Here is a 57,671-nt window from a genome sequence, read left to right as displayed (position 1 = left end):
CTGCGCCGCGCCCTGACCGAGGCGGCCGACGCCCGACCGGACACGGCCGCCCCGGGCGGGGGCGCCGCTCCCGACACGGGGGCCGCTCCCGGCGCGGATGTGCCCGGCGGGGGTGCGGCACCCCGCGCCGGGGCCGCGCCACGACTCCCGCGTTGGGAGCTGCACTTCGTCACGGCGGGCCGCAAGTGCCACCCGGCACCGCGGACGAGTGACACGGCCGCAGCCGCGCCCGACCCCGTCGACGCCGCCCGGGTGCTCATCCTGCACGCCGCCGCGCCGGACACCGACACGCTCAGCCGCCTCTACACGCGCGGCACCGCGGACGAGCGGCGCGCGGTGCTGCTGGCCCTTCCGCACCTGGACCCGCCACCGGCAACGGATGGTGCCCTCGCCCTGGTCGAGGACGCCTTACGGACCAACGACACCCGGCTGATCGCCGCCGCACTGGGACCGTACGCCGCCGCACATCTGCGGGCCCACCAGTGGCGGCAGGGAGTGCTCAAGTGCCTGTTCACCGGGGTGCCGCTGGCCGTCGTGGCGGGGCTCGAACACCGCGCAGCGGGAGACGACGAGCTCGCCCGGATGCTGACGGACTACGCGCGCGAGCGCACCGCCGCGGGCCGCACCGTGCCCGAGGACCTCGGACACGTACTGAAACTGGCCCGGTTCGAGGAGATCCGCGAGGAGATCGAGGAGCGTGACGCCCCATGAAGACGCCGACCCGCCCAGCGGCCCGCCGCATCTTCGACCCGCACATCCATATGACGTCCCGCACCACCGACGACTACGCGGCGATGTACGAGGCCGGTGTCCGCGCGCTGGTCGAGCCGTCCTTCTGGCTCGGCCAGCCCCGCACGTCCCCCGCCACGTTCTTCGACTACTTCGACTCGCTGCTCGGCTGGGAGCCCTACCGCGCCGCCCAGTACGGCATCGCCCACCACTGCACCCTGGCGCTCAACCCCAAAGAGGCCAACGACCCGCGCTGCACCCCCGTACTGGACGAGCTGCCGCGCTATCTGATCAAGGACGGGGTCGTGGCGGTCGGCGAGGTCGGCTACGACTCCATGACACCGGCCGAGGACACCGCGCTGGCGGCGCAGCTCCAACTCGCCCTCGACCATGAGCTGCCCGCGCTGGTCCACACCCCGCACCGCGACAAGGCCGCAGGGCTGGCCCGCACGCTCGACGTGCTGCGGGAGTCCGGGCTGCCGCCCGAGCGCGTGGTGCTCGACCACCTGAACGAGACCACGGTCGGCGCCGCGGCGGACAGCGGCTGCTGGCTCGGATTCTCCATCTACCCCGACACCAAGATGGACCCCGACCGGATGGTCCGCATCCTGCGGGTGCACGGCACCGAGCGGGTGCTGGTCAACTCGGCTGCCGACTGGGGGCACAGCGACCCGCTCAAGACCAGCCACGTCGCCGACGCCATGCTCGCCGCCGGCTTCGACGAGGACGACGTCGACCTGGTGCTGTGGCGCAACCCGGTCGCCTTCTACGGCCAAAGCGGGCGGCTCACCCTCGACGTCGCACCGCCGGGGGAGCGCGAGCAGCAGCTGTTCCAGGGCAACTCCATCCTGCGCGGCGGAGAGTGAGGAGAGCGCGGCCATGCGATTCCGGCACCCCGACGGCACCACGGTCCACCTCGCCTACTGCACCAACGTCCACGCGGCCGAACAGCTCGACGGCGTACTGCGGCAGCTGACCGAGTACGCCGAGCCCGTACGCCGCAGACTGCACCGCGACCGGCTCGGTATCGGCCTGTGGCTGGCCCGCGACGCGGCCCGAACGCTCACCGACGACCCGGCCGCCATCCGGCGGCTGCGCTCCGGCCTCGACCGGGCGGGGCTGGAGGTCGTCACGCTGAACGGCTTCCCGTACCAGGGCTTCGGCGACGAGCACGTCAAGTACCGCGTCTACCGGCCCGACTGGACCGACGACGCGCGCCTGGACCACACCACCGACCTCGCCCGGCTGCTGGCCGCGCTGCTGCCCGACGACGTGACCGAGGGAAGCGTCTCCACCCTGCCGCTGGCCTGGCACACCGGCTTCGACGCCGAGGCCCGGCACCGGGCGCTGACGCGGCTGCACACCCTCGCCGCACGTCTGGACGCGCTGGAGGAGCTGACCGGCCGCTCCATCCGCGTCGGCCTGGAGCCCGAGCCCGGCTGCACCGTGGAGACCACGGCCGACGCCATCGAGGCGCTGACCGGAGAGGACGGCCCGCCCGCGCACCGGATCGGCGTCTGCGTGGACACCTGCCATCTGGCCACCGCCTTCGAGGACCCGGCCAAGTCGCTGGCGGCGCTCGTCGAGGCGGGACTGACCATCGTCAAGTCCCAGCTGTCGGCGGCGCTGCACGCCGAGCACCCCGAACGGCCCGAAGTGCGGGCGGCCCTGGCCGAGTTCGCCGAGCCGCGCTTCTTGCACCAGACCCGCGCCCGCACCCCGGACGGCACCCTGCGCGCCACCGACGACCTCGACCGGGCACTGGCACCCGGAGCACTGCCCACCACCGGGCCGTGGCGCTCCCACTTCCACGTACCGCTGCACGCCCCGCTCACCCCGCCGCTGACCGCGACCACGCCCGTGCTCGACGAGACGCTGACGCACCTGGTCGGCGGCCCGACGCCGCTGACCCGGCACCTGGAGGTGGAGACCTACACCTGGCAGGCCCTGCCGCCCGCGCTGCGCCCCACCACCCGCGCACAACTCGCCGACGGCCTCGCCGCCGAGCTGTCCACCGCCCGCGACCTCCTCACCGGTCTCGGCCTCAAGGAGCTGCCGTGAGCACCCCCTTGCTCGTCGTCGACGTCGTGGGACTGACCCCCGCCCTGCTCGCCCACATGCCCCACCTGCGGGCGCTGGCCGACAGCGGCTCACAAGCCCCGTTGGGCACCGTCCTGCCGGCCGTCACCTGCGCCGCCCAGTCCACGTTCCTGACCGGCGAACTCCCCTCCGGCCACGGCATCGTCGGCAACGGCTGGTACTTCCGCGAGCTCGGCGACGTCCTGCTGTGGCGCCAGCACAACGCGCTGGTCGGCGGCGAGAAGCTGTGGCACGCCGCCCGCGCCCGGCAGCCCGGCTACACGGTGGCCAACATCTGCTGGTGGTACGCGATGGGCGCGGACACGGACTGGACCGTGACACCCCGCCCCATCTACTACGCCGACGGCCGCAAGGAGCCCGACTGCTACACCCGGCCCCCGTCGCTGCACGACGAACTCGTCGCCGAACTGGGCGACTTTCCCCTGTTCACCTTCTGGGGCCCCGGCGCGAACCTCACCTCCTCGCAGTGGATCATCGACGCCACCCGCCACATCCTGCGCACCCGCCACCCCGACCTCGCCCTGTGCTACGTCCCCCACCTCGACTACGACCTCCAGCGCTACGGCCCCGACGACCCCCGCGCCCACCGCGCCGCCGCCGACGTGGACGCCGCGCTCGCACCGCTGCTCGCCGACGCGCGTGCCGAGGGCCGCACCGTCGTCGCACTCTCCGAGTACGGCATCACCCGCGTACGCCGCCATGTCGACATCAACCGCGTGCTGCGCCGCGCCGGGCTGCTGGAGGTGCACACCCAGGACGGCATGGAGTACCTGGACCCGTGGGCCTCCCGCGCCTTCGCCGTCGCCGACCACCAGCTCGCCCACGTCTACGTACGCGACCCGGCCGACCTGGCTGCCACCCGCGAGGCGCTGACCGGACTGCCCGGGCTGGAGCGGCTGCTCGACGAGACGGGGAAGAAGGAGGCGGGCCTGGACCACCCGCGCTCCGGCGAACTGGTCGCCGTCGCCGAACCCGACGCCTGGTTCACCTACTACTACTGGCTGGACAGCCGCCGCGCCCCGGACTTCGCGCAGCTCGTGGAGATCCACCGCAAGCCCGGCTACGACCCGGTCGAGCTGTTCATGGACCCCAAGGACCCCTACGTCAAGTTGCGCGCAGCCGCCGCGCTGGCCCGCAAGAAGACCGGCATGCGCTACCGCATGGCCGTCGTCCCCCTCGACCCCTCCCCGATCCGCGGCAGCCATGGCCGGCTGCCCGACCGCACCGAGGACGGCCCCGTGCTCCTGTGCTCCCGCGCCGACGCGCTCGCCTCCGGGGGCCCCGGCACCGGGCCCCGGCCCTCCGCGCAGCCCTTCCCCGCCACCGAAGTCAAACGCCTGCTCCTCGATCTCGCACTGGGAGACGCCTCATGACCAGCAGATCCGTACGGCCCCAGCACACCGAACTCGACCACAGGCTGCGCCGCCGGGGCTTCCTCGGCGTGGCGGCGGGTGCCACGGCCGCCTCCCTCCTGGGCGCCGCACCGGCCTCCGCCGCCACCGACCGTCGGTCCGCGAGCGACCGGCGGCCCACCACCGACCGGCACGGCTGCCGCCCGATCGTCCCCCGGGGCAAACTCGGCATCCAGCTCTACACCGTCCGCGACCAGGTCCAGAAGCTCGGCTTCGCCACCGTCTTCAAGGAGCTGGAGCGCTACGGCTACGACTCGGTGGAGTTCGCCGGCTACACCCAGGGCACCGGCGACCTCACACTGCGGCAGCTCAAGCGCCTGCTGCGCGAGCACGGGCTGCGCGGCATCGGCAGCCACGTCGGCTACTACTCCGACAACCCCGACGCCTACACCTTCGCCACCCAGCTGGAGAAGGTCTGCGACGACGCGGCGGCGCTCGGCCTCCCGCATGTGGGCACGGCCGCCAGCCCCGACCGGTACGGCCGCACCGTCGACGCCTGGAAGCGCGCCGCCGAGGACTTCAACACCTACGGCGCGGCGGCACGGGCACGCGGACTGAAGTTCTACCAGCACAACCACCAGATGGAGTTCGGCTTCGCCGAGGACAAGCCCCATGTGCGCCTCTACGACGTACTGCTCGCCGAGACCGACCCCGAACTGGTCTACCTGGAGATGGACATCTACTGGGCCTTCGCCGGCAAGCACCGCTTCAGCGTCCGCCCCGACGGCACCCCGGCCCCCTTCGACCCCATCGACTACGTACTGGCCGCCCCGCACCGCTACCCCCTCTTCCACGTCAAGGACGGCGAACACGACGAGGCGTCCCCGGACGGCTACCACATGGTCGACGTCGGCGACGGCGACATCGACTACGAGCACTTCATCGGCACCGCGCTGCGACGGCACCGGGGCCGCCGCGCCGACCACCACTGGCTGATGGAACGCGACGACGCCGTCGACCCCGCCGCCAACCCCGCCGGCTCCCTGGCCTCCGCCCGCCGCTCCGCCGCCTACCTCCGCGGCAAGCGCCGCTAGCCACCACCCAGGAGGACCGGCCCCGCTTTCCCGGCCATCCGGACAAAAAGGACAGTCTGCCAGGAAACCCAGGTGAGAAGCACTCCCAACCCTTGGTATCGTTACGGCCGTCGCCACGGCCTCCCAACGCCGTGGCACGGCCCGGTCCGGGTGGCGGAATGGTAGACGCGCTAGCTTGAGGTGCTAGTGCCCTTTATCGGGCGTGGGGGTTCGAGTCCCCCCTCGGACACTCACCGTACGCACATGACGTACACACGCTCTCTGGCCGTGACTCCACAGTCACGGCCTTTTTGCTGTGGTCGTAGGTGAGCGTGAGCCCAAGGGCTGCGTAGAGCGGGGCTTTGCGCTCCGGGGCGGCCTGCTGGAGCCGGTCGGTCAGGTTGCCGAGGTCCTTGGTGATCTGGGCGATCTGCTGCTCGGTGAGGGGGCGGGCGGTTTTCGCGGGGACGGCTGCCTGGGCGGCGGCGATCTGGCGTTGGGTCGCGTCCCGGTCTGCGGCGGCCTGGTTGATCCATTCCGTGACGAGCGCCGGGTCCGTACCGGCGTCGATTGCGGTGCGGTAGCGGTCGATGCGGCGTTCGCATTCGGCGACGGTGCGGCGGGCGGCTTCGAGCGCGGGGTCGGGTGCTGGGGTGGCCGCGGTCTGGGCCCGGTGCAAGGCTTCGAGGGTCTGCTTGAGGCGGCCAGGGGCGAAGACGCGGGCGAGCCAGGCATCGAGTGCGGGGAGGAGCGCGCTCTCGCGGACGTAGACGGCCAGCGGGTGGGGGAGTGAGGCGCTGTGGGCGTACTCGGCCGGGTAACGACAGAGGTAGTGCGGAAGGCCGCGGTTGTAGTTGCCCTGCATCTTGCGGTCGCAGAGGCCGCAGCGGAGCAGGCCGCGCAGGGCGTAGCTGCGCTTGGTCGGACCGACCTTGCGTTCCACACCTGCGGTGTTGCGACGGCGTTCCTGACGGGCCTGGGCGCTCTGGAAGTCCGCCAACGTAATGATCGGTTCGTGGACCTGTTCGGCGGACCAGATCCACTTGTCGTGGGGGTTCCAGGTGAGTTGGGTGCGATGGCCGAGGGTGACGTCGTCGATGTCGAGCAGGACTTCCTTCTTGTGCTGCTTGTTCCAGACCTGGTGGCCGGTGTAGCGGGGGTTCATCAGGATCGTGCGGACGGCACCCTTGGACCAGGCGTGGCCGTCGCGGTGCGGGTTGCGGGCGCGGTCGTGGGCGGAGGGGCAGGGAATGCCGTCGCGGGTGAGGCTCTCGGCGATGGCGTACATGCCGTTTCCGCGCAGGTACTCGCGGAAGATGCGGCGTACGACGGGTGCCGCGACCGGGTCCGGGTCGAGTTTGTGGAGCCTCTTCCCGTCGGCGGCCTTGGCTGGATTGGGGTGCGGTCCGGCGTCGCCGAGAAGGTAGCCGTAGGGCGGGCGTCCGCCGAGGTAACGGCCCTCGATCTGGGCCTGCGCGGTCATCGCGGTGTGGACGCGAACCTTGATGCGGTTGCGCTCGCCCTTGCTCATGCCGCCGAAGACCGACATGACGAGATCGTGCGCTTCGTTCTCCGGGTCGATCGCCCCGCCGACCTCGGGCACCCACAGTGGAATGCCGAAGTGGACGAAGAGGGGGAAGGTGTTGCCGAACTGGTTGCCGTAGAAGGTGCGCTGCGGCTCACCGATCACGACGGCATCGAAGGGGCGTTCGGGGTCGCGGAGATCCCGGAGCAGGTCGGCGGCGCGGGGGCGGCGCTTCCATGGGAGAGCGCGGGAGTGTCCGGAGTCGAAGTACTCGGCGACGATCTCGCCGCCCTTGGGCTCGATGAGCGCGCGGGCTCGTGTGAGTTGCCAGTTGCGGGAGGTCTCCGGGTCCTGGAGGTCCTCGGTCGAGCAGCGTCCGGCGAAGGCGAAACGGGTCACGCGGTTCATGGGTGGCACGGGCGGCTCCCTGTGCGGTCGCGGCGGGCGGGTCGGGTGGTCGTCGTCCGTCGTACCGTCGAGTCGCGATGGAGGGCCAGTCGCTGATGCGGGTCGTCGTGGGCCGGGGTTTCGGCGTGCTCGCGGAGTAGGAAGTCGAGGAGTGCTGCGGCGGCTTCGGGGGTGAGGGGCGGGGGATCGTCGGGGAGGTGGACGGTGGGCTGGCTCGCGGGTGTGCTCGTCGGCTGGCTCGGGGTGGGGGACCGGTCGCGACGAGGGGCACGCGATGCGGGCACATAGCCTCCGGGGAGATCTTTGCCGAGTGCGTTCGTGGTGGCGGCTGGGCTCTTCGATGCTGGCGTGGGGCCGTCGAGGGGGATGGACATCCCGCGCACCGCTTTGGCCACGCGACTTCCGCGGGGGAGGGTGGATCGCCCCTCTCGGAGTGGGAATCGCCGCAGGTCATCGGTTATACGAGCCACTTCCGAACCACCTCGGCGCGCACGGGGAATCACCCTTCGGGGCAACCGCTTTGTGCAAGTGCGAATCCCGGACTACCGCACCTGGGAACGGTGCAGGTCACGGGGCGAAGTGGCAGTCGCAGATTCGCACATGCCGTGCCACTCGCGAGCCACTGGCTCGGGAGTAGCACGCAACTGGCACGTGAGTGGCACGGGGCTACGGCAGTAAGGAGCGGTGACCGAACCCGCCCGCCGCACGGAGGCGCCCTTGCACCGCCACCAGCCACACGCCCTGCCTGCCGTGGTCGCGTCGATCCCGACGTCACGGTCCCCGTTTCTCTCCATCGAGCGCACCTTCCGCCGCCTCTCGCGAGACCCGAACCCGCTCACCCTCCCGAACCCCGAAGCACCCCACGCCACAAGAGCGGAAGCGGCGTGGCCGGTAGGGCGCGTACGCAGCTGGATGGTGCGCCAGAAGCCCGAATCCACCGCCCGCTCGCGGATGTGGACCGAGGTGATTCACCGTGCCCGCCATGAGGGCGAGCCGTGGGAGCTTGCGGCGCTCGGCTTCGCGCTGCCCGTGCTGCACCGCACGGCGCGACGCCGCAGGCGCCCGCATGGGGTGGAACGCCTCGACCTGGAGCAGGAAATCCTCACCGCCACCCTCGGCGCACTGCGCGAGTCAACGACCACGCTCGGCCAACCGGAGCTGACCCTGTTCCGTGCTGCTGACTCCGCCGCCCAACGACTACTCCGCTCCGAGCGGCGCCACGGAAAGCGGGAGGAGGCGGACGCGGGCACGTCCAGTTTCCAGCCCGCCGACGCCGGAGAGGTAGCCGGTCCAGGGGAGGGAACGTCCGGGTCGCGGCATGAGTACACCGTCCTGGCCGATGCCGTCCGGTCCCGCGTGATCAACGTCGCCGAGGCGCAGTTGATCGCCTGTACGCGCCTCGGCGACGCCTCGGTCAAGGAACTGGCCGCCGAGCGGGGCTACACCCGGCGCACGCTGTGCCGACGGCGCCAGGACGCGGAAGTCCGCCTTGCTGCCTGGCTCCAGCCATGCAGCGGTCCGTACGCACCGTGACCCGTTCGGGGATGAATCCGCCCTGGTGTGGCCACCGCGCCGGTCCCGTGGTCCATCCGGGTTGCGGTCTCCCGCCCGCCCTCGGAGGTGATCCCCTCTTGGCCCCTGCTCTTCCCCGTCCCGGATACGGCCCCGGCTCCCGCTACGTCGCCCGCGCCGCCACCACCCGCACCCGTGCACCGGCGCGCGTCCCGCTGGCCGCGCTCGCCTCCCGCCTCACCTCGCGCGACCACTGGCTGGTGCGCATGGTGCACGAGCACCGTGTGCTGACCACCGGCCAGATGCACCGGCTCGCCTTCTCCGCCCGCCGCCGGGCCCAGCGCCGCCTGCTCGTCCTCCACCGGCTCGGCCTACTCGACTCCTTCCGCCCGCTGACCACGTACGGCTCGTCACCCGAGCACTACACTCTCGGCTCTGCCGGCGCCGCACTCCTCGCCGCGCACGCCGACTGCGCCCCGAAGGCACTGGGCTGGCGCCCTACCCACACCGCCCGCATCGCCTTCTCACCCTCCCTCGGCCACGACCTCGCCACCAACGACCTCCTCACCCTGCTCGCCGCCCACCGTCACACCCGCCAGGCCGGGCTCACCCTGTGGCTCTCGGAACGCTCCTGCACCCGGCGCTGGGGCGATCTCGTGCGCCCCGGCGGGTATGCACACTGGAGCGACGGGAACAGGGTGCTGCCGTTCTTCCTCGAATACGACACCGGCAGCGAGAACCTCGCCCGCGTCGAAGCAAACTCGACGCCTACGCCCACTTCACCACGACCACCCGCGCCCGCCCCGCCCTGCTGCTCCACACCTGCACCGCGTCCCGCGAGCACGCCCTCCGTCAGCGCCTCACCGGCACCGCCCGCCAGTACGAGTTGCTCCTCGCCACTGCCTCCGCCGACCTCGCCGCCGACACCCCCTGGGGACCGTGGTGGCTCCCCGCCCACCCACCAGCGCTGCGCCTGACGTTGACCGAACTCGCAGCGCACTGGCCCGATCTGTCACCCGCCCCCGATCTGGAACCGATCGGGATCGGCACACCGCTCGATCTCCCCGTACCCCCGCTGCCCCCAGCCACCACCGACAGCCGCACCTGATACCGGGGTCGGTCGGGTGCACCCTGGGTGCGAGGAGCGCGGTGCAGCCGATCGACGCCCGCTCGCGGGCCGACCGGACCGATCGGCACTTCCGGCCCGCGCCGATCGACGGGCAGCCGCGCGAGCGCGACCATCGGCTTGCCGACCCGCACGAGGCACTCGGTGCAGATGCACCGAGTGCGCCCTGGCTGTTCGTCACCGTCACGGGAGCAGGGGCACACCGGTCAGACGACGGGCGCGGAGGGGGGAAGGAAGATGAGCCGGAACGAGGAGGAGAACCAGAGCGGGCTCCGGCCGCAGTCGGGCGTACCCGGCCGGGCCGGGCCGCCGCCACACAGGATCGGGGTGCTTGTCAGAAACCGATATACAGCCGGCCTCGCGCGACGGGCGGCTTGTGGGCGCCCTACCTGCGTAAGCGAGGCTGCGGGGGTGGGCGTATCCAAGCACGACCCCCGATCCGTGTACGGATGGGCCCACTGACACGCCCCCGGAAGTGCAACCGCGGAACGGCCCGGCTTTACCCCCTCGGCAGCGGGATCGCGAACCACACGGCCTTGCCGGCAACGTCTACCCGGCGGAATCCCCACACCCCACCCGTGAGTTCATCCACGATCCGCAGCCCGCGTCCGCGCTCCGACAGCACCGCCTGCAGGGCGTTCAGGCCCGCGCAGCCGTGCTCCTCCCGGCCGGTATCGGGGCCGCGGCGGGGAACGCCGCACCCCATACGGGCCGCTCGCGTGCTCCGCAACATTCGCCACCAGCTCCGAGAGCGCCAACTCCATACCCGCCCGGGCCTCCCCGACGATGCCGAGCCTGCCCAGCGCGTCACCGAGCGCGGTGCCCGCAAGCGGCGGCGGGTCGGGTGCGCCGTCTTCTTGCTCCAGCGGTAGAGCACCACCAGCACAGGGCGCCTCCCAGCAATCGCCGATCGAGTCCCGACGATGACACCCAAGAGACCCGAACAAGCGGAACCGGCCTCCGGGAGACTTTCACGAATTCCACGGTTCTGGCCGCCTCCGTGCGAGCCGCCGATAGCCTGGTGCGTCAGCGGAGGGGGAGTGGATGAACGAGGAGACTGGGGACGGGTGGATCACTCCGCCAAGCGTTCCACCCCTGACGGGTACGGAACAGTTCTCCACCGGTGATTTCGGCGTCGTGGACTTCTGGCGCTTCGCGATGTCCGACCTCAAGATGAACAATGTGCGCGGCTACCTCGCCGAGTTCCTCGTGCACCGCGCTCTGGGATCCGCGCGTCCCCGTGAAGAATGGGCCGGCCACGATGCCGAGACGAGCGACGGCCTGCGCGTCGAGGTCAAAACCAGCGCGTACCTCCAGGTATGGGAACAGCGCCACCCCTCGACCATCCGGTTCGAGGGGTTACGCAGCAAGCTGTGGAGCCCGCGGACCGGGCAGGCCGATAAGGCGACGTACAACGCCGACGTGTACGTCTTCGCGGTGCAGACGGCACGGAGCCATGAGGAGTACGACCCGCTTGATCTGGATCAGTGGGAGTTCCACGTCCTAGCTCGCTCCATCCTCGTAGCGCTCAACCAGCAGTCGATGGCTCTCTCCACCGTCCGGAAGCACTCGGGCGGTGCTATCGGTTTCGATGGCCTCGAAGCCGCGATACGCGCCGTCAGTGCATGCAGCTGATGCCTCGATCGCCGTGAGCGGTTCTCGCTCTCACCGGGCAGGTAGGTCGCTGCGCACTCCGCTCAGGAAGGTCTGCCAGGCCGCAGGAGGGAACGAGAGCGCTGCGCGCTCGCGGTCCTTGGTGTCGCGGACAGCATGGAAGCCGGTCGGCAGAATGGCGTGCTCGACACAGTTGGTGCCACTGCCGCTGTAGCTGCTGGTGTGCCAGTCCGCGTCAGCCAAGCACTGATCTTCCGTGTCCGGCTCGCGCTCCGGTGCCATGGGGCTATTCCCCTTCCTACGTGCGGTACTCCTCGATCAGCTTGCGGATGTACACCGTGGATTCCCGTGGTGACAGGGCCGCAGCGGTGTGATCTTCCCATGCGCGCTTGTACCGCTGCACGTGCGGTTCCCTTTCCAGCAACGTACTCCCGGACAGGTGTTCAAGCCAGACATAGTCGGCAGAGGGAGCTTGCCGCATGGTGAAGATGGTGTACGGCACATACTGGTCCGGAGTCAGCGTGCGATCTTGCGGCAGGACTTGGACGTCCACATTCCGGTGCTGGCTCATGGTCAGCACGTGCTCCAGTTGCTCGATCATGAGCCCATGGCTGCCGACTGTGCCGTGGAGTGCTGATACGTCCAGCACGGCACGAAGGTGTACCTCATCGTCGTCGAGAATTGCCTGCCGCTTGCGCCGGGTCTCGACCATCAACCGTGCTTTGTCGGTGGGGAATGGGGGCTGGAAGAGCGCGGACATGTAGCGCTCGGTCTGGAGCAGTCCCGGCATCAACTGCGTCTCGTAGGTGCGGATCAGCGAGCTATCCGTCTCCAGCGTCAGGTAGTCCTTCATGTCGTCGTGCAGGAGCGGACCCTGCGCCGACCACCAGTCCAGCGTCCGGACATGCTTGGCGAGCTGCCTGAAGTTCTGCCGTTCCTCCTCATCCTCCACGCCGTAAAGGGTCAGCAGGTGGTCGAGGTCGAGGGGACGGATACCCTGCTGCCCGGACTCGATCTTGCTGATCTTCGGCTGTCCGCTCTGGAGCTCGCGGGCGGCATCTCCCATGGTCAGCCCGGCCTTCTCGCGCAGCCGCTTGAGTTCGCCGCCGAGCCGCCGGCTGCGCATCGTGGGCATCTCGCTCTGTGACATGCGGGCCATCATCGTTGGCCACCCCCCGCACAACAACATTCGTTCAGCGTCCACGCCCGAATGGATGAAATCGTTTGGAATAGTTGCGATACGAATAGTGTCGCCTTCATGGTGGCGACAGGCAACCGCCAACCGCGCCAGGGCAGTTCTGTGCGCGGACGATCTCTACGTGCGCACGAAGCGCACCCCTGGAGGGCGCCATGGACGGCGTAGCAGCAAAGATCTGGGCAACGGATGGTCCCGAGTACCTGTTCGAGCTGGAGTACCAAGCGCAGTGCCTGCCTCAAGTTCGCTCGCTGGTGTGCAAATGGCTCCACGCACGCGGACTGGACGTCCTCGCCATGGACGCCGCACTGATCGCCACCGAACTGTGCAGCAACCTTCGCCACACGCCGGACCGCTGGGGGGAAGTTAGCCTTCGTCACCTCCCCGGCGGCCTACGCCTGGCCGTACGCGACCGCTCCACCGTGCTCCCGGTCGTCCCCGCAACCGCACCCTGTGTGACGGCCACGGGCGGACGCGGCCTGTACGTCGCCGCGGCGAGCGCCGACAAGTTCGAGATCGAGCCACTGAGTGCCGGAGGAAAGATCATCTGGGGCGAGCTCTTTGCGAACGCTTCCGCGAGGGCCGAGCGATGACGTCCGCACATCCGGGCGACGACACCAACATGAGCAGCGCCCCGGTCGCAGTCTTTGACGCGAGCGCTGACATCGCCGGTGAACGACTCTACGGCGCGGCGTGTATCTGGTGTGGCAGCCGCTCGTCATCCCTCTCCTACATCGGCTGGGCCCGGCTGACTGGGCTCCTGTCGAAGGGGTACCTCGCCTGTCCGGTGAAGGCGTGCGCTGCGTGCCGGGCCCTTCCGTTGAATCCGTAGCGCTCGACTCGGTGCATGGCGATGCCGCTTATGGAGCGGACGATTGCGACAGCCTCTGCGGCGTCCCTTCCTGAGCTGCGACCGGTCGGCAGCGAGGACTGCTTGTGCCGGTGAGCAGCGGGCGCCTGGGCCGGTGATCCATCGCGGGACGGTTTGGGGCCTGGGGGCGGTGCCCGCTTCGAGTAACAGCGCTGGCTCCCCAGGTGGTGCAACGGCAGCGTGCCAGCATATGACGTGGGGCATCATTGGCTCGGCAGTTGTCCGAGCAGCAGTGGTGCCGCAGGTTGGAGGCAAGGGTGCACGAGGAGGACGCGCTGCGCCTCGAAGACCTTGCTCAGGGGCAGATGGTCGCCGGGATATCCCCTGGCGCGGAGGTCGTCGTCGTGGCGGTCCGGCCGTTTGGCAAGGCTGCGGCCCAGGTCACCTACCGCCACCCAGAGCGCGGGATTGAGGAGACGATCCTCTATCGCGGCCAGGATATGTACCTCGCCATTGCACAGGCGCCGGACCGTCGTGGCTTCGAGGCCGCTCCGGAGCTGTTCCGGCTCGCTGCCGAGGCACTGCGTATCCGTATGGCCGCCCGAGGCGACGCGATGCTGGCGGTTTCCACCAGCCTGCTCGACCCACTCCCTCACCAAATACAGGCGGTTTACGGCGAGTTATTGCCTCGAACTCCCCTGAGGTTCCTCTTGGCTGATGACCCAGGCGCCGGCAAGACGATCACGGCCGGTCTCTATATCAAAGAGCTGGCTCTGCGCGGTGACTTGGAGCGGTGTCTCATCCTCGCTCCGGGCGGACTCGTCGAGCAGTGGCAGGATGAGCTGTTAGAGAAGTTCGGCCTGGACTTCACGGTGCTGACCAAACAGCTCGCGGACACGGTCATCGACACCAACATCTTCGACAAGTACCCGTGCCTCATTGCTCGTATGGACTCCCTTGCCCGCTCGGAGGAACTTCAGGAGCAGCTTGTGGAGTCAAGCTGGGATCTGGTCGTGGTGGACGAGGCGCACCGCATGAGTGCCCACTACTTCGGTTCCGAGCTCAAGACCACCAAGCGTTACGAACTCGGCCGTCTCCTCGGTCGTATCACCCGGCATCTTCTCCTCATGACCGCCACTCCTCACGCGGGCAAGGAAGAGGACTTCCAGCTCTTCATGGCGCTGCTCGACCGTGACCGGTTCAGCGGGAAGTTCCGCGACGGCGTTCACCAGCATGACGCGTCCGGGCTGATGCGCCGTATGGTGAAAGAGGACCTGCTCACCTTCGAGGGCAGACGACTCTTCCCGGAGCGCCGTGCATACACGGTTCCGTATGAGCTCTCCAGCCCCGAGCAGGAGCTCTACGAACGGGTCACGGAGTATGTCCGGGATGAAATGAACCGCGCCGAGCGGCTTAACGGGCAGCGCGGCAATCAGGTGGGCTTCGCTCTCACCGTGCTTCAACGCCGTCTGGCATCCAGCCCCGAGGCGATCGGGAAGTCTCTGGAGCGGCGCCGCCGGCGTCTGGAGGCGCGCAGGACTGAGGCACTGACCGCTCAGCGGGATGCCGCGCTGGGCACGCTCCTGCCACCGCAATCAGCCAGGGATGAGCCCTACACCTTCGATGACACGCTGGATGACCTCTCAGGTGCCGAGCTGGAGGCGCTGGAAGAGCAGGTGGCCGACTCCTCGACCGCCGCTCAGACCATCGCCGAGCTGGAGCAGGAGATCAACAGCCTGCGAGAGCTGGAAAGTCTCGCGACGCGTGTCCTGGGGTTGGGCGAGGATCGCAAGTGGCTGGAGCTCGCGGCGCTTCTCCAGGACGACGCCCTTGTGCGGGACAGCGACGGACAGCAACGCAAGCTGATCGTCTTCACTGAGCACCGTGACACCTTGGAGTATCTGACCCGCCGAGTCCGGGCCCTGCTCGGGCGTCCCGAGTCGGTGATCGCCATTCACGGCGGTACGGCCCGCAAGCAGCGGCGCGACCTCTGCGATGCCTTTCATCAGGACCCGGACATCCTTGTCCTGATCGCCACCGACGCGGCGGGTGAGGGGCTCAACCTCCAGCGTGCGCATCTGATGGTCAACTATGACCTGCCCTGGAACCCTAATCGGATTGAACAGCGCTTCGGCCGTATCCACCGCATCGGACAGACCGAGGTCTGCCACCTGTGGAATCTGGTCGCGGTCGACACCCGCGAAGGCCACGTGTTCCAAAGGCTGCTGGACAAGATCGAGCAGCAGAGCAGGGCATACGAAGGCAAGGTCTACAACGTCCTCGGTGAGCTCTTCGAAGGGGAGCCACTGCGCGACCTGCTGGTCCGCGCCATTCGTTACGGCGACCAGCCTGGTGTGAAGGCCCAGCTCGACCACGTCATCGACGAGCGGGTCGGCCCGCACGCGGTCGAGCTGATCAAGGGGCTGGCACTCGATGCGCAGATCATGGATATCGAGGAGGTCCACAAGGTCCGCCTGCGCATGGAAGAGGCTCAGGTACGCCGCCTTCACCCGCACTACGTGCAGGCGTTCTTCCGCGATGCCTTCGCCCGCCTGGGCGGACAGCTGAGGCCGCGGGAGAGCGGGCGGTACGAGATCACGCACGTTCCTGCCGTGCTCCGTGAAGCCGGGCGGACGGGTAGCGGACTCGGCGGCGTCGTGCAGCGCAAGTACGAGCGAGTCTGCTTCTCACACGAGGCGCTCGACTTCCCGGACAAGCCACGCGCCGCTCTCGTCGCCCCTGGTCACCCGCTCTTCGACGCGGTGCTGGGTGAAACGGTGAACCGGCATCAGGACTGTCTGGAGAAGGGCACGGTTCTGGTGGACGCCGCCGACCCTGGAGAACATCCGCGCCTGCTCGTCGCGTTGGAGCAGGAAGTGGTGGACGGCCACCACCGCACCGTTGACCGTACTTTCGCCTTCACCGAACTGCTGCCGGACGGTACGGCCCGGGACGCGGGTCCGGCTCCCTACCTGGACTACCGCCCGCCGACCCCTGTCGAGGCCAGGGCCGCCAAGGCACTCACTGACGAGGAATGGCTTCGCGACGGTGGGCATGCGCGGGCACTGGAATGGGCGGTGACCCGTGCCGTACCGGAACACCTGGCGGTGGTGCGTGAGCGGTTGCTCCCCCTCGTGGACCGTACGCGCAGACAGGTCCGGCAGCGGCTCACGCAAGAGATCAGCTACTGGCATGCCCAGGCTGGCAAGCTCGAGCAGGATGTGGCGGAGGGCAAGAAGGTTCGCCACCGCCCGGAGCGTGCCCGAGAGTGGGCCGAGGAGCTGGAGCTGCGCCGCGAGAGGCGACTGGCCGACCTGGAGAAGGAGGCGGCGCTGCATCCCAAGCCGCCACGGGTCACCGGGCACGCCCTGGTCGTCCCTGTGGGGTGGCTGACGAAAGCTCTCCGCCAGGATGAAGAAGCCAGAGAGGCTGCCCTGTTCGGCTCATTGAACGTCGACGACGGGTTCGAGACGGACCGTCGTGCAATAGCAGCCGTGCTGCGCACTGAGCGGCAGCTCGGTCGTCACCCTGAGGAACTTGCCCACAACAACCCTGGATACGATGTTCGTTCACTGGATGTAACGGGGCGGGCGGTCCATATAGAGGTCAAAGGACGGAAGTTGGGGGCTGAGCAGTTCTACATCAGCCGCAACGAGGTACTGGTGGCAAAGAACCGGGGGGATCAGCATCGGCTCGCGCTCGTCTGTGTTCACCCGGACGGACCGGAGCGTGACGAGGTGCGATACGTGAGGGATGCCTTCGCCGACACCGAGTTCGGTGACCTCAAGGCGGAAGGGCTCCTGCTGTCATGGCCGGACGCCTGGGACAAGGGAGGGACTCCGCAGTGAGCGGTACGAGTGCTGAGAACGGCCCCATGGGCGCGGGTTCTGCGGACGAGACGGTGCCGCGGAAGCGGAAACTGATCGAGGTGGCGCTGCCGCTGGACGCCATCAACAAGGAGTCTGCGCGCGAGAAGTCCATTCGCCATGGCCACCCCTCGACGCTGCACCTGTGGTGGGCACGACGCCCGTTGGCCGCCGCTCGCGCCGTACTGTTCGCGCAGCTGGTGGACGACCCGTCGGCCCGCCCCGACCTCTTCCCGACGGAGGAGGACCAGGACCTCGAACGCAAGCGACTGTTCCACCTGATCGAGCGCATGGTCCCCTGGGAGGCTACGCGCGATGAGCGGTTGATGAGAGAGGTACGGGAGAAGATCGCCGAGTCATGCGGCGGCACCCCACCCCCGGTCCTCGACCCCTTCGCGGGCGGCGGCACCATCCCGCTGGAGGCCCAGCGCCTCGGTCTCGAGGCTCACGCGAGCGACCTCAACCCGGTGCCGGTGCTCATCAACAAGGCATTGATCGAGATTCCGCCGAAGTGGGCCGGCCGGGCACCCGTGGCACCGGACGCCGAGATCCGCGGCGACTGGTCGGGCACCAGCGGTCTAGCCGAGGACGTGCGACGGTACGGCGGGTGGATGCGCGAGGAGGCGCTCCAGCGGATCGGCGGCCACTACCCGAAGGCCACATTGCCAGACGGCACCAAGGCTCAGGTCATCGCATGGCTGTGGGCGCGTACGGTGACCTGCCCCAGCCCTGCTTGCGGTGCGCAGATGCCGCTGGTGACTACGTGGTGGCTGTCCAAGAAGAAAGAGCGTCCACGCTGGCTAGAGCCGAAGGTGGAGGGTAAGCAGGTCAGCTTCAAGGTATGTGACGGGAAGGACGGGGCTAAGGGTCCCTCCGACCCTCCGAAACAGGGCCGGGGTGCGAAATTCACCTGTCTCGTATGCCGTGCCACGACGAGTGACGCGTACATCAAGGAAGAGGGCACGGCCGGTCGGCTGGGCGCCACGCTCCTCGCCACTGTCGCGGAGGGTAAGCGGCAGCGGGTGTACGTGGAGGCGACGGCGGAACATGTGAGGGCGGCGCAGGTGGAACGGCCGGAGAACGTTCTGGAAGAGAGGCTGCCGAAAAATGCACGGTGGTTCTCGCCGCCCCTGTTTGGTCTTGAGACGTATCAGTCGTTGTTCACCCCGCGCCAGCTGCTTGCGATGACGACCTTCAGTGACCTGGTGAGTGAAGCGCGAGCTAAGGTAGCGGAGGATGCGGTTGCTGCCGGGATGACTGCACAGGACGCCTCGGAATACGGCGAAGCAGTGGCGACGTACCTCGGACTGGCATTCAGCCGGACTGCGGACCTCAACAATGCCATCGTCACCTGGTCGAACGGCAGAGATCAGGCCCGAAACCTGTTTTCACGTCAGGCGATCCCTATGGCCTGGGATTTCGTGGAAGTGAGCCCCTTCGCATGTGCCGCGGGGGATGTGCTGGTTTCAGTAGCTACAGTCGGACGCGTGGTCGAATCGCTGTCTGCCCTGGAGGGAGGCTCAGCCCAGCAAGGCGATGCGTCAAAGCGGCACTACTGCGGAGCGGTCGTCAGCACTGACCCTCCTTATTACGACAACATTGGCTACTCCGACCTCTCCGACTTCTTCTATGTGTGGCTGCGCCGTTCCCTCGGCGGTATCTATCCCGACGTGATGCCCACGATCCTCACGCCCAAGCAGCCGGAGCTCATTGCCTCTCCCTATCGCCACGGCGGCAGCAAGGAGAAGGCCGAGCAGCACTTCGAGCGGGGCTTCGTCGAGACGTTCACCCGCATCAGAGAAGGACACCTGCCGGACTTCCCGCTCACCGTCTTCTACGCGTTCAAGCAGTCGGAGACCGACGATGTCGACGGCACCGCGTCAACCGGCTGGGAAACCATGCTCAACGGCCTGATGGAGGCTGGGCTGAGCGTCACCGCCACCTGGCCCGTACGGACGGAGCGTGCGGGCCGGTCAATCGGGATCGGCACCAACGCGCTCGCGTCCTCCATCGTGCTGGCCTGCCGCTCCCGCCCCGCTACGGCTGCCACCACCGACCGGCGCGGCTTCCGCACCAGTCTTCGCCAGGAGCTGCCCGCAGCCCTCCGGGAGTTGCAGCAGGGAAATGTGGCCCCCGTTGATATGGCCCAGTCCGCCATCGGTCCCGGAATCGCAATCTATTCGCGTTACGCCAAGGTGACCGAAGCGGACGGCACCTCCATGCGCGTGCGCACCGCACTGGCCATGATCAATGAAGTCCTCGCGGAAGTTCTCTCCGAGCAGGAGGGCGACTTCGACATGGACACCCGCTGGTGCATCAAGTGGTTCGAGCAGTTCCAGTGGGAGCGGGGAACGTTCGGCGATGCAGAGACCCTTTCCAAGGCGTACAACACCTCCGTACGCGGTATGGAGGACGCCGGAGTGATCGGCACCGGCGACAGCAAAGTATGTCTCCTCCGGCCGCGGGACCTGCCCACCGCCTACGATCCGGCTGGCGACGGCCGGATCTCCACATGGGAGGTTGCCATGCACCTCTCACGCGTCCTCGAAGGCAAGGGTCCGGACGCAGGTATAGACGCCGCAGGGGAGCTGCTCGCGCGCGTCCGTAGCCGGGAGGAAGTCGACGACGATTCCGTTAAAGAGCTGGCCTACCTCCTCTACAGCATATGTGAGCGCAACGGCTGGTCCGAGAGCGCGCAGTGGTTCAACAACCTCGTCAGCTCCTGGCCCGACTTGCAGACGTCTGCGCGGGCAGCAGAAAGGACCGTGAGGGCCGAGGAGGAGCGATTGTTCTGAACTGACCCATGTCACAAGCATCCAGGGGGCGGAGATGGAGAGCGCGAGCGAGGGGCCCGGTCGCCAGGCGGACCGGGGTACTACAGACGGGAACACGGAAACGATGGCAGAAAGCAACCTCAGCCGCATAGGCCGCATGATCGAGCTGCTCCCGGGCGGAATGCTCCCGTATCTGGAGCGCGAGATGGTGCGGCGCCAGGGCGAGACCTGGTTCGACGATGCGGTGGCCGAGGAACGCGAACGAGGTCGTACGCTCGTCTCGAAACGTGATCCACAATATCTGCTCAACCTTCTCCAGCGCTACTGGGGCTCGTACTTTCGCCACTCGCTGCCAGGCGCCACACGGGGATACGCCAGCGAGGTCAACGACGTCCGGAACCGCTGGGCACACAACGAGGCATTCAGTGCGGACGACACCGTCCGGGCTCTGGACACCGCCGAGCGGTTGCTTGCGGCGCTGACCGCGCCCTCTGACCTCATCGACCAGGTCCGCAAGATCCGTACGGATCTTCAGCGCATGCTCATCGAGCGGGAGACCAGGCAGCAGGCACGACAAAAGGCAGCCATGCCACAGGTGGCCTCTGAGGGGCTCAGGCCCTGGCGCGATGTCCTCGTGCCGCATACGGACGTGGCTCAGGGTGATTTCAACGCCTCCGAGTTCGCCGCCAACCTTGCTCAGGTGGCGAAGGGCGAGGGCGCGCTGGAGTACACCGATCCCGAGCTCTTCTTCCAGCGCACGTATCTGACCGAAGGGCTGCAGGACCTACTCAGCAAGTCCCTGGCCCGCATCTCGGGTGATGGAAACGCCCCGCCCACAGTCAATCTCCAGACCAATTTCGGCGGCGGCAAGACGCACTCCATGCTGGCGCTCTACCACCTGTACGCCTGGGGCCTGGACGTCACCGGACTCCCCCAGGAGATGCAGGAGTTGCTGGCCGCGTCGACCTCAGGGCTGCCCAGGGAGAAGGTCAGTCGCGCGGTACTCGTCGGCACGGAGCTCGCCCCGGGGCAGCCGTCCGTCCAGCCTTCGGACGGCACCAAGATCAACACAATGTGGGGGGAACTCGCCTGGCAGCTCGGCGGCCGTCAGGCGTACGACATTGTCGCCGCGTCGGACCAGAACGGGACCAGCCCCGGCGCGGGGCTGCTCCAGGAGCTGCTCGCCGCCTACGCGCCCTGTCTCATCCTGATCGACGAATGGGTCGTCTACGCCCGGCAGCTCGTGGGTAATGACAACCTCCCGGCCGGCACTTTCGACACCCACTTCGGCTTCGCCCAGTCGCTGACCGAAGCAGTCGAGGCCGTCAGCGGTGCTCAGCTCGTCCTGTCCATCCCGGCTTCCGAGGACGGCAGCAACGCCGCGGACGCCGACGAGATCGGTGGTGAGGCGGGCCAGACGGCATTGGACAAGCTCCAGAGCGTCATCCACCGCAAGGCGGACTCGTGGCGTCCGGCCAGCGCGGACGAGTCGTTCGAGATCGTGCGCCGTCGGCTCTTCGAGGCCCCGACGGGCGAAACGCAGAAGGACATCAACAAGGTCGCGCGGCTCTTCACCCAGTTCTACGCGAACCACAAGAAAGACTTCCCCGCGAGCGTCGATACAACTGAGTACGAGCGCAAGATCAAGTCCACGTATCCGATCCACCCCGAGCTTTTCGACAGGCTTTACGAGGACTGGTCGACCCTCGACAAATTCCAGCGCACACGCGGCGTGCTGCGGCTGATGAGTGCGGTGATCCACGCACTGTGGCGCGACGGCGACCAGAGTCCCATGATCCTGCCCGGTCACATCCCGCTGGACGAGCCGCGCGTCAACAACGAGCTCACGCACTATCTGCAGGACCGCTGGAAGCCCATCATCGACGCCGATGTGGACGGACCGCACTCCACTCCGGTCGCGGTGGACAACGAGAAGACCTTCCTCGGCCAGCGCGCGATGAGCCGCCGGATAGCACGCACCGTCTTCATGGGTTCGGCGCCCACCGTGAAGGCGGCGAAGAAGGGGTTGGCCGAGCCCTACATCCGGCTCGGCATGGCTGTTCCGGGCGATGCGCTGGGAAATTTCCGTACGGCGCTGAACACGCTCGCCGAGCGCTCAACGTACCTGTACGGCGATGGCGACCGCTACTGGTTCGACACTCAGGCCAACATAACGCGCCTCGCCCGCGACGAGGCCGACCGGCTCATCGGCCGTGACGAGGACGTGTGGGCGGAGATCGTGCGCCGCCTGGCACCGATCCAGCACCGGCGTGGAGAGTTCGCTGCCGTCCATGTCGCGCCCCGTAACAGCAGAGAGATTCCGGATCGCGACGAGGCCCGTCTCGTGCTCCTGCACCCGCAGTACACCCACCGCAAAGACAAGGAAGACAGCGCTGCTCGGGAATTCTCCGCCGAAGTGCTGGCTACCTGGGGCACAGCCCAGCGCTCCCACCGCAATATGGTGGTCTTCCTCGCCCCGGACCGTACGCGCATGGAGGAACTCAAGGAAGCCGTCCGGGAGTTTTTGGGCTGGCAGAAGGTGCGTGACCGGCACCTGGAACACGACCTGACCGAGAGCCAGCGGCGGCAGGCGGAGACGCGCCTGAACCAGGCGGACCAGAAGGTGGAGCTCCGCGTCGGCGAGACCTATCACTGGCTGCTCGTGCCGGAGCAGAGCGAGGACGCCGGCGCCCGGATCTTCTGGGAGAACATCAAGGTGGACACCGGCCTGTCCGATGACGCCGCCGTACGTGCTGGCGAGCGGCTCAAGCGGGATGGCCTGCTCAGCCTGCAGCAGGCAGCCTCCGTCCTGCACCAGAAGCTCTCCCGGCCACTCGCCAGCATCTGGCACGGGGACGGGCATGTGTCCGTCGGCCGCCTGTGGGAGCTCCACACCACGTACCCGTACATGAACCGGCTCGTGAACCGCTCCGTGCTGGACCAGGGCATCGAGAGCGTGCTCACCAACGCCATCACCTGGGAGCGGGAGGGCTTCGCCCTCGCCACGGGATACGACGAGGCCACCGGCAGGTATGAGGGGCTTGTGCTGCCCAGCGGCGACGCGCGGTTCGGACAGATCGCGGACTCGACCTTGCTGGTACGCCCGGACAAGGCGCTCGACCAGCAGCGCGCGGACGAGGCCGCGGCTGCTCAGCGCCGTGCGCAGACGGCCGTCGGCGCTGCTACGGAGACGCCCCCTTCGGCCCGTGCCAGCGTGACCGACCGCGGGGAGCGCCCTGCGTCTGCTTCCCCGGAGAGTACCGAGCAGCCGGTGATGCCCCGGGTGCCCACCCGCTGGTACGCAGGCGCGCGCATGTCTCCGGAGGAGTACAGCAAGAACGCGTCGAAGTATGTCCTGGAGATTCTCCAGCACCTCGATCCGGCCGACACGGAGGTGGAGATCTCGATCGAGATTCAGGCCCGGCGGCCGGACGGCTTCCCGGAGGACAAAGTGCGGATCCTGACTGAGAACGCCAACACTCTGAAACTGCGGGCGGAGTTCGAGGACGACTGACCGACGCCGACCGACAGCGCCACCATGACGCCGACGAGCCCGCTCATCGAAGGGAACGCCTGTGGCCGTCCAGAACCGTCAGAGGACCGTACACTTCTACCAATTCGCTGACGTCCGGGAACCGGCCGTTGATCCGCTGCCCTGGCAGAACTGGGAGCGGTTGCTTCGCAGGCTGAGAGACCTTCCAGTTCCCGACCGTACGGTTGAGTCCGGCGGCGAGACCTTCATCGGCGCCGTCGACCCGCAGCAGACGGCTCCCCATCTGCTGCTGGCGAAGGTCCGCAGGGACCACCCGCAGCAGATCGACTTTGCCGACGGCTCGCTGAGCAAACTGCAACTCGCCGCGGACAAGGGTTTGGTGGAGGTGACCACCGTGCTGTTCCTGCCGTACGGCAACGTCCTGGCCACCATGGGGGGCGGAATGTCAGCACCGCGGGTCAGTGCCATCCAGCGCTGGTTCGGGGGCATGGCGCTGCTGCGGGAACAGGTGGAGCTGCGACCGGTGGTCAACGCGCAGTCCCGTGACAAGCTCGCACACGCACAGGCAGTGGACTCGCTGGAGGTCCGTGTCCAGCCGGAGCCGTACGACAGCCCCTCCTCCTTGCGGGCCGCCTCCAATCTGGGTTCCGGAATGAATCGGATCCGGGAGGAGTTCCCTGACATGACCATCACGCTGAAGATCGAGGTGCCGAAGCGCGGCAGACTGACTCCGCGACGCCGCAGCCGCGGACAACGCCACCTGCTCGACTCCACTGCGGCCTTCGCGCGTGACATCGGTGACTGGCTGGACAACACGGACTCGGTGGATGTGGCCCACGCACGTGCACATGTCGAGGAGTATGGGCAGCAGTCCAAGAACGAGGTGATCGACTTCGTCTCCGAACGCATCACCGCCAAGTGCCAGGTCCCGCTCGGTGCGACGGACGGGCATCACGTGGACATCCATGTGGCGCTGGAGAAGCTGGCGCAGGCATCCCGGGACCGGGAGCGGGAGCTGCGGTCCGCTGTCGGTGCCGACATCTAGGCTGTCGCACGACGGATTCGACGTCCAGCGTTCTCACCGGACGTTCTCACTGGTCACGGGGGTGATGGCAGTTCTAGGGACGTGGCTGGACAGACGGTCATGGTTCAATAGCTGGCTCTCTCACCCCTGGTGGGACTGGCTGCTGGTGATCGTCCTCGGTGGGGGCCACCTCGCATGGGTCCGATGGACCGGCAGCGGTGATCTGCTCGGTGCACCAGGTCGTGAGCAGCGCCTGTCCGTCTACACGACGACGGCCACCGTCGTCGCCATCACAGGGGGGTTCATCACCGCCGCCATCGGCCAGTACGCCACGGCGAAAGGACGCAGGATGCGAGATCTGCGGACAAGCCGAGAGCTTGGCCATCAGTTCCGCAAGAACTGGGTCAGCGTCTTGTCAGCAACACTACTCATCGCGGGTGTTTGTCTGCTGGCCACAGTGCTGGACACTTCGGAGGCTGATCCAGGCGGTGCACGTTGGCTGGTGGAGGCTGCGATGCTGCTCGGAGTCGCCCGGTCGTATCGACTGCTACGCCTCTTCAACGACGTCATCTTGGCCTCCGACAGAGACCTTGCGGATGCGTCACGGAGGCAGGGGCGCACCATGGATGACCAGATTTCTTGAGCGCAGGCCCCCCTTTCTTCAGCCCGGGGCTCGCGGGTCTTGTCTCTCTGGTGACAGTGGTTTCGCTGGACAGGCATAGGGATGGTGATTCCGGGGGGCTGTGCTGCGCGTTACCCAGGTCCCCCGGCGCCACCCGTGCCCGCCGCTCGATCGGGAGCGGGGCGACGTTGCTCAGGTCAGCGTCTGGTGCGACGTCGCCGGGGGGCCTGCCGGAGCGGGACCCTGCGGCTACGAATCGGCCATGTTCAGCGTCCCGTCCGCCACCAGTGCGTGCGTATGGGGCGAGGCTCTCCCGCCTCCCGTCGTCCCCGGACGCCGATCCCGATCCTTGCGTCGCGGTGGCGTCTGACAAAACCTGGGAGCCGGTCGGGTCAGCGCTGGGGCGACTCACCCAGTGAATACACGCTCAGTGAAATGACAAGTGCGTCTCTATCACCCGCTATGGGGTGCTACGTGCCCGAGGGGTGGCCGTTGCACTGCCGTCAGAGTGACCGTGTGATTACACTTGAGTGTTTTTGGTGCACGGGGGGTCGAGCGCGATCCGGACCAACTGGGTGGCAACGCCAATGCGTCACGGTGGAGTTGGACTCGACGAGCAAGCGAAGCTTCCGTCATGCCTCGTTCTCTGCGACGGCCGTCGCTGCCTCGCTCGGCCTGTCAGCCTGCGGCAGTGACGGCAGTCAGAAGTCCGGCGGAATCGCGAGTGCGGAGAAGGGGGACAAGCCATCCGAGCCCTCACCCTCGGGGCCCCGGCGGACTCTCGGGCTTCACGTGTTGAATTCCCCAAGGAGACGGACCCGCGCACTGCGCGTATGACCTGGAGAAGGTCGAGGGCAGCTATCAGGTCGATTTGAAGGGCGCCGAGTGCAACATTAGCTACAAGCGGGCCTCAGGGAATGTGGCGAGCACGGAGCGTACCCGTTCAAGCCTCCCTGGAGCAGGACGTGACCGTCAAGGAAATCCAGTCCATCGTCCGCGACTGACCACGCGGATGACCGTCTCGACTGAGCAGTGCAGGAGGTTGCCATGACTCACCCCAACGAGTCCCCCCAAATGCAGTTGAACCATGCCACGACTCCCGACTATGGGCCGGGTGCGGGTAAGGGTGGTGAGGTGCTGGGGATCGGGGTGCCGGAGTTGAAGCTCGCGGCGCCGGTCTTCGGTGAGCAGGGGCGGAAGCTGAGCCGGGCGCTGACCACGTTGATCACTGCGCTGGACGGTCTGGGGGAGCCGTGGGGCGATGACCCTACGGGTGAGAACTTCGCGAAGGAGTACAAGTCGGGCCAGCGCTCTATCGAGCAGGCGGCGGGGGTGCTGGTGCTCGGTCTGGTCAGTATTCATGAGGCGCTCGATGACATGAAGGACGGGCACGTCGACAACGACGATTTGATCAAGGGCATGTTCACCAAAGTCGCCCGCAAACATGGCGACCGCGACGAGCACGGCAAATAGGGCGACAAAGGGGGGGGCGGCGCGTGAGTGCCCTGGAGAAGGCCTGGGAGATCCTCGAGAAGATGGGCCTGATCTGGCCTGCCGGGGATGAGGGCAAGTTGCGGAAGGCGGCGAAGGCTTGGCGGGCGTTCGCGAAGGATGCCGAGGAGGTTCGGGGGGACACCAACCACTCGGCGCACAGGATACTGGAGGTCAACAGCGGCGAGGCCATCGACGCTTTCGACAAGTTCTGGTCCCGCTATGTCGGCAGGGGAGAGAAGGGATGGCTGCGCGACCTGCCCGAATCGGCCCGGGACATGGCGAAGATGCTCGATGAGCTCGCGGACGACATCGACAGCACGAAGAAGCAGATCCGCAGCGAGATCGTGGGCAGCGCGGCGCTGATCGCGGCTGGAATCGTGCTGACCGGCCCCACGCTCGGGGCTTCTGACGCGGCAGCCGTGACGGCGGCGACGGGGATCGTCACTCTCAGCATTGAGAAGTCCACCTCCCTGGCAACTCGCGCCGCCACGATCTTCGCCCGCATCGCGCGGGGTGCCGTGTTCGCCGGGGTGGGGAGCGTCGCCATGGACCTGGCCGTGGCGCAGCCTGCCCGCATTCTGGCCGGGCAGCAGGACGGGATCAGCCTGGAAGAGGTGAGCAACGCCGCGAAGTACGGCACCCTGACCGGCGCGATCCTGGGGCCCTTCGCCCCCGGCCCGGGAGCGAGACCACCGATGATGCGACCACCGGCCTCGCTGCGCGAGAAGCTCATTCCGGGTAAGTCCTCGCGGCCGACCAGCAAGGTGCCGGGCGCGGGGGAGCCGGTTGATGTCGCCACCGGGGCGATGTTCATGGAGTTGACCGATCTGTCACTGCCGGCGTCGCTCCCGCTGGACTTCACCCGTACTCATGTGTCGTCGTACAGGGCCGGGGTGTGTTTCGGCCCGAGCTGGTCCTCCACCCTGGATGAACAGGTCCAACTCGACCCACAGGGCGTCATTTTTGCGGCTGCCGACGGCATGCGGCTGGTCTACCCGATTCCTGAGCCGGGCGTGCCGGCCCTGCCGGACAAGGGACCGCGCTGGCCGCTGGAGTGGGACGGCAAACCGGACGGAGTGCTGACCGTCACCGACCCGGACAGCGGCGTCACACGCACCTTCGCCCACCCCGGCCCCACCGAGGACGAGACAACCCTGCGACTGCCGGTGGAATCCTGGCAGGACCGCAACGGCGCCCGCATCGAAGTGGAACGCGACGCGCACGGGATACCGACCGAGATGCGGCACTCGGGCGGATACCACCTCGCTATTGAGACCGAGGGGCAGCGCGTCACAGCCCTGCGGCTGCTGGACGAGGCGCCCTCCGCGTACGAGCGGGAGCAGGCACCAGCCCCAGGCACGCTCGTGATGCGCTACGGATACGACGAGGCCGGCAATCTGGCCGAGGTGATCAACTCCAGCGGCAAGGCGATGCGCTTCACCTACGACGGTGAAGGCCGCATGCTTTCGTGGACCGACCGCAACGGGGTGTGGTGCCGCTTCACCTACGACGAGACGGGCCGGACGATCCGCACCGAGGGCACCGACGGCATCTACAACGACACCTTCACTTACGACGACGCCGCACGCACCACGACCTACACCGACTCGCACGGTCACAGCACCGTCTTCCACTACAACGACGACGGCCAGGTCGTGGCCGAGACCGACCCGCTGGGCAACACCACCTACATCGAGTGGGACGCCCGCGGCCACGACCGCCTCTCCCACACGGACGAGCTGGGCCGCATCACGCGCTACAGCTACGACGAGGACGGCAATCTGACCGAGGTGCTGCTGCCTGACGGCTCCCGCATGTCCGCGACGTACAACCACCTGCGCCAGCCGACCGCCGTGACGGAACCAGGTGGCGCGTGCTGGCAGCACTTCTACGACGAACTGGGCAACCTCACGCGCTCGGTGGACCCGGCGGGAGCGGTCAGTCACTACGCATACGACGAGCAGGGCCACCTGACGGCGGTGACGGACGCCCTCGGCCACACCCGCCACATCACCTCATCGCCGGCCGGGCTACCGGTGACCGTGACCGACGCGCTGGGCCACACCACCCATATCAGCCGCGATGCCTTCGGCCGTATCACCGAAATCACCGATCCCCTCGGGCACGTCACGCGCATGGCATGGACGGTCGAGGGCAAGCCGCGCTGGCGCGAAGACGCTGGAGGGGGGCGTGAGAGCTGGACCTGGGATGCCGAAGGCAACCTCCTCACCCACACCGACCCGGCGGGGCACATCACCCATCACGCTTCGGGGCCCTGGGGCCTGCTGGCTTCGCGTACGGACGCGGACGGCGCCACATACGCCTTCACCTACGACACCACGCTCCGCCTGACCCGAGTGACCAACCCACAGGGCCTGCACTGGGAATATGCCTACGATGCGGCAGGCCGCCTCACATCCGAGACGGACTTCAACGGCGCGCGCCTGATCTACACGTTGGACGCGGCAGGGCAACTGGTAGGTCGCACGAACGCAGTAGGCCAGACACTGCGCTTCTCCCGCGACGCACTCGGCCGCGTAACCGAGCAGCACGACGAGGATGCGGGCACCGTCACCACCTACACCTACAACGCAACGGGCGACCTGGTCCGCGCCAATAGCCCGGGAGTTGAGGTCGTCATCGAACGCGACGCGCTGGGCCGCGTGCTGACCGAGACAACCAACGACCGCACCATCTCCTGTACCTACAACCCGCTTGGCCTGCCGATACAACGGATCACACCCTCCGGCCTCACTTCCACCTGGACCTACGACTCCGACGGCCGACCCGCGGAGCTGGCCACCGAGCACGGCACGCTGAGCTTCGCCTATGACGCGGCAGGACGAGAGACGGAACGCCGAACCGGCAACGTCTCACTCCTCCAGCAGTGGGACGCGGCCGACCGCCTTACCACACAGACGGCAAGGTCAGGGCCGGAGCTTCTCCAGCACCGCACCTACGGCTATCGCCGCGATGACCACCTCACCGAGATCCGCGAACTGGCCACAGGGACCCGCCGCTTCACCCTCGACCCGGTCGGCCGCGTGACGGGCGTCAGCGCGCACGGCTGGCGGGAGAGATACACGTACGACCCGGCCGGCAACCTCACCAACGCCGAGGCACCCGACCACCCGGCCCCAGGCAAACGTAAGGCTGAAGGGACCCTTCTCCGGCGAGCCGGCCACACGTCGTACCATCACGACGCGGCGGGCCGCCGCACCTCCACAACACGCCGCCTACTGAACGGCCAACGCCGCACCTGGACCTACACCTGGAACGCGGAGGACCGGCTCAGCACAGTCACGACGCCGGACGGCGCGACCTGGACGTACATCTACGATCCCTTGGGACGACGAATATCCAAGAGATCACCGGACGGCGCGACGACCACCTTCACCTGGGACGACACTCGCCTCGCCGAGCAGACCACGCCGGACGGCAAATCCATCACCTGGGACTACGCTCCCGGCACCCACCGCGCCCTCACCCAAACCGACCACACTCAGCTCGTTCCCGAGCTCGGTACCTCACTCCTCACCAAACTCACCGAGCCGACGGCAACGCGCCCTGCTTTCCACGCGATCGTCACGGATCTGACGGGCACTCCCACGGAACTCATCACGCCCGAGGGGGCACTGGCCTGGCAGAACCGCACCACTGTTTGGGGCACCCCGCTCCCCTCGCCTGACGACCAAGGCGACACCACCTGCCCGATCCGCTTCCCGGGCCAGTACGCCGACCCGGAGTCTGGCCTGCACTACAATTACTTTCGCTACTACGACCCCGAAACAGCTCGCTACCTGACTTCAGATCCTCTGGGCGTGGCGCCAGCACCCAATCCCCACGCCTACGTCAGAAACCCGTTTACTCACGCCGATTACCTTGGGCTAGCACCGGCCAGGGCGACTTCTCCTGATAAAAAACCGGGTAGCGGTAAGGAAGTTACGCCGTACAGTCCGACCTTCGCCAACCGTCAGAGGCTGGGCGTTCATGTGCCCGATCTGACGACGCCGAAGGGGAGAACGCTCTCCTCGCACGCAGCGGAACGCGTTGCAGGAACTGGACCAGGCCGTCCGCCGACGACGCTCAACGCCATCGATTACATCCTCGACAAGGGAAACAAGGTAAAATACGATCCAGCGCGCCAAACTATCCAGGTGAGAGCAATGAAGCTTCCTGGAAAACCCTTCGTCGTAGTCAGTTCCACCAATCCGAATCATATTGTAACCGTCATGATTCCAAAGGAATTCGATACCCCGTGAACGCTAAGGCGGAGCTTCTTTCCCTCGTCGATGTGTTTCTATCAGGTGAGGATCAATCGATTTCTTTGATCAATAGCATCGAGGGGATCCTGGTGGAGAATTTCCCGGAGTCCCTCGCGTTTGAGGAGCTTGCTGAGCCGCTGTCGCTTTTCCGCCCGGGGTGCGGCTCACCTTACTATGATGTTCAGGATATGCGTGAAGCTCTCCAGGAGGCATCAGACAGCCTGAACTATCTCGAGTAGCAAATTCTGTAGATATCAGAATGGGTAAGTAAAGAATGAGCCTCTTCCAACCTCAGGTTGAGGCGTGACGAAGGGCGGGGATGGTCTTCACGATGGCGGTGACTCGGTTGGTGCTACAGCGGAGTTTCCGCGGGAGGCGCCAGCCCTTCAGAGCGGCCATGGCTTGCTCGCCGAGGCAACGGATCCGGGCGTGGGTGCTGTTGTGCCGACGTTGCCGCAGCTTGATACGCAGGCCGCGGAAGGGCGCCCGGGTGGTGCCGCCGGCGCCTTGATACGCCTTGTCCGTCCAGCACTTCACCTCCGAGCCGACAGCACCGGCGTGGTGGCGAGCGCCGGGAACGGTGGGTGAGGCCGCCAGCAGTCGACCTGCCGTATCGGCGATGACCTACCACGCCGAGCCGGGCTCGTCGGACATGGTGGCGGCGCCGACCCGGTTGGGAGCTACAGGGGAGCTGCGCACCGACCGGTGACCGGTCGGTGCGGGCCCGGTCTACCGGTTCGCGGCTTCGCGAGAGATGATCCGGTTCGTGCGACCGACCGCGCGGCCCACCGCGTTGCGCACCGCGAGGCCCGACCGGGTGCGGGGCACCATGAGCCTGGAGAGCAGACCGACACGTCGCTGCCGCGGGCCTACCTCACGGCGGAGCCGCGACTCGTAGGCGGCGAAGGCGCGGGCGTGATCACCGGGATGGGCGGCGAGCTCTTCTGCGAGGGCGTATGCGCCCGCCATCGCCATGCTGGACCCGTCGCCCAGCAGGGCTGTCGCCGCCGCCGCGTCCCCGAGCAGTACGACCCGTCCGCGGGACCACGAGGGCACCCGGACGGTGGTCAGGGGGTCGAAGAACGGAGCCGGGTGGTCGAGGAACGCTGCCACGAGTTCCGGTGCCCGCCACCGCACGTCGGCGTAGGCGTCGGCCACGGTCTGCTTGTGAAGGGCGATGTTCTTGCGGTCGTGGGGCGCTGGCTGTACGGCCCGGAAGGTGAAGATCGCGAGCGGAGTGGTCCGCGAGGGGTGGAGGACCAGCATCCGGTTCGGCACGGTCAGCATCGTCATCTCGGTCGGGTCCTCGATGGCGTCGGGTTCCAGCGGGACGGTCGCGCCGTACAGGCCCAGGTCGCTCGCGAACTGCCGTTCAGGGCCGAATACCAGGCGCCGTACGGTGGAGTGCATCCCGTCGGCACCGACTACCAAGTCGAAGCGCCGTGGCGCGGACCGCCGGAAGGTGACATCGACCCCACCTTCATCCTGGTCGAGAGCGGTGACCGTGTCGTCGAACAAGAACTCGGCCTCGGTCTGCGCCGACCGGTGGAGCACCTCGGACAGGTCGGCTCGGGTCACCTCGACCGTCGGCGCCTTGTCCGAGGTGAGCGGGAGTTGCAGGATTCGCCTGCCGCCGGGGTCGAGCAGGGTCAGCGACCGATTGCGGGTGGCGAGCTCGCGGAGCTGCGGGAGGATGCCCATGCGCTCGGCGACCGGGATCGCGGGCCCCTTCACGACGATCGCGCTGCCACCGGAGCGCAGCTGCCGGGCGTGTTCGACGACCGTTGACCGGTATCCATTCCGGGAGAGCCAGTAGGCGAGTGCGGGCCCTGCGATTCCGGCACCGGCTATCAGCACCTCGGGTTTCTTCATGACGATGACCTCTCGGAGTGTCGATGACCAGGTCCCCGGTGAGTGCGGGGCCGGGGCTCAGGGCGCGGCGGCGCGGGGCAGCGCAACCCGGGCAAGGTACGAATGATTTCGTACCTCAGTTGAGCACGTCCTTCAGGTACTATGCAAGTCGTACTTGAAGGAGGTGCGGCGTGGCCGGGAGGAACCTGGTTGGCCCAGAGGCCGATGCGCTCGATCTGGGTGCGGTGTTTCGTGCCCTCGCCGACGAGCACCGTCGTTCGGTGTTGACGGAGTTGGTCGCCGACCGCAGCGACAGCGAGCGGGGCTGCAACTCGTTCGATCTTCCGATCTCGAAGCAGACCCAGACCCACCATTTCCGGGTCCTGCGCGAGGCAGGTCTCATTGACGAGATCGACTACGGCAACCGCAAGGGCATCCGACTACGACGCGCGGACATCGAGAAGAGATTCCCCGGGCTGCTCACGCTCCTGGGTGCAGAGTCCCCGGGCGGTACTGCTCCTCGCTGAGCAACAGCTGAGCGCACCGGAGGGGAGTCTGAGTCGGCCCTGAGCCGCGAGCTCGGCCGAATCCAGCTCGCGCCGCTCGCAGGTAGCCAAGCACGACGCGGGCACGAATGGGATTGGTGTCGCTTCGACCACCGTCCCGCGCTCGTGATCGGCGCCGAGCTCTTCCGCACACTCCCTCACGCCCACACCCACTGAGGTTTCCTCAACCTGCGTGCAGAGCAGGGCCGCTGGGGGTGAGGGCGGGGCGGGGTCCGGGCGTAGAGAAGCTCCTGGTAGACGGGTGCGTGTCGAGTCCAAGCCATCCTGCCAGGAGCTTCCGCATGCTCGTCTACCCGGCCGGGGTCGATCTGTCCACCTCCGCTCTGCGCTTCCTCGCCCGTGAGTTGACCGCACGTCGTCTTGCGCAAGGGACACGATGGCGCCGGCTGACCGCCGGACGGCAGGCGCTGCTCGTGCTGGCTCATCTACGATGCGGCCATACCTACGCCCAGGCCATGGCCACCCTCAAAACCTGGCGGCTCATGCGCAAACTGCGATGCTCTACCAGCCGTATCACCAGCCTCGTCCAGGCCGTCCTCACCCTGCACCTGACATGCACAAACTGAGGTTGGAAAAGGCTCAATGCCTGTGCCCTCTCGTCCGAGAGATCCTCGCGGTAGGTGAGGGAGATGTGTCGGCCTTCTATGTATGCTCGGAATTTTCACCCGGGGTATACACCGGACGTGATCGACAAGAGATACAATTTTCCCTTCCGGTCGACCGACACTATAGTGCTTCCCCCTTACGTTGCGTGCCGGGTGCCGTCGGCCCACGAGCACCCCGCACCGAACGCGGAGTCGAACGTATCGGGCCGTGTCGTGCCCTGCTCGCGCCTGCACGGCACGGATCGAGCGGTCGCTGTGTCAACGAATACGCGTGTTCGGAAGAAGCCTACGTATCGTCAGGCCGAGCGAATATCCGCAAGTCGCAGCGGGCCCGGTACAGTCCATGTTTGTGGTTCCCCCGAGGGCTTGAACTACGGTTACGGGGCGCGTAAATCCAGCGGGTCCGCCACCACCGTGTGCGGGTGCTTCAAGCCCCATTTCGCCACTGACACGTACCCTGACGGCAGCCCACGACGCCCTACGACAGCACCAGCGTCCCCCTGGCCAACGGCGCGACATCGTGCCCATGGCTCGACACCCCCCTCGGACACGTACCACATCCCCACGGCTTCCTATGCGCCGTGGGGATGTGCTGTTTCCGGCGCCGGGTGTGATCTCGGCAAGGACTGTGGCTGTCGGGCTCTTGTGCAGGGCGTGGGTGAGCTGAACCCCGAGCCGTCGGTAGAGCTCGGCCTTGTCCTGGGGTCTGGCCTGCTGGACTGCGGCGGCGGTATCGCCGACCGAGCGGACGATCTCGGCGACGGCTTCCCGGGACGTCGGTCCGTCGGCTTGTGTCCGAGCGGCGGAGAGTTGGGCCTGGGCGGCGGCCCGTGGCCCCGCGCGCGGGGCCACGCCGTCCGTGGGGCCTTGAACGCGTCACCGGCTTGGTCCTGACCGGGTTGGAGCTTGCGAGATAGGCGGCCGGCAGGGACCAGCGAGTAGACAGGACAGGCACAGGTCCGTGCTCATGGAGTTGCGATGCCCTGTGATCATCAGGGACACCTGTGCCTGCGCTGCCATCATGGCCAGACGTCGTCGACGACGCCGCACCTTCACCGACGAACCCAGCTGCCTTTCAGGCTCAGCCGCCTTACCACCTACCGCGGTGCCAGCAGCGCAAGGGTGTGTGGTGGGGAGACGCTATTGCTGCTTTGCGAGCCACTCGTCGAAGGTGGTCGGCGCGATACGGGCCCCCGCACGGGGCAGCAGCACGTCGCCGGCCATCGCCGGGCCGAACAGCGATGACCACGTCGGCAGGAGCTTGACCGCGCGGCCGCGCGCATCATTGGTGCGCCGGGCCATGTCCACCAGATCCTGCGGCTCGGGACCGGCGACCTCGCGGTATCGCCCCTGCGGTGCGCCCGTGGCGATCTCGGCGAGGATGTCGGCCACGTCCGCGGGTGCGATCGGCTGGACGAGCAGTGGCGCGATGGTGGCGGCGCCGTCCTGCTCGGTCCAGCTCGTCACCATCGCGGCGAAGTCGTGGAACTGGGTGGCCGGAAGGATCGTCCACGGCACCCGGCCTTCGGCCACGAGGCGCTCCTGCTCGCGTTTGCCGGCGTAGTGCGCGTTGCCTTCGACGCGGTCGACGCCGGCGATCGAGAGCAGCACGTGGTGGCGGACACCGGCCCGTTCCTCGGCGGCGAGCAGGTTCCGGGTGATGGTGCCGAAGTACGCCACGGCTTCGTCCCGGTCGGCCGCCGTGCAGTTCGTGGCGTCCACGACGGCCTCGACGCCGGTCAGGGTGACGTCGAGGCCGTCGCCGGTGGTCAGGTCCGCGCCGAGTGAGCGGCTGATGCGCACGACATGGTGTCCAGCCTGTTCCAGGGCGGCGACGGTGAGGGCCCCGATGTTGCCGGTCGCCCCGGCAACGGCGATTCGCATGGTCCGCATGGTGATCTCTCCTCTGTCTCTCGTGCTGCCACCGGACGCTATCCAGGACTAAATGGATCCGCAATATCTTGGATAGAATCAGGGTTATGAAGCTGCCTGTGAGTACGGAATGGCTGTTGCACTGCGCCACGTCGCTGGCGCAGCTCGAGACAGGGGCCACCGCGTCGGCGGCACAACTCGCCCAGTACTTCGACCTGCCGGCGGCCTATCTCGCCAAGCAGCTGCAGGCGCTGGTCAAGGCCGGCGTGCTGGCCGCAACGACGGGCCCGCGCGGCGGGTTCCGGCTGGCCCGGCCTGCTTCCGAGATCACGCTCCTGGAGATTGTCGAGGCAGTCGACGGTGCGTCCTCGCCGTACGAGTGCCGCGAGATCCGCCAGCAGGGACGGGGAGCACTGCCCGCTGAGGAGTGCCAGAACCCCTGCATCCTCGCCGAGAAGATGGCCGAAGCCCACGAATCCTGGCGGCGCAGCCTCGCCGCGACCTCCCTCGCCGAGGTCATCGCCGCACTGCCCCCGTCGGCGCCGTCCCGCACCCGTATGCGCCTGACCGGGACGCCGTAGCCCAACCGCCGCCATATTGCGACGCCTTGGAGGTCGCGCGGACAGGCGGCTGGTCAGGGCCGGCGTCGGGGGCGTGGGCTCCCAGCGGTAGGTGGTCCACGATCGGCGGAGCAGGGTACGCACGGTGATGATCGTGTCGGCGAGGGCGAAGAACGCTTCCATGACGGCTCTCCGGCGCTCGTAGCAGCGGGCGAGAGGGCGAAAGGCGTTCCGCCAGGCGTGAGTGCGCTCGATGCGCCACCGCTGCGTGGCCCGGACCGGCGCCTTGACCCCCTTGCGGGCGGATCTGGCGGTGAGTCGTGGCAGTTGGCACCGGCCAGTGCGCGGCCGAGCGGAATGCCGTAACCGCCGGTCAGGCCTGAGCGTTTGATGCCCTGCTTGCCCCGGTCGACCGGTGAGCGACCGGCTGCTTCGCCCCCGCCTGGGGCCTTGGTGACAGCGCCGTTCACGGCGATCTGGTCCGGTGCGAGACCAACAAGGCGGTCGTAGGCGTCGACCGCGATCTGTTTGAGCTGGGCGAAAATGCCCGGACGTATCCACTGGTCGCGGCGGTTGCGGATCGTCGTGGCCGAGCACGTGGAGTCCGCGATCGCCTCGTAGGAGCAACTGAACCGGAGGCTTTGCAGCAGCTTGTCGACACGGTCCGGTCGCTGAGCCGGCGCCCCGGTCGCCTATCCGCGCGAGCTCTTGGGCGTGGCGGTTGCGGTGAGCCGGCCTGGCTGATCAGCGCTGCCGATCACCCTGTGCGCGAGGCTGGTTGAACGGTTTCGACGGCCTGTCGGGGGCCTGGGGCCTGCGCGCTCACGCCGACGTGTCGTCACCTAGGTAGGTCTCGATGTGTCGTGTGACGACGCAGTCGACCTCGTCGGCCGTGCCGGTTCGCAAAGCTGAGAGCAGTGCCCGGTGCTGCCTGGGGATTTCCTCGGGTGACGAGTGCGCGGGTGCGTCTCGCAGGAAGTAGGCATGCACCCGAGGCTGGATCGTGCGCCAGATTTGGAGCGCCTGGACGTGGCCGCTCGCGGTGATGACCGCCTCGTGGAAGGCCAGGTCGAGGTCGGCGAGGCGGTCCGCGTCGCCCTCGCTTCCGACCGCAGCGAACATTTCCTCGACGACGCGTTCGAGTCGGTCGAGCAGTTCCGGCGGGCGTGTCCCGGCGACGTCGCGGAAGGCGAAACGCTCGATGGTGAGCCGGATCGGCACCAGGACCTCGCGTACCTCGCGCTGCGAGACCTCGGCGACCACCGCCCCTCGGTAGGGATGGGAGACCACGAGCCCTTCCTGCTCCAGGATCATGATGGCCTCGCGTACGGGACCGCGGCTGACCCCGGAGCCGGCTGACAGTTCGCGCTCGACCAGGCGCTCACCGGGTTTCATCTCCCCGCTCGCGATGGCCTGCCTGAGCCAGTTCAGGACCCATTCCCGCCGAGACGCCGGCGGCCCGGTCGGCGGCATCGAGCTCGTCATGCGTTTCCCATCCCCTGGACAAGGGCCCGCTGGTGCGGGCGACGGACCCACGATAGCTATCCCGTCGATGGCAGATGGTTGACCATCTGCCATGCGCGGCTTAGTGTCTCGCATCGAGCGCCGCCCATCCCGGACAGGTGGCGCGAACCAGTGCGGCCACATGCCGCCCCCTCTCGCCCAGGAGCTCCCAGCTCGTGAGGCTGCTGGGGCTGCTGGGGCGCTGTCCGCCTCGTCGACCGTCCGGTCGGGCGTCGGGAGCCCACCCGGAACCGTTCACCGAAGAATCAGGAAGCCATGAAGATCCGTGACGTACGTGCGGCCGGTCTGCGGGGCGCCACCCCGGCAGGCGGATGGCAGGAGGAACTCGACCAGGACGATGTCGTGCACACTCTGGTGGCGGTGCACACCGACGAGGGGCTGGTCGGCGTCGGTAGCGTGTTCACCAGCGAGGCGCTGGTCCGCGGAGCCCTCGAACTTCTGCGTCCCCTGCTGATCGGTGAGAAGGCGACGGAGCCCGAGCGGCTGTCGGAGCGGCTGCACCGCACCACGTTCTGGATGGGGCGCGGGGGCACCGTGACGCACACCATCAGCGGCATCGACACAGCGTTGTGGGACGTGCTCGGCCAGGCCACCGGCCAGCCCGTCGGCCGCCTGCTGGGCGGCCGCTACCGCGAACGCGTCCGCCCCTACGCGTCCCTGCTCATGGACCAGCCGGAGATCCTGGCGGAACATCTGCAGGAACTCGCCGGCCAGGGCTGGAAGGCCTTCAAGATCGGCTGGGGCCTCTTCGGACGAGTCAGCGAGCGCCTCGATGAGCGGATCGTGGCCGCGGCCCGGGAGGCCGTGGGCCCCGAAGCGCTACTCATGGTGGATGCGGGGGGCAGCGACAGCGCTTGGTCCAACGGTTACAAGTGGGCGCTGCGCACCGCACGGATGCTCGACCGGTACGACATCGCCTGGTTCGAGGAACCGCTCGGCCCCGACGCCCTCGACGACTATGTGAACCTCCGCCGCGAGGCACCGGTGGCGATCTCGGGTGGGGAAGTGCTGACGAGGCGACAGAGCTTCCACCCTTGGCTGGAGAACGGCGCCCTCGACATCGTTCAGCCGGACGTGACGAAGGTCGGCGGCCTCAGCGAGCAGCGCCGCATCGGATGGGCTGCCCAAGATCACGGCGTGCGGCTGATCCCGCACGGCTGGAACACCGCCGTCGGACTCGCCGCCGATCTGCAACTCGCTTCTGCACTGCCCGACACGGACCTGGTCGAATACGTCACCGGATCGCCCTACGTCGATTCCCTCACGACCACCCCCTGGCGGCTCGACGCGGACGGGACGCTGGCCGTCCCCGACGAACCCGGGCTCGGAGTCCGCCTCGATCCTGACAGTCTGGCCCGCTACACCGACGCGGCGGCCCTGCTGCGGCCGTGACCGATTGCGGTCGGAGGAACGTAGCCCCACGTCCCGGTGGCTGCGGTGGGGCCGCGCCCGTTGCTCAAGCGGTGTCCTGCTTCCTGGTCCCGGGAAGGCCCACGGGCCCGCGGGCCTTCGCGGGACCGCGCATTCCTTCACCGCGCATCCCCTCCGACGAGCGCGCCTTTCGCAACGAGGGCTGGATACCGCCCCCGCCGAAGCCCGTGGGCGGCGCCCCTCCGCTCCAACTCCGAAGGCCGGGTCCCGCCCCGGATGCCTTGTCCAACCACGAAGTGAGGAAGCCGCATGTCCGGAGCCGACCTGGTCGGGCCCCCTGCCGTCCCAAGATCCGACAAGCCGCCTCGCCGGGTGGTTCTGGTCTCCGTCGTGGGAGCTGTCGGTGGATTCCTCTTCGGTTTCGACACCGCCGTCATCAACGGAGCTGTCGACGCCATCGAGGAGAACTTCGGCCTCGACTCGATCGGCCTGGGCACCGTCGTCGCAATCACTCTGCTCGGTGCCGCGGCCGGGGCGCTGCTGGCCGGATGGATGGCGGACCGCATCGGACGGCCGCGGGTCATGGGGATCGCCGCGATCATCTTCGCGGCCTCGTCCGTCGGCTGCGGAACAGCGTCGACCTTCTGGACCATGGTGGCATGGCGTCTGCTGACGGGCGTCGCCGTCGGATACGCGACGGTGCTCGGCCCGCTCTACATCTCCGAGGTCTCGCCGGCCTCCGCCCGCGGCCGGCTGGCCTCGCTCCAGCAGATGGCCATCGTCCTGGGCATCTTCGCCGCTCTGCTCTCCGACTCCCTCATCGCGGCGCTGCTCGGCGGAGCGGACGCACAGACGTTCCTCAGCCTCCCGGCATGGCGGTGGATGTTCATCGTCGGGGCGATCCCGGCGCTCGGCTACGGAATCTGCTCCCTGCGGATACCGGAGTCCCCGCGCTACCTGGCCGCCCGCGGCCGGCGGGACGATGCCGTGCGCGTCCTGGCCGACCTGCACGCGATCCCCCGCGGCCAGGCCGAACAGGACGTCGAGCGGATGGGTGCCACCGCCCCCGGTGAGCACCGCCCCCGATTCCGGGACCTGCTCTGCCGTCGTACCGGACTGCTCCGCATCGTTTGGGCCGGCGTCGGCATCGCCGCCCTTCAGGCACTGGTCGGCATCGACGTGATCTTCTACTACTCCACTTCGCTGTGGAGGTCGGTCGGGTTCGGCGAGTCCGCGTCCTTCGGACTGTCCGTTCTGAGTTCGCTGATCAATGTGGTCGCGACGGTCATCGCGATCGTGCTCATCGACCGGATCGGCCGCCGCCGTCTGCTGCTGGCCGGCTCGACCGGTATGGCGGTCAGCCTCGTCCTGATGAGCATCGGGTTCTCCAGATCCGTCCCGGTCGGCGACGGGGTGGAACTACCGGGAGCATGGGGACCGCTGACCCTGATCGGCGCGAACGTCTTCGTGGTGTGCTTCGCCGTCTCCTGGGGCCCGGTGGTGTGGGTGCTGCTGGGAGAGATGTTCCCCAACGCCATTCGGGGCCCGGCGCTCGCGCTGGCCGCATCGGTCAACTGGATCTCCGGCGTGGCGGTCAACCTCTCCTTCCCGACGCTGCGCGAGCTCTCCTTGCCCGGGAGCTACGCGCTGTACGCGGTCATGGCGTTGCTCTCCTGGTTGCTGATCCGCTTCGGCATACGAGAAACCATGAACCGCGAACTCGAGGACATGAGCGAGGCACCAGTGACGCAGGCATCTGAGCGCGATGCCACAACTGCCCCGCTGTGAACCGATGGCACCGGGCCCAGGAAACAAAGCAATCCCCGGAAAAAGCACTCTCCAAAACACGACATCCGAAGGACGAGCACGATGCACGACGACATCACCTTCATCACCGGCGCGGGATCCGGCATCGGGCGTGCCGTCGCACTCCAGCAGGCATCGCTTGGACACCCCCTCGCCCTGCTGGACCGGGACCGTGCCCGTGTGGAGGCGGTCGCCGGGGAGGCAGAGGAGCGCGGCGCGCCCCGCACGCTGGCTGTCGCCGCCGACATCTCCCAGGAAGCAGCTGTCTCCGAGGCCTACGCCCACTGCCGCACGTCCCTCGGTATTCCCACCCGCATCGTCGCCAACGCGGGTGTCGAAATCTCCCGGAAGGCACATGAGACCACGCTCGCGGAATGGGCAGGCGTCATCGACGTCAACCTCACCGGCACCTTTCTGACCTGTCGCGAGGCCATCCGGCTTCTCCTGGAGCACGGGCTCCCCGGCGCGATCGTCTGTGTCTCGTCCCCCTCGGCTTTCGTGGGGTTCGCCGGAGGCGCCAACAGCGCGTACGGAAGCTCCAAGGGCGGCGTCTCCGCCATGGTCAAAGCCCTCGCCGTCGACTACGCAGGATGCGGCATCCGCGTCAATGGCGTCGTCCCCGGTGCCACGGCGACACCCCTGCTCGACGTCACCACGGATGAGCACGACGATGTCGCCTCCCGCGCACGGACGCAGATCCCCCTCGGCCGGCTCGCGCAGCCCGAGGAGATCGCCGAGGCCATCGACTGGCTGCTCGGACCCAGGTCCAGCTACGTCACGGGCAGCCACCTGCATGTCGACGGCGGGCTCACCGCCCGGGGGGCCAACGACTTCTGACTCTGACCGGCAGTCGACTTCTACCGAAGCGCAGATCGCATTCGAAAGGGAACCTTCCATGAACCCCTGCCCCACCGGCATCGGAGCCACCGCCTGGGTCATTGCCGACGGCTACATTCCGCCGCGCAGCTTCGGGCCCGAGCCTGAGATGACCAGTCATGACAGCATCTGCATGCTCAACGCGGGGGACGCCCAGGCGCGTGTCGAGGTGTACGTCTATTTCACCGACCGCGAGCCCGCGGGCCCCTTCGTCCTCTCCATCGCCCCCCGGCGCGCCTTCCACCAGCGCATCAACGACCTCGACGGGCCGGAACACATCCCCGTCGGCACCGACTACTGCCTCCTCGTCACCAGCGACGTTCCCATCGTCGTCCAGCACACTCGGCTCGACTCCCGGCAGGAGGCCAACGCGCTGATGAGTACGATCGCCTTCCCCGGATAACCGAATCACGGTGACGACCCCTCACATCGAACCCAGCGCTCAGCTTGTGTCCGGTCCAGGGCAGCGGGATCGACAACCCTCGATGTGTTGCTGAGGGCGTCGTCGAGATGCGCGCTCAGCCCGGTCTCCTCGGCCAGTTCCCGTGAGGCCGCCTCTTGGGCGCTCTCGCGGGTCTCGATGCGTCCGCCGGGCGCGGCGGGTGGGTTTGGGCGAGCGACTCGTCATGTGCATGCCTGTGGCGATCTTTTGTGGCCAGCGCGTCGTCAATCGAGTCCAGGCGCGTGAATTTCGTGAGGTGCGGTCAGGGGACTCCCGTGTGCGGCAATGGGTTGGGCTTCGGGACGCGGTGACGAGCAGGAGCCGCGTTCCGAGAAGGCGGGAGATGGGCTCGGTTGAACATCTGTCTCCTGTGCGTGTTGGAACGTGCGGCAGATGGTGGGTATACGGACCCCGGCAGGGACCGCTCACTACCGTTGCCCGGCCTGTCAGTGCGCCCTTGTAGCCTCCCGATCATGACAACTGAGCCGGCCCATGACCCGCGTCCGACCTTTGCCAGAGCGCTTGATCAAGCCGGGAAGCAGGTCGCGGCGGTAAGGCCCGACGAGCTGACGGGCCGCACTCCCTGCTCCGATTACGACGTTCGCGCGCTGCTCGGACATGTGGTCTCCGTGCTGCACAAGCTCGCCCGTGTCGGCACCGGAGGCGATGCGCGTGGCGTACCGGATGTGGTCGACGGCATAGCCGATGACGGCTGGGCAAGCGCATTCGCCCAGGCTCGTAGCGAGGTCGAGCGGGTGTGGGCTGAGGACGGGAAGCTCGACCGCATGGTCGAGCTACCGTGGGCCACATTGCCCGGCCGGGATGTTCTGGAGGCCTACACCCACGAGTTCACGGTTCACTCCTGGGACCTCGCGTATGCCACCCGGCGGCTCGCCGAACTCGACCCCGAGCTGGCCACGCAGGCGCTTGAGGCATTCTCGAAGTTTGCGCCGCCGGAGGCCCGCAGCGAGCAGGGCCCGTTCAGCCCGGCCGTACCGGTGCCCGACGACGCCGACGTCTACACCCGGCTGGCCGCCTACCTGGGGCGCCGCCCATAGTTGGCAGGGCCGGGCGCGGTGGGGTGGGCGGCGTGGCGGTACTTCATGGGACGAGTAGCGAACGCTGGGCGAGGCCGCACAGGCGCTGCGGGACCCTGGGATCGACGTCCGGATGGTCAGTGACAGGTCGACTCCTACATCGGCACATGCGGCGAGGATCCAGCGCTGGTTGCCGCAGCCGCGGTGATCAGCGTGACGCCCCGACCGCTTCGTGCTCGACGTCGGGAGCAAGGTCCTCGGCTCGGGCCGGTCACAGCCCAGCAGCGATGCCGATCGAGAGGGGAAGATCGGACCGCTCGGTGACCAGTCCGGCATGCACCTGCCGGTTCCCATACCTGCGTCGCCCCCTGGTTCGAGGCTCGTCCGCCAGTGGGGGCGGCAATGCTCACCCAGTGGCAGCTTTCGGCACCGCAGGTCATCGTGGGCACGGTTGGCGATCTTGGGTACTCGTGGCCACGTGATCTTCGTTGCCGCTGCCGGTGGAGGATGCCAGTCATGACCGCACCCGTGCGCCCTGGTCGACGCAGGGGACGTGACCGACGCTTTGATCTGCGCACGACCGCCTTGTTCTTCCTGCTGCTCGCGGTCGTCTTGTGCGTCCTCGCGTTTCTGGTGCGTACCGCGGCGGACCTGGCCGAGCGTCGGCCGCTGTGGGCCGGTGTGCTGGTGTTGGGCGCTATCGCGGCCGCTTGGGTCTTCCGGTCCAGGTGGCGCCGCTTCTCCGCCGCGAGGTGTGCCCGGCGGGCTGCCCGAACACTGGAGGAAGCGGCCGAGAGCGCGTCGGACAACCTTGACGACACGGTGGCGCGCGAAACGCAGCTGCCCACCCTGCGGGGCACCGCGTCGAAGGTGCCGTTCGCCGACGCCGCGTCGGTCGGCACCGAAAGCCGCGGGGAGCACCCCGGCCGGGAACGACGCAGCCCGCCACAGAGCCGCTGGATCCCGGTGACGAGGAGAGTGCCGCTTCCGCCGACCCGGCGGCCGAATACGCCGAGCTCGGCCCCGACGATTTCGAGCAGGCCGTAGCCGGCCTGTGCGCCCGTGCGGGCTGTCGGGAAGTGGAAGTGGTGGGAGGGGCGGGTGACCTGGGGGCGGACGTCACCGCGGTCACCCGGGACGGGCGGCGCATAGTCATCCAGTGCAAGCGTTACGGCGGTACCAACAAGGTCGGCTCGCAGGAGATGCAGCGTTTCGGGGGGGCCTGCTTCACCGTGCACGGAGCCGACATCGCCGCAATCGTCACGACGAGCGACTTCACCGCGCCCGCTCTCGAGTACGCGCACCAGTGCGGAATCGTGTGCGTGAACGGCCAGGAGCTGGCGGGATGGTGCCGCGGCACCGTTCCGACCCTTTGGGAGGGCGCCGGTCTCGAACCGTGAGGGCGACGGGTCGGGCAGCGTGGGGGTGCGGGCCCTCGCCGAGGCGCGGTGCGGTGTGGCGTGATGCGGTGCGGCCCTACGGGTCTGATGCGCCGGTGCGCCCCGGCCGGGCTCCGCTCCTGGGTACCCGCGCCCCGTGGCGGTGGCGGTGGCGGTGGCGGTGGCGGTGGCCGTGGGTGAGGGGTCAGTGGGTTGTGGGTGAGGTGGTGGGGCGCCGGTTGTGAGGGTGCCCATAGGAGCTGGGTCACATACGTAGCGAGATAGTATGTCTGTTTTGTCGTGACCCCAGGTGGGGCGCAGGGGTCGCGCCGCCTCGGGTGAATCGGGCGAAGCGGGATAGTACGTCACATAGTTGTCGGGGCGGGGAGCCGGTCCGCAGGGTGGGTGCCAGGTCGCGACGAGGCCGGGCACAGCCCCTCGCACGCGGCCGGATGTGTCCCCTGCGAAAGGCATCCCCACCCGCATGCGTATTGCTCTGCGTCGCACCAAGCTGTCCACCGGCCTGGCCGTTCTGGGCGCGGCCGGTGTCGCCACCGCCACCCTCAGCGGTACGGCCCACGCGGTCACCCAGCACGAGGCCAAGCCCGCCCAGACCGCCACCTACGCGGTCACGACGGACCAGGTCGTCAAGGCCGACGACGCCGTCCACGCTCCCCGACCCGTGGCCAAGGCCGAGGGCGAGCCCGCCGAGGCGCAGCACAAGACCGAGGCCAAGGGCAGCGCCGGGGGCCAGGCGAACGGCGCGCCCGAGACCGGGCACAAGTCGGCCGGCGCCAAGGCGAAGGCCGACGAGAAGGCCGACGCGAAGGCGAAGGGCGAGAAGAAGGCCGGCGGCAAGGAGTACGCGGACAACCTGGACGGGTGGATCCGCGAGGCCCGCGCCATCATGAAGAAGCACGACATCCCCGGCTCCTACGAGGGCATCAAGCGCAACATCATCCGCGAGTCGGCCGGTGACCCCAACGCCGTCAACGACTGGGACATCAACGCCAAGAAGGGCACCCCCTCCAAGGGCCTCCTCCAGGTGATCCAGCCCACCTTCGACCGCTACCACGTCGAAGGCACCCCCGACCAGCTGACCGACCCGGTCGCCAACATCGTCGCCGCCTGCAACTACGCCGCCGACCGCTACGGCTCCATGGACAACGTCGACTCCGCCTACTGACCAGCCGACGCCCGCCGCCCGGCGCGGTCGTGGCCGAGCATTCGAGGTGTGTGCGCCCGGAGATACGACTCTCCGGGCGCTCGCCTCGTTGCTGGGCCGAACATCGTGTGCGGGGCTGGTCACCGGATGAATCGTCCCGGATTCCGACACCGGCCGAAGCGACTGCTCGTCACCTCGGCCGGGCGCGTCAGCGTGGACCGCCTGTGGGGCAGGCGTTGACGTCGCGGCCTTGCACCCGGGTGTACCCGAGTGCGCCCGGGTACACCCGGGTTCAGCGGTTCAGCGGGCCGCCGGGTTTCACTCGTAGACGCGGACCCAGTCGACCTCGAAGACCGCAGGTCGAAGGCCGCCGTCGCCGGTGAAGTTGTCCAGTTGGATGTTGAGGTGTCCCGAGGGCATCGACTGGATGTTCCCCCGGTCGGAGTCCGCGCCGCCCGAGAGGCGGAACCATTCGGCTCCGTCGATGTAGCCGACCAGTGCTTCCGGTGTCCATTCGAACGCGAAGTTGTGCCACTCGTTCATGTTCACTGGGCAGAGGTCGCGGCGTTCCTTCTTGTCCGAGGGGCTTTCCGGATAGTGCAGGAAGGCCGTGAGGCACTGTGCGTCGGGGTTCGAGTACTCGACCCAGTCGTACTCACCGTTTTCGAGCCGGTTGCCTGCGGTGGGCCAGATCAGGTGCAGCGCGTGATATAGGCCGCCGCTCGAACCGATGTTCTCCGAGCGGGGCCGGATCTCCCACCGGCCGTACTGGGCGTCGCGCTTCTGCCGGAGCCATCCTGTGTCGCCGTTGGCCTCGCCGCGCATGGTGAGCATGCCGTTCGCCACGGTGCTGTTCTTGGCGCACCGGCGGCCGTTTCCGGCGTGGCCCTCCCAGCAGCCTTCCGTGCCACCGAAATCACCCGAGGGCGTCGCCCACTTCGCGGAGTCGACCGGGCCGGTGTAGTTGAACTCGTCCGAGATCGGCAGCGGTGTGCCCCAGTTGTGCCGGACGGCGGCCTGTGTCTGGTCGGACCCCTGGCCGTCGCCGTGTGTGACGTCGAGCCCGTAGATCTTGACCTCGCCGTAGTTGTCGTCGCTGCACGGGGAGGAGTTCCCGCAGTGGGCCTGGGTGTAGGCACCGGTCTTGAAGTAGTTGGTGGAGTCGGAGTGGTCGATCGTGGTCTCCAACTCGCCGTTGAAGTAGATCTTGATCTCACCGTCGCTCACCACGTACTTGATCTCGAAGACCGTGCCGAGCGCGTAGTCGTCGGTGATCAGGTGGTGGTCGGTGGTGTCGCCCTTCGTGATCCAGAGCTTCGAGCCCTCCAGGCGCAGCGCGGTGACATCGTCATCGCCGCCGTGGATCTGGGCGCCGACGACCTCCGGCTTCTCCTCGGGCAGGTGGGTGAAGGACTCCCGGACGGTCATGGTGTGCGTGCCGGACGTCGAGGACCATTCGATCTCGTCCCCGCCGCCGCTCTCCATCTCCCGAAGCTCCGACCGCGGATTGCTGGAGCCGCCGGTGGTGACACCGTTGACGGGCGCACGGAACCGCACCGCGTCCCCGGGGTCGGGGACGAGGAAGAAGGGGTCGTGGGAGTAGGTGTCGAGCTCGGGCTGGAAGATCTCGGTGGGGTCCTCCTCGTCGCCGATGGGCAGCGTCACCTTCCAGTTGCTCAGATCGAGGACGTCGGACGGGAGCTTGCTCCCGCCGCCGTCATCGTCGTCACCGTCGCCGGGGCTGCCCCAGACCTCGACCTCGGTCAGGCTGTTCCAGTCGCCCTCGCCCTCACCGGTGTAGCCGTGGCCGAGGTAGCGGACCTTCGAGGTCCGAACGGGGTCGAAGTCGAACGACTCCAGCCCGGTCGTCGTACCGCTGGTCCTGCCGTCATGGACGGTGGCCCAGCTCGATCCGTCCCAGTACTGGAGCTGGAAGACATTCTGCCGAGTGGTGCCCTTGTGCACCGCGAGCTTGATGTGGGTGACGGTCATCGTCGCACCGAGGTCCAACTGCAGCCAGGCGCCGTCCCCCTCGCCAGACCAACGGGTGCCGTAGTCGTCGTCCACGACGTTCCCGGGCTCGTTCCCGTCGTGGGTGCTGGCTGTGACGGCGCCGGCGGCGGGGGTAATCCGGACGTCGGCGGCGTGTGCGGTGCTCGGCCCGAGCAGCATCGCCAACACCGCCATCACCGGAGCGAGGGCGGCGATCGCCCATGGCCGCCGCCGTCCGCTTCTCCGGAGTAAGAAACGCGACAAGAGGGTGTGCCTCACAGGTTGGTCCTCCTCATGCTGTTCTGCTCCTGGACCCCGGCCGCACGGTTCCGAACCCCGGCCGCACGGCCCGGCCCGGGAGTCGGGCGGACCGGCGGTCGGCACCGCGGGATTCGCACAACTCGCGTGAGGATCGTCGCTCCTGCTCATCGCCGCGGTGGTGCCGCCGGAGTGTCACCGGTGACGTGACCGTGACGACTACAGCAGTCGCTGAATTGTTCGGCATGGGCCTGCGTCGCGGTGAACAACTCCTCTTCTCGGAGCGGCGGGCTCACCTCGCACGCACCGGCCGGCTCTCACAGGCTCCCGGGCCGTTCGTGTTCGACTGAGCACCCGATCAGCGTCACGGCAGTCGTCCCGGCACCGGACCCGGCGCCGGGACGACTGTCCGAAGGGTTCGCCTGCCCGCTCCGGTTCGGTCACAGCGGCCGGCCGGTCTCCTCCTTGTGGTCGGGAGCGGTTCCGCGCCGGGGCGCCGGGATGTCCGCGCCGCGCGACGAGGTGAGCCCGTACTGTGCGGCCTGCGCCTCGAACATGCCCTGGTACAGGCCGCCGGGGCGGCCCATGAGCTGCTCGTGGGTGCCGTCCTCGGTGACGCGCCCGTGGTCCAGGACGTAGATGTGGTCGGCGGAGGCGGTCGCAGCGAGCCGGTGGGTGATCAGCACCACCGCGACACCGCTGTCGGCCAGTGTCCGCAGCCGCTCGAACGCCTCGATCTCGGCATGCGGGTCCAGCGCGGAGGTGGGCTCATCGACCAGGAGGAACGGTGCGTCGCGGTAGCGGCTGCGGGCGTTGCCCACCTTCTGCCACTGCCCGCCCGAGAGTTGGACGCCGCGCTCGTATCCCTTGAAGACGATGGAGTCCCAGCCGTGCGGCAGGCCCTCGATCAGCCCGTCCACGTCGGCGGCCCGCGCGGCCTCCTTGACCCGGGCCATGTCCCGGGGCCGGTCGCCGGCCCCGATGGCGATGTTCGCGGCGGCCGTCATCTGCCAGTTCGGGAAGTCCTGCGTCAGCAGCCCGACGGACCGGAAGACGTCCGCCCGGTCGGCCTCGCGCACCTCCACCCGCTCATCCGCCGGGCCCTCCCACCACACCTGTCCGTCGCTGGGCAGCAGAAGCCCGGCCAGGATCTTGGCCAGCGTGGATTTGCCGGAGCCGTTCGCTCCGACGAGCGCGGTCACCTCGCCGCGCCGTACGGACACGTCCACGCTGCGCAGCGAGGGCACCGTGGCGCCGGGGTAGGTGAACGAGACATCCCGTACCCGGATCGCCCGTACCGGCGAGGGCAGCGGTTTGCCGGTCCGCGGAATGGCGTGCCGGGCCGCCAGCGCCGTGGCCTCCTCGGTGTCGTTGAGCTGCAGCATCTCCTCGTACAGGAGGTTGATCTGCTGCACCAGCGAGGTGAGCCGGCCGGTCGAGGCGCGCATGGCGACCACCGCGGTCCCGCCCACGGCGATGGGGAGGCCACCGCTGGTCAGCAGCCACCACAGCATTCCGTAACAGCCCAGGGCCGCCACACCGGAGAACGCACCGGCGGCCAGATCGGTGTGGGCCTGGGCCCGGGCCAGGCGCCGTTGCTCGGTCTCCATCAGCCCTGACATCTCCCCGTACCCGCGCAGCAGCAGCGAGCCCGCCGAGTGTGCCCGGATCTCTCCCGCGGCGTGCGGCAACGTCAGGTACTGCAGCAGCGTGGCGACTGCCCGGCGGTGGTCGATCCAGTGCCGCCGGGAGATGTGCTCCCGGCGCGCCGAGCGCACCGCTCCCCAGCCCTTGGGCAGGGCGATCACCAAGAGCATCGGCAGCAGCGCCCAGTGCAGCGAGGCCAGTACGACGGCCGAGGCCACTATGCCGATCACGACGTTGGCGACGCTCACGGAAAGGCTGAGCATGCGCCGCGCCGAGTCCGTGCCGAACCTCCCCGCCTCGAGGTGGCGTTGGATTTCCGGCTGCTCGGTCGCCGCCACCTCCACCTGCGTGACCGCCCGGTAGTACCGGGTGGAGACGGCCCGCTCGACCTGGGGCTCCAGCCGACCGGACATCGCCGTCGACCAGGCCTGGAGCAGGGCGGTGCCCACCGAGACCAACGCCAGCATCGCGAGTGCCGGGATGGCCTGCTGCAGCTTGTCGGCGGCCGGGCCGTTCGCGAACAGCTTGCTGAGCACACCGTTGACCGCCACGAGCCCGTACGCGGCCGTCAACCCCAGACCGATCTGGGCCGTCACCACACCGGCCAGCGCCCGCGGGTCCGCATTCCATCCGGCCCGCAGCACCACGCCCACCATCCGCGGCAGCGCGGCGGCCATCTGTGCGAAGCGCAGGCGCGCCACCGCGCCCTCGTGCTCGACGAACGCGTCGTCCCAGCGCAGCCGTCCGCCGAACAACTCCCGTTCCGCTGCCGAGACTCCGCCCTCGGCCTTCCGCGCCGACCGCCGCCCCCTGCGGGCCGAGGCGGAACCAGCGGCGTCGGTGCCCCGCCTCACGCCGACCCCCACGGCTGCGGGCGCGCCGCGTGGGGGGTGGCGGTGTCGTCCGTGCGCCGCCGCTCCACTGCGGCTGCCGGTCGGCCGGAGCAACGCCGCCCGGCAGGGGCAACGACGGGGGCTGGCGCGGAACGTGAAATCACGGTGTTTCCTCCGGATGGGCGCGTCAAGGGCACTGCCGGCGCTCCGGGAACGAAGCCCGGACAGGCGCCATGACGGTACTCGGTGCACAAAAAGTCGGAAGGACAGCGTTTCGCCCGTCGCTCAGGCGCATGGCCTCAGGGACACGCTCACCGCGTGGGGTCCTGGGACGGGGCATCACCGTACTCATGCATCCGCAGGGCGATCCGGGCGGGGCGGCAGCAGCAGAGGAGCGTCATGGCGCGGGAAGCGCCATGACGCGGTGTGCAGAGGCGTTCCGTACCGGAAAGACGGGTGAAGTCAGCGTCCGGTCGCGCCGTCGATCAGTTCCCGGAGGATGTCTGCGTGGCCGGCGTGCCGGCCGGTCTCCTCGATCATGTGGGTGAGTGCCCAGCGGACGCTGGGAGCGGGGCTGTTCGGCCGGGGGCGGGGCAACGGTGCGGCGAGGTCGGTGCATCCGTCGAGCACTTCGTTCGCCTGCGCGACCGCGCTCCGGTAGCGGGCGACGACATCGGCCACGCTGTCCGGGGGAGCGGCGTGGAAGGTCGCCTGCCAGTCGGTGACCCGGTCCCCGAGGAACGTTGATCGTTCGACGTGGGTGAGGTGGTTGAGGAGGCCGAGCAGGTTGGTGCCCGACGGCACTCCGGCAGTTCGGGCCTCCGGGTCGGGGGCGTCCTCGACCTTCGCCGAGACGGAGTGGCGAAGGTAGTCGAGAAAGCCGCGCAGCACCTCCGTCTCGCTGCTTCCGGTCCGGGGCGGCGGGGCGTCGCCGCGTCGTGCGCGGCGGGGGGCGATGGGCATGATGACTCCTCGCGGGAGGCGCACCGCTTCACGCGGCGCGGCGGATGATCAGGATGTGGTCGGTGACCTCGGCGGTGCGCCCTTCCGGTCCGGTCGCGTTCCGGCGGGACGCCGCGGCCCGCTCGACCGGCCATGTCGCCGGGTCCAGGTCGATGTCCTCGGCGACCTGCCGGGGCGTCGGGTACCGGATGTCGGGGTCCTGGTTCCACGACCATGGAGCGGTCGATCCGTGGTCGACGACCAGCAGCCGCCCGCCCGGGCGCAGTGCGTGCGCGGCCTTGCGCAGGACGGTTGCCCTGTCCAGGTCGTCAGGAGTGTGCAGATAGTGGGCGCTGACGAGGTCGAACGCGCCCTGCGGGAAGGACTCGTGCAGATCGTGCCGCTCGGCGGCGAGCCGCTCGTCCAGGCCCTGTGCGAGGGCGAGGTCGGTGAGCCGCTCGACGGCGACGGCCGAGACATCGACGGCGGTGACGTGCCACCCCTGGCGGGCGAGCCACAGCGCATCGCCGCCTTCGCCGCATCCGAGGTCCAGCACGTCGCCGGGCGGCAGATCCGTGACGGTCTCGGTGAGTCGTACGTTCGGCCGCGGATCGGTGGCTGCCGGGCGGGCCGCGTAGACGCCGTCCCAGAACGTGACCGGGTTGGTGGTGCTCATCAGTGGGCTCCTTCTGCCGGGGAACGTGTGGGAGTCTCGCCCGGCAAGTGGCGTTCTGGCACGGCTTCTTGCCGTTCTGGCAAGATGATCCGATGGACGGCGGATCGGAAGACGTTCTCGACTTGGTGGGGCCCCGACTGCGGGCACTGCGCCATGAACGCGGTTTCACCCTCGCCGACCTCGCGGTGGAGACCGGCGTCTCGCAGAGCACTCTGTCCCGGCTGGAGAGCGGGCGGCGCCGGGCGACGCTGGAGTTGCTGCTGCCGCTGGCCCGTACGTACAACGTGCCGTTGGACGACCTGGTCGGTGCCCCGCGCACCGGCGACCCCCGGGTCCATCTGAAGCCGCTCCGGCGGTTCGGGATGGTCTTCGTTCCGCTGTCCCGGCGGCCGGGTGGTACACAGGCGTTCAAAATGATCATCCCTGCGCGGCCGGAACCGCTGGTACCCGATCCGCAGACCCACGAAGGCTTCGAGTGGCTGTATGTGCTCAACGGTCGGCTGCGGCTGCTGCTCGGCGAACGCGACCTGACGCTGTCGCCCGGGGAGGCAGCCGAATTCGACACGTCCCTGCCGCACTGGCTGGGCAGCGCCGACGGCGGCGCGGTCGAGCTTCTCATCCTGTTCGGCCCGCAAGGCACACGCGCGCATCTGCGCACCCCGCCGGGCCGCTCGCCGCGCGGCGGAAGACACGATGAAGCCGCCGGCCGCGATTGAGGAAGCTGCCATGCACTGCGGAACGACTGTCGGAGTACACGGGATCCTCGATCGGCATCCCTGGCTCGCAAGCGGCGATCAGGGCGAGCTTCGCGCGTCCGTACTGGATCTCGCACTGGTACGAGCAGACGCCTACGGCTGGCACGCCCCCTACGGCTGGCAGACCCGGGCGGGGAAGAAGCTCTTCCACGTCCCGGACCGCTGGCTCGACTGCGACAAGGGCGGCGACTGGTCCGGCCGCAACCAGATCGGCGAACTCGCCTGGATGCGGGCCGACGTTCCCGAGGACGCCCGTCAGCCGCGCCTTCCGGTCCTCCCCATGACCAGGACGCTCGTCGAGGCGCTCGACCGGGTGGGCACCGTGACGTTCACCGCCCTGCGGGCCTGCCTGCCTCTGCAGATCACCGCGGGGGACGCGACGGACGACTTGGACGACATGCGCGAGTGGTTCTCCCTGGCCTCGCCCTCGGTCGCCGTCGACATCCAGGTGACCGTCTCCGCGGCTGCTTCCAGGGCCTGGGAGTCGCCCGATGAGGCCGCTCGCGTGCGGGACGCCGCCGTCCAGGAGCGTCTGGGCGCGGCAGCCGAGGCGGAGATCGCGTCCTCGGCGGACATCTCCCGGATGCCCGGCCGGGCGCGGACGCGGTCGCCGCTGGAGGGCGCACGGAGGACGGCGCATTTCGTGTGCCACGCGCGGGAGTGGACACCGGACGTCGCGGTGTGGCTGGTCGACGTCACGGGGGACGCCCTGCGTGCGACGGGGCACTCGGCGCCCGTCGTGGTGACGGTTTCCTCGGCCGCCCCCACGCCGGGGGTCAGCCGAACAGGAGGATCAGGAGGGTGACGAGGGAGAGTACGGCGAGACCGCCGGTGGTCAGGCCGATGACGCACTGGACGCGGTTGAGCCGCTGGTACAGGCCCATGATGCCGAAGGTGACGGCGAGACTGCCGGTCAGCAGCGGAATGCCGATTCCGACATGGTTGCCGAGCGCGAGAGTGACCAGGGCGATGATGCCGAGAACGAGTGAGGCGCGCCCGTAGAGGGAGGCCGGGCTGTCCGAGGCTTCGGTGGTCGCGCGAACCGGGCGAGGGCCGCCGTGTGCGGTGTTCGGCACGTGTGCTCCCCTCCAGGGGGTGTGGTCGGTGTCCCATACCCGCCCCGGCGGCGCGGTACTCGTTCGGGTCGGTGCCGTCCTCCCGGGGCGCCGGAGGCCGCCGCCCCCGCACGGTGCCGTCCGCCCGGGAGACGGTGACGTCCGTCCGGCTGCGGGGCGCGAGGGTGGCGTGCCTCACCTCGTACCGGTGCCGGAATTTCGCCGTGGCGTCCGAGGCTGAATGCCCCATGGTGAACATCAGTCACGAAACGGATCAGGAAGTACGCGGGCGGCTGCGGCGAGTGCTGGCAGAGGCGACGTTCAAGGAGTTGCCGGGGCGCTGGGCGTATCACGAGCACCCGGCAGGAGAGCCGCCGCAGCCGTCCACCGACGCGCTGGCTCTGGTGCGCGACGAGGAGGGATGGTCGGTCCTCGAACCGGCGCGAGGCGACGAAGCGGAGGTCTTCGGCGTCTTCGCCTTCCACTTCCCCGCCGCCGCCGACAACAGCGGCTTCGTCGGCTGGCTGGCCGGCGAGCTCAAGAGCCGGCTCGGCACAGGCGTGGCCGTGCTCTGCGGCTACAACTCCGCGCAGGGCGGTATCTACGACTACTGGCTCGTCCCGGCGCAACTGACCGACGAGGCCGTGGCGCAGGTACGGAGGCTGGCCGCGGGGACCGGAGAAGACGACCGGTAGGAGAGGTCCTGGCCCGGGCCATCGGGGGTCCGCCCTGCCCCCGTGGTTCACCGGACCTCAGTTCACTTCACCTCATCCCATCGCATCCCGCGCCGGCGCTCTTGCCAAAGCGGAACCCCGTTCCGTATTGTTTCGGAACGGGGTTCCGCTTACTCGTGATGCCGAGCCACCCCACCCGCCCGGCTTCACCCGCAACGAGGAGACACAGCCATGCAGTACCGCACCTTGGGTCGTACCGGTGTGCAGGTCAGCACTCTCGCGCTCGGCGCCATGAACTTCGGCAGCATCGGGCGCACCACCCAGGACGAGGCCACCGCCATCGTCGACGCGGCCCTTGAGGCGGGCGTCAACCTCATCGACACCGCCGACATGTACAGCGACGGCGAGTCGGAGGAGATGGTCGGCAAGGCCATCGCCGGTCGCCGTGAGGACATCGTGCTGGCCACGAAGGCGAACATGCCGATGGGCGACGAGCGCAACCACCGGGGGAGTTCGCGCCGCTGGCTGGTCACCGCGCTGGACAACAGCCTGCGCCGCCTCGGCGTCGATCACGTCGATCTCTACCAGATCCACCGGTGGGACCCGAGCACCAGCGACGAGGAGACGCTGTCAGCACTGACCGATCTGCAACGCGCGGGAAAGATCCGCTACTTCGGCTCCTCCACCTTCCCCGCGTACCGCATCGTGCAGGCGCAGTGGGCCGCCCGTGAGCATCATCTGAGCCGCTACGTCACCGAACAGCCCAGCTACTCGATCCTGCAGCGCGGGATCGAGACCCACGTCCTGCCGGTGACCGAGCAGTACGGGCTCGGTGTGCTGGTGTGGAGCCCGCTGGCCTCGGGCTGGCTGTCGGGTGCGATACGCGAGGGCCGGGAAATCACCACCAGCCGCTCGGCGTTCATGCCGGAACGCTTCGACACCTCCCTCCCTGCCAACCGGGCCAGGCTCGAGGCCGTCGAGCAGCTGGCCGAGGTGGCCGACGAGGCGGGACTGACGATGATTCAGCTCGCGCTGGGCTTCGCGACCGCGCACCCCGCCGTGACCAGCGCACTGATCGGCCCCCGTACGCTGGACCATTTGCACTCGCAGCTCGCCGCCGCCGACACCGTGCTCTCCGCCGACGTGCTCGATGCGATCGACGCCATCGTCGCACCCGGTGCCGATCTCGCCGCACACGAGAAGTTCGACGCTCCTCCCGCGCTGCTCGACCCGTCACTGCGCCGCCGCTGACCCGCCGAGCGCAGCCGCTCACGTCCGCCGAAGGGCAAGCCTGTCGCGGGCCGGTGCAGAGGCCTTGCCGCGCGCTCAGAGGGCACTCTAGGCTCTTTCACATCACACGCACCAGAACCTCAAGTGCCGTGATACAGCACGGATTTCATAGCACTTTCCCTAGTCACGGGAGACACCATGGAATTCCTGTCCCAGTTCGCTCCCCGGGAGGCCGGGGTGCTGAAGCAGGAGCCCGAGGTGGCGTTCCACGAGAACGACCTCGCCTCGGGAGCCACCGACCGCTGCCCGATCACCTACTGCGACTACACCTGCATGGGCACCGGCAACACCGGCTGACCCAGCGCGTCACCACCGGTGCGCCGGCCGCCGTCCGCGGCGGTCGGCGCACCTCACGACGGCCCGAGGAGGCCCCCGCCCCCCGGACGCCACGGCGTTCGCGGGCGGGCTTCCCCTCGGGCCGCCGGTGCGCGACGACCCACGAGCAGCGAGGAGCAGCAGCGTGGCCGACTGGAACGCGGAGGACGCACTCCGCCGGCTGATCGAGGACCACCGGACGTCGCACTCGCTGGTCACCGGGGCCACCTGGACGCGGGTGCGGTGCGAGCCCGCAACCGAACTTCCCGACCACGGCTGGAAGCTGCACATCTCTTCCCGGGTCGACGGGCTGCCGCGGCTGGCCGAGGCGCTTTTCCCGCGTCTGCTCGCCGAGGGCTGTCCGTTCAAGGTGGCCCGCTCCGGCCGTGTGCTGCGTCGGCTCAACGGCGCCGAAGCCGGGCCCGGCGCCGTGGGGAAGGCCGTCACCGTCTACCCGCCTGTCGAGCGCGTCCGCGAACTCGGCCTGGAGCTGGCCGCATTGCTGCGCGGGCACCCCGGCCCCCGGGTGCTCAGCGACCGTCGGGTGGCCGACGACGCCCCCGTGTACTACCGCTACGGCCCCTTCCGCGCCCAGTGGCGCAGCGGCCCCTACGGCACCCTGGTGGTGGTCATCGACGGGCCGGACGGCGAGGAGTTCGAGGCCGCCGCCTCCCTCGGCTACCGCCAACCCTCCTGGGTGAGCGACCCGTTCCGGGAGGGCGAGCCCCCCACCGCCGGAGGCGCCACCGCCCGGGACGCCACCGCGTCGCGGCCCGGCGCCGAGGTATTGCTGGGCGGCCGCTACCGCGCCGTCGAGGGCGTGTACGAGTCGGCCCGCGGCAATGTCTACCGCGCCGTGGACACCGCACACTCCACCGACGACCCGGCGCAGGCGGGCACCGTCATCGTCAAGACCGCCCGTGCTCATGTCAGCGAGGACCGCGACGGCAACGACGTGCGGGTCCGGTTGCGCAACGAACGCCGCATCCTGACGGCGTGTGCCGGAACGCCGGGCATCCCCCGCTTCCTCGACCACTTCGCCCACGCCGCCGACGAATACCTCGTCACCAGCGACGTCGGCGACCGCAACCTGCTGGAGCAGACAGGGCGCGACGGCGCGCTGCTGCCGGCCGGTGCGGCGGCCACCCCGGGTGACGACGAGACCTTCACCCGCCTCGCACGCGAACTCGCCACCAC

General features: G+C 68.5%; 42 protein-coding genes, 1 tRNA gene and 5 pseudogenes (1 of these 48 running past the window's edge). 34 read left to right on the top strand and 14 right to left on the bottom strand.

Going from position 1 to position 57,671, the window contains the following annotated elements; translation table 11 throughout:
- The 6 genes from KBY19_RS19215 to KBY19_RS19190 form a co-directional block, all read left to right on the top strand.
- Positions 1–711 carry the 3' portion of an EboA domain-containing protein gene (locus KBY19_RS19215; RefSeq protein ID WP_210966265.1) on the top strand. 69 nt of this gene lie to the left of the window's left edge, so 711 of the gene's 780 nt are visible here — the last part of the coding sequence; its start codon lies beyond the left edge, outside the window; its stop codon occupies positions 709–711.
- Positions 708–1,595, top strand: a complete 888-nt coding sequence (locus KBY19_RS19210; RefSeq protein WP_099885102.1) for a TatD family hydrolase — start codon at positions 708–710, stop codon at positions 1,593–1,595. The genes KBY19_RS19215 and KBY19_RS19210 overlap by 4 nt, the downstream gene beginning before the upstream one ends.
- Before the next feature lie 13 nt (positions 1,596–1,608).
- The gene (eboE, locus tag KBY19_RS19205; protein WP_210966264.1) at positions 1,609–2,790 is read left to right on the top strand and encodes a metabolite traffic protein EboE; all 1,182 of its coding nucleotides are present in this window, start codon (positions 1,609–1,611) and stop codon (positions 2,788–2,790) included.
- Entirely contained in the window at positions 2,787–4,202 is a 1,416-nt protein-coding gene (locus KBY19_RS19200; protein ID WP_099885104.1) for a nucleotide pyrophosphatase/phosphodiesterase family protein, read from the top strand. Before eboE ends, KBY19_RS19200 begins: the two co-directional genes overlap by 4 nt.
- On the top strand, positions 4,199–5,275 hold the full coding sequence (locus tag KBY19_RS19195) for a sugar phosphate isomerase/epimerase (protein ID WP_099885105.1): 1,077 nt from the start codon (positions 4,199–4,201) through the stop codon (positions 5,273–5,275). Before KBY19_RS19200 ends, KBY19_RS19195 begins: the two co-directional genes overlap by 4 nt.
- A 144-nt stretch (positions 5,276–5,419) precedes the next feature.
- Positions 5,420–5,504, top strand: a tRNA-Leu gene (locus KBY19_RS19190).
- Here the strand turns inward: KBY19_RS19190 and KBY19_RS19185 are convergent.
- On the bottom strand, positions 5,469–7,187 hold the full coding sequence (locus KBY19_RS19185) for a recombinase family protein (protein WP_210966273.1): 1,719 nt from the start codon (positions 7,185–7,187) through the stop codon (positions 5,469–5,471). The two genes, KBY19_RS19190 and KBY19_RS19185, sit on opposite strands and share 36 nt — an antisense overlap.
- 912 nt (positions 7,188–8,099) lie before the next feature.
- Here KBY19_RS19185 and KBY19_RS19180 point away from each other — a divergent pair.
- The 3 genes from KBY19_RS19180 (at position 8,100) to KBY19_RS19170 (ending at position 11,460) form a co-directional block, all read left to right on the top strand.
- Positions 8,100–8,720, top strand: a complete 621-nt coding sequence (locus tag KBY19_RS19180) for a hypothetical protein (RefSeq protein ID WP_210966263.1) — start codon at positions 8,100–8,102, stop codon at positions 8,718–8,720.
- 98 nt (positions 8,721–8,818) lie between these two features.
- A complete protein-coding gene (locus KBY19_RS19175) occupies positions 8,819–9,676 on the top strand; it encodes a replication-relaxation family protein (RefSeq protein ID WP_247691164.1) in 858 nt (285 codons plus the stop codon).
- A gap of 1,193 nt (positions 9,677–10,869) precedes the next feature.
- Complete coding sequence (locus KBY19_RS19170) at positions 10,870–11,460, top strand: hypothetical protein (protein ID WP_210966262.1); 591 nt, start codon at positions 10,870–10,872, stop codon at positions 11,458–11,460.
- Positions 11,461–11,490: 30 nt separating this feature from the next.
- Here the strand turns inward: KBY19_RS19170 and KBY19_RS19165 are convergent, their stop codons facing one another.
- Positions 11,491–11,682: a DUF397 domain-containing protein gene (locus tag KBY19_RS19165; RefSeq protein ID WP_247691163.1), complete on the bottom strand. Its 192-nt coding sequence runs from the start codon at positions 11,680–11,682 to the stop codon at positions 11,491–11,493.
- Positions 11,683–11,737: 55 nt separating this feature from the next.
- Entirely contained in the window at positions 11,738–12,589 is an 852-nt protein-coding gene (locus tag KBY19_RS19160) for a helix-turn-helix transcriptional regulator (protein WP_210966260.1), read from the bottom strand.
- A gap of 200 nt (positions 12,590–12,789) precedes the next feature.
- Between KBY19_RS19160 and KBY19_RS19155 the strand changes: the two genes are divergently transcribed.
- The 9 genes from KBY19_RS19155 (at position 12,790) to KBY19_RS19115 (ending at position 31,222) form a co-directional block, all read left to right on the top strand.
- Positions 12,790–13,227, top strand: coding sequence for an ATP-binding protein (locus KBY19_RS19155; RefSeq protein WP_210966259.1), 438 nt, complete (start codon positions 12,790–12,792; stop codon positions 13,225–13,227).
- 535 nt (positions 13,228–13,762) lie between these two features.
- Positions 13,763–17,293, top strand: a complete 3,531-nt coding sequence (locus KBY19_RS19150; protein ID WP_307843558.1) for a helicase-related protein — start codon at positions 13,763–13,765, stop codon at positions 17,291–17,293.
- Positions 17,290–20,106, top strand: a complete 2,817-nt coding sequence (locus tag KBY19_RS19145) for a DUF1156 domain-containing protein (protein ID WP_210966258.1) — start codon at positions 17,290–17,292, stop codon at positions 20,104–20,106. Before KBY19_RS19150 ends, KBY19_RS19145 begins: the two co-directional genes overlap by 4 nt.
- Before the next feature lie 103 nt (positions 20,107–20,209).
- Positions 20,210–23,599, top strand: a complete 3,390-nt coding sequence (locus KBY19_RS19140; protein WP_210966257.1) for a DUF499 domain-containing protein — start codon at positions 20,210–20,212, stop codon at positions 23,597–23,599.
- A 61-nt stretch (positions 23,600–23,660) separates the two neighbouring features.
- Positions 23,661–24,623, top strand: coding sequence for a hypothetical protein (locus tag KBY19_RS19135; RefSeq protein WP_210966256.1), 963 nt, complete (start codon positions 23,661–23,663; stop codon positions 24,621–24,623).
- 145 nt (positions 24,624–24,768) lie between these two features.
- Entirely contained in the window at positions 24,769–25,245 is a 477-nt protein-coding gene (locus tag KBY19_RS19130) for a hypothetical protein (protein WP_307843557.1), read from the top strand.
- 1,053 nt (positions 25,246–26,298) lie between these two features.
- A complete protein-coding gene (locus KBY19_RS19125) occupies positions 26,299–26,697 on the top strand; it encodes a WXG100 family type VII secretion target (protein ID WP_210966270.1) in 399 nt (132 codons plus the stop codon).
- Positions 26,698–26,720: 23 nt separating this feature from the next.
- Entirely contained in the window at positions 26,721–30,980 is a 4,260-nt protein-coding gene (locus KBY19_RS19120; RefSeq protein WP_307843556.1) for a DUF6531 domain-containing protein, read from the top strand.
- The gene (locus KBY19_RS19115; RefSeq protein ID WP_210966255.1) at positions 30,977–31,222 is read left to right on the top strand and encodes a hypothetical protein; all 246 of its coding nucleotides are present in this window, start codon (positions 30,977–30,979) and stop codon (positions 31,220–31,222) included. Before KBY19_RS19120 ends, KBY19_RS19115 begins: the two co-directional genes overlap by 4 nt.
- A gap of 52 nt (positions 31,223–31,274) precedes the next feature.
- On the opposite strand, the gene KBY19_RS19110 is transcribed toward KBY19_RS19115, so the two are convergent.
- Both KBY19_RS19110 and KBY19_RS19105 read right to left on the bottom strand, forming a co-directional pair.
- Positions 31,275–31,520, bottom strand: coding sequence for a transposase family protein (locus KBY19_RS19110; RefSeq protein WP_210966254.1), 246 nt, complete (start codon positions 31,518–31,520; stop codon positions 31,275–31,277).
- Between the two features lie 192 nt (positions 31,521–31,712).
- Positions 31,713–32,855 carry an FAD-dependent monooxygenase gene (locus KBY19_RS19105; RefSeq protein WP_210966253.1) on the bottom strand — a complete coding sequence of 381 codons (1,143 nt, stop codon included), beginning with the start codon at positions 32,853–32,855 and terminating at the stop codon, positions 31,713–31,715.
- 170 nt (positions 32,856–33,025) lie between these two features.
- Here KBY19_RS19105 and KBY19_RS19100 point away from each other — a divergent pair, with 170 nt between their 5' ends.
- Both KBY19_RS19100 and KBY19_RS36625 read left to right on the top strand, forming a co-directional pair.
- Positions 33,026–33,361, top strand: coding sequence for a helix-turn-helix transcriptional regulator (locus KBY19_RS19100; RefSeq protein ID WP_210966252.1), 336 nt, complete (start codon positions 33,026–33,028; stop codon positions 33,359–33,361).
- 320 nt (positions 33,362–33,681) lie between these two features.
- A pseudogene (locus KBY19_RS36625) lies at positions 33,682–33,852 on the top strand (IS5/IS1182 family transposase); the annotation flags it as partial.
- Positions 33,853–35,145: 1,293 nt separating this feature from the next.
- Here the strand turns inward: KBY19_RS36625 and KBY19_RS19090 are convergent.
- The gene (locus KBY19_RS19090; RefSeq protein ID WP_247691162.1) at positions 35,146–35,898 is read right to left on the bottom strand and encodes an SDR family oxidoreductase; all 753 of its coding nucleotides are present in this window, start codon (positions 35,896–35,898) and stop codon (positions 35,146–35,148) included.
- Positions 35,899–35,984: 86 nt separating this feature from the next.
- On the opposite strand from KBY19_RS19090, the gene KBY19_RS19085 reads away from it, so the two are divergent.
- Entirely contained in the window at positions 35,985–36,458 is a 474-nt protein-coding gene (locus KBY19_RS19085) for an Rrf2 family transcriptional regulator (protein WP_099885106.1), read from the top strand.
- 78 nt (positions 36,459–36,536) lie between these two features.
- Here the strand turns inward: KBY19_RS19085 and KBY19_RS19080 are convergent.
- Positions 36,537–37,116 (bottom strand): annotated as a pseudogene (locus KBY19_RS19080) (IS5/IS1182 family transposase); the annotation flags it as partial.
- A 143-nt stretch (positions 37,117–37,259) separates the two neighbouring features.
- Complete coding sequence (locus tag KBY19_RS19075) at positions 37,260–37,922, bottom strand: GntR family transcriptional regulator (protein WP_210966250.1); 663 nt, start codon at positions 37,920–37,922, stop codon at positions 37,260–37,262.
- A gap of 294 nt (positions 37,923–38,216) precedes the next feature.
- Between KBY19_RS19075 and KBY19_RS19070 the strand changes: the two genes are divergently transcribed.
- The 4 genes from KBY19_RS19070 to KBY19_RS19055 all read left to right on the top strand — a co-directional run bounded on the left by KBY19_RS19070 (position 38,217) and on the right by KBY19_RS19055 (position 42,417).
- Positions 38,217–39,353: a mandelate racemase/muconate lactonizing enzyme family protein gene (locus KBY19_RS19070; protein WP_099885108.1), complete on the top strand. Its 1,137-nt coding sequence runs from the start codon at positions 38,217–38,219 to the stop codon at positions 39,351–39,353.
- 288 nt (positions 39,354–39,641) lie between these two features.
- A complete protein-coding gene (locus tag KBY19_RS19065; RefSeq protein ID WP_210966249.1) occupies positions 39,642–41,120 on the top strand; it encodes a sugar porter family MFS transporter in 1,479 nt (492 codons plus the stop codon).
- A gap of 81 nt (positions 41,121–41,201) precedes the next feature.
- Positions 41,202–41,975 carry an SDR family NAD(P)-dependent oxidoreductase gene (locus tag KBY19_RS19060; protein WP_099885110.1) on the top strand — a complete coding sequence of 258 codons (774 nt, stop codon included), beginning with the start codon at positions 41,202–41,204 and terminating at the stop codon, positions 41,973–41,975.
- Positions 41,976–42,033: 58 nt separating this feature from the next.
- On the top strand, positions 42,034–42,417 hold the full coding sequence (locus tag KBY19_RS19055) for a sensory rhodopsin transducer (RefSeq protein WP_099885111.1): 384 nt from the start codon (positions 42,034–42,036) through the stop codon (positions 42,415–42,417).
- Positions 42,418–42,422: 5 nt separating this feature from the next.
- On the opposite strand, the pseudogene KBY19_RS36620 reads toward KBY19_RS19055, so the two are convergent.
- A pseudogene (locus tag KBY19_RS36620) lies at positions 42,423–42,605 on the bottom strand (NUDIX domain-containing protein); the annotation flags it as partial.
- Positions 42,606–42,929: 324 nt separating this feature from the next.
- On the opposite strand from KBY19_RS36620, the gene KBY19_RS19045 reads away from it, so the two are divergent.
- From KBY19_RS19045 to KBY19_RS19030, 3 genes and pseudogenes are all read left to right on the top strand, one after another.
- Positions 42,930–43,514, top strand: a complete 585-nt coding sequence (locus KBY19_RS19045; protein WP_210966248.1) for a TIGR03086 family metal-binding protein — start codon at positions 42,930–42,932, stop codon at positions 43,512–43,514.
- Between the two features lie 495 nt (positions 43,515–44,009).
- Positions 44,010–44,893: pseudogene (locus KBY19_RS36615) on the top strand (restriction endonuclease).
- Between the two features lie 463 nt (positions 44,894–45,356).
- The gene (locus KBY19_RS19030) at positions 45,357–46,058 is read left to right on the top strand and encodes a transglycosylase SLT domain-containing protein (protein WP_221506066.1); all 702 of its coding nucleotides are present in this window, start codon (positions 45,357–45,359) and stop codon (positions 46,056–46,058) included.
- A 297-nt stretch (positions 46,059–46,355) separates the two neighbouring features.
- Here KBY19_RS19030 and KBY19_RS19025 read toward each other — a convergent pair whose 3' ends face one another.
- The 4 genes from KBY19_RS19025 to KBY19_RS19010 all read right to left on the bottom strand — a co-directional run bounded on the left by KBY19_RS19025 (position 46,356) and on the right by KBY19_RS19010 (position 52,385).
- A complete protein-coding gene (locus KBY19_RS19025) occupies positions 46,356–48,224 on the bottom strand; it encodes a polysaccharide lyase family 7 protein (protein WP_247691161.1) in 1,869 nt (622 codons plus the stop codon).
- Positions 48,225–48,727: 503 nt separating this feature from the next.
- Positions 48,728–50,788: an ABC transporter ATP-binding protein gene (locus KBY19_RS19020; RefSeq protein ID WP_307842272.1), complete on the bottom strand. Its 2,061-nt coding sequence runs from the start codon at positions 50,786–50,788 to the stop codon at positions 48,728–48,730.
- A gap of 441 nt (positions 50,789–51,229) precedes the next feature.
- Positions 51,230–51,730 (bottom strand): DinB family protein, encoded by a 501-nt coding sequence (locus KBY19_RS19015; RefSeq protein WP_099885118.1) that lies wholly within the window; start codon positions 51,728–51,730, stop codon positions 51,230–51,232.
- 28 nt (positions 51,731–51,758) lie between these two features.
- Entirely contained in the window at positions 51,759–52,385 is a 627-nt protein-coding gene (locus KBY19_RS19010) for a cyclopropane-fatty-acyl-phospholipid synthase family protein (protein ID WP_185018447.1), read from the bottom strand.
- A 92-nt stretch (positions 52,386–52,477) separates the two neighbouring features.
- Between KBY19_RS19010 and KBY19_RS19005 the strand changes: the two genes are divergently transcribed.
- Both KBY19_RS19005 and KBY19_RS19000 read left to right on the top strand, forming a co-directional pair.
- The gene (locus KBY19_RS19005; protein WP_185018448.1) at positions 52,478–53,101 is read left to right on the top strand and encodes a helix-turn-helix domain-containing protein; all 624 of its coding nucleotides are present in this window, start codon (positions 52,478–52,480) and stop codon (positions 53,099–53,101) included.
- Between the two features lie 10 nt (positions 53,102–53,111).
- Complete coding sequence (locus KBY19_RS19000; protein ID WP_210966247.1) at positions 53,112–53,945, top strand: hypothetical protein; 834 nt, start codon at positions 53,112–53,114, stop codon at positions 53,943–53,945.
- On the opposite strand, the gene KBY19_RS18995 is transcribed toward KBY19_RS19000, so the two are convergent.
- The gene (locus tag KBY19_RS18995; RefSeq protein WP_099885121.1) at positions 53,917–54,216 is read right to left on the bottom strand and encodes a hypothetical protein; all 300 of its coding nucleotides are present in this window, start codon (positions 54,214–54,216) and stop codon (positions 53,917–53,919) included. The genes KBY19_RS19000 and KBY19_RS18995 overlap by 29 nt on opposite strands.
- A gap of 227 nt (positions 54,217–54,443) precedes the next feature.
- On the opposite strand from KBY19_RS18995, the gene KBY19_RS18990 reads away from it, so the two are divergent.
- From KBY19_RS18990 to KBY19_RS18975, 4 genes and pseudogenes are all read left to right on the top strand, one after another.
- Positions 54,444–54,890 carry a DUF6196 family protein gene (locus KBY19_RS18990; RefSeq protein WP_099885122.1) on the top strand — a complete coding sequence of 149 codons (447 nt, stop codon included), beginning with the start codon at positions 54,444–54,446 and terminating at the stop codon, positions 54,888–54,890.
- A 210-nt stretch (positions 54,891–55,100) separates the two neighbouring features.
- Positions 55,101–56,120 (top strand): aldo/keto reductase, encoded by a 1,020-nt coding sequence (locus KBY19_RS18985; protein ID WP_099885123.1) that lies wholly within the window; start codon positions 55,101–55,103, stop codon positions 56,118–56,120.
- A gap of 177 nt (positions 56,121–56,297) precedes the next feature.
- Positions 56,298–56,456 (top strand): hypothetical protein, encoded by a 159-nt coding sequence (locus KBY19_RS18980; protein WP_180289799.1) that lies wholly within the window; start codon positions 56,298–56,300, stop codon positions 56,454–56,456.
- 163 nt (positions 56,457–56,619) lie between these two features.
- Positions 56,620–57,671: pseudogene (locus KBY19_RS18975) on the top strand (hypothetical protein); the annotation flags it as partial.

Source organism: Streptomyces sp. B15 (assembly GCF_018070605.1).
In the GTDB taxonomy this organism is placed as follows: domain Bacteria; phylum Actinomycetota; class Actinomycetes; order Streptomycetales; family Streptomycetaceae; genus Streptomyces; species Streptomyces smyrnaeus.
The sequence above is the reverse complement of the archived record's forward strand: the minus strand, read 5'-3'. Positions and strand labels throughout refer to the sequence as shown.

Bases quoted from the DNA above. Each gene is read 5' to 3' on its own strand.
- KBY19_RS18985 (WP_099885123.1), top strand. From the start codon at position 55,101: ATGCAGTACCGCACCTTGGGTCGTACCGGTGTGCAGGTCAGCACTCTC.
- KBY19_RS19140 (WP_210966257.1), top strand. From the start codon at position 20,210: ATGGCAGAAAGCAACCTCAGCCGCATAGGCCGCATGATCGAGCTGCTC.
- KBY19_RS19030 (WP_221506066.1), top strand. From the start codon at position 45,357: ATGCGTATTGCTCTGCGTCGCACCAAGCTGTCCACCGGCCTGGCCGTT.
- KBY19_RS19075 (WP_210966250.1), bottom strand. From the start codon at position 37,922: ATGACGAGCTCGATGCCGCCGACCGGGCCGCCGGCGTCTCGGCGGGAA.
- KBY19_RS19000 (WP_210966247.1), top strand. From the start codon at position 53,112: ATGCACTGCGGAACGACTGTCGGAGTACACGGGATCCTCGATCGGCAT.
- KBY19_RS19065 (WP_210966249.1), top strand. From the start codon at position 39,642: ATGTCCGGAGCCGACCTGGTCGGGCCCCCTGCCGTCCCAAGATCCGAC.
- KBY19_RS19025 (WP_247691161.1), bottom strand. From the start codon at position 48,224: ATGGCGGTGTTGGCGATGCTGCTCGGGCCGAGCACCGCACACGCCGCC.
- KBY19_RS19105 (WP_210966253.1), bottom strand. From the start codon at position 32,855: ATGAAGAAACCCGAGGTGCTGATAGCCGGTGCCGGAATCGCAGGGCCC.
- KBY19_RS19070 (WP_099885108.1), top strand. From the start codon at position 38,217: ATGAAGATCCGTGACGTACGTGCGGCCGGTCTGCGGGGCGCCACCCCG.
- KBY19_RS19160 (WP_210966260.1), bottom strand. From the start codon at position 12,589: ATGTCACAGAGCGAGATGCCCACGATGCGCAGCCGGCGGCTCGGCGGC.
- KBY19_RS19015 (WP_099885118.1), bottom strand. From the start codon at position 51,730: ATGCCCATCGCCCCCCGCCGCGCACGACGCGGCGACGCCCCGCCGCCC.
- KBY19_RS19185 (WP_210966273.1), bottom strand. From the start codon at position 7,187: ATGAACCGCGTGACCCGTTTCGCCTTCGCCGGACGCTGCTCGACCGAG.
- KBY19_RS18980 (WP_180289799.1), top strand. From the start codon at position 56,298: ATGGAATTCCTGTCCCAGTTCGCTCCCCGGGAGGCCGGGGTGCTGAAG.
- KBY19_RS19085 (WP_099885106.1), top strand. From the start codon at position 35,985: ATGAAGCTGCCTGTGAGTACGGAATGGCTGTTGCACTGCGCCACGTCG.
- KBY19_RS19180 (WP_210966263.1), top strand. From the start codon at position 8,100: ATGGTGCGCCAGAAGCCCGAATCCACCGCCCGCTCGCGGATGTGGACC.
- KBY19_RS19090 (WP_247691162.1), bottom strand. From the start codon at position 35,898: ATGCGGACCATGCGAATCGCCGTTGCCGGGGCGACCGGCAACATCGGG.
- KBY19_RS19210 (WP_099885102.1), top strand. From the start codon at position 708: ATGAAGACGCCGACCCGCCCAGCGGCCCGCCGCATCTTCGACCCGCAC.
- KBY19_RS18990 (WP_099885122.1), top strand. From the start codon at position 54,444: ATGGTGAACATCAGTCACGAAACGGATCAGGAAGTACGCGGGCGGCTG.
- KBY19_RS19055 (WP_099885111.1), top strand. From the start codon at position 42,034: ATGAACCCCTGCCCCACCGGCATCGGAGCCACCGCCTGGGTCATTGCC.
- KBY19_RS19155 (WP_210966259.1), top strand. From the start codon at position 12,790: ATGGACGGCGTAGCAGCAAAGATCTGGGCAACGGATGGTCCCGAGTAC.
- KBY19_RS19010 (WP_185018447.1), bottom strand. From the start codon at position 52,385: ATGAGCACCACCAACCCGGTCACGTTCTGGGACGGCGTCTACGCGGCC.
- eboE (WP_210966264.1), top strand. From the start codon at position 1,609: ATGCGATTCCGGCACCCCGACGGCACCACGGTCCACCTCGCCTACTGC.
- KBY19_RS19060 (WP_099885110.1), top strand. From the start codon at position 41,202: ATGCACGACGACATCACCTTCATCACCGGCGCGGGATCCGGCATCGGG.
- KBY19_RS19005 (WP_185018448.1), top strand. From the start codon at position 52,478: ATGGACGGCGGATCGGAAGACGTTCTCGACTTGGTGGGGCCCCGACTG.
- KBY19_RS19125 (WP_210966270.1), top strand. From the start codon at position 26,299: ATGCAGTTGAACCATGCCACGACTCCCGACTATGGGCCGGGTGCGGGT.
- KBY19_RS19170 (WP_210966262.1), top strand. From the start codon at position 10,870: ATGAACGAGGAGACTGGGGACGGGTGGATCACTCCGCCAAGCGTTCCA.
- KBY19_RS19195 (WP_099885105.1), top strand. From the start codon at position 4,199: ATGACCAGCAGATCCGTACGGCCCCAGCACACCGAACTCGACCACAGG.
- KBY19_RS19045 (WP_210966248.1), top strand. From the start codon at position 42,930: ATGACAACTGAGCCGGCCCATGACCCGCGTCCGACCTTTGCCAGAGCG.